Annotated in this window: 52 protein-coding genes and 1 pseudogene (2 of these 53 cut by a window edge); 26 read left to right on the forward strand and 27 right to left on the reverse strand. The window is 73.8% G+C overall.

Translation table 11 applies throughout. From position 1 onward, the window contains the following. Window positions 1-893, forward strand: partial view of a ribonuclease D gene (locus ABDB74_RS13015; protein WP_346619032.1) — the 3' portion only. 451 nt of this gene lie to the left of the window's left edge; only the last 893 of its 1,344 coding nucleotides appear in the window; its start codon lies off the left edge, out of view; the stop codon is at window positions 891-893. A gap of 304 nt (window positions 894-1,197) precedes the next feature. Here ABDB74_RS13015 and ABDB74_RS13020 read toward each other — a convergent pair whose 3' ends face one another. The 3 genes from ABDB74_RS13020 to ABDB74_RS13030 all read right to left on the reverse strand — a co-directional run bounded on the left by ABDB74_RS13020 (window position 1,198) and on the right by ABDB74_RS13030 (window position 4,557). Further along, a complete protein-coding gene (locus ABDB74_RS13020; RefSeq protein ID WP_346619033.1) occupies window positions 1,198-2,484 on the reverse strand; it encodes an ABC transporter permease subunit in 1,287 nt (428 codons plus the stop codon). 11 nt (window positions 2,485-2,495) lie between these two features. Further along, complete coding sequence (locus tag ABDB74_RS13025) at window positions 2,496-3,302, reverse strand: ATP-binding cassette domain-containing protein (protein ID WP_346619035.1); 807 nt, start codon at window positions 3,300-3,302, stop codon at window positions 2,496-2,498. A gap of 145 nt (window positions 3,303-3,447) precedes the next feature. Next, complete coding sequence (locus tag ABDB74_RS13030; RefSeq protein WP_346619037.1) at window positions 3,448-4,557, reverse strand: substrate-binding domain-containing protein; 1,110 nt, start codon at window positions 4,555-4,557, stop codon at window positions 3,448-3,450. 222 nt (window positions 4,558-4,779) lie between these two features. Between ABDB74_RS13030 and ABDB74_RS13035 the strand changes: the two genes are divergently transcribed. Then, on the forward strand, window positions 4,780-6,003 hold the full coding sequence (locus tag ABDB74_RS13035; protein WP_346619038.1) for a thiolase family protein: 1,224 nt from the start codon (window positions 4,780-4,782) through the stop codon (window positions 6,001-6,003). Continuing rightward, window positions 6,000-8,087 (forward strand): 3-hydroxyacyl-CoA dehydrogenase NAD-binding domain-containing protein, encoded by a 2,088-nt coding sequence (locus ABDB74_RS13040; protein WP_346619040.1) that lies wholly within the window; start codon window positions 6,000-6,002, stop codon window positions 8,085-8,087. The genes ABDB74_RS13035 and ABDB74_RS13040 overlap by 4 nt, the downstream gene beginning before the upstream one ends. Before the next feature lie 353 nt (window positions 8,088-8,440). Here the strand turns inward: ABDB74_RS13040 and ABDB74_RS13045 are convergent, their stop codons facing one another. The 7 genes from ABDB74_RS13045 to ABDB74_RS13075 form a co-directional block, all read right to left on the reverse strand. Then, window positions 8,441-8,725: a thiamine-binding protein gene (locus tag ABDB74_RS13045; protein WP_346619041.1), complete on the reverse strand. Its 285-nt coding sequence runs from the start codon at window positions 8,723-8,725 to the stop codon at window positions 8,441-8,443. Further along, complete coding sequence (gene dxs / locus ABDB74_RS13050; RefSeq protein WP_346619042.1) at window positions 8,722-10,638, reverse strand: 1-deoxy-D-xylulose-5-phosphate synthase; 1,917 nt, start codon at window positions 10,636-10,638, stop codon at window positions 8,722-8,724. The genes ABDB74_RS13045 and dxs overlap by 4 nt, the downstream gene beginning before the upstream one ends. Window positions 10,639-10,840: 202 nt before the next feature. Then, window positions 10,841-11,209 carry a hypothetical protein gene (locus tag ABDB74_RS13055; protein WP_346619044.1) on the reverse strand — a complete coding sequence of 123 codons (369 nt, stop codon included), beginning with the start codon at window positions 11,207-11,209 and terminating at the stop codon, window positions 10,841-10,843. Between the two features lie 79 nt (window positions 11,210-11,288). Beyond that, window positions 11,289-11,519: a DUF4177 domain-containing protein gene (locus tag ABDB74_RS13060; protein ID WP_346619045.1), complete on the reverse strand. Its 231-nt coding sequence runs from the start codon at window positions 11,517-11,519 to the stop codon at window positions 11,289-11,291. Window positions 11,520-11,653: 134 nt separating this feature from the next. Then, complete coding sequence (locus ABDB74_RS13065) at window positions 11,654-12,079, reverse strand: hypothetical protein (protein ID WP_346619046.1); 426 nt, start codon at window positions 12,077-12,079, stop codon at window positions 11,654-11,656. 190 nt (window positions 12,080-12,269) lie between these two features. Beyond that, complete coding sequence (locus tag ABDB74_RS13070) at window positions 12,270-13,586, reverse strand: TRAM domain-containing protein (RefSeq protein ID WP_346619047.1); 1,317 nt, start codon at window positions 13,584-13,586, stop codon at window positions 12,270-12,272. Continuing rightward, complete coding sequence (locus ABDB74_RS13075; RefSeq protein ID WP_346619048.1) at window positions 13,579-15,618, reverse strand: APC family permease; 2,040 nt, start codon at window positions 15,616-15,618, stop codon at window positions 13,579-13,581. The genes ABDB74_RS13070 and ABDB74_RS13075 overlap by 8 nt, the downstream gene beginning before the upstream one ends. 173 nt (window positions 15,619-15,791) lie before the next feature. Between ABDB74_RS13075 and ABDB74_RS13080 the strand changes: the two genes are divergently transcribed. Together ABDB74_RS13080 and ABDB74_RS13085 are read left to right on the forward strand one after the other, a co-directional pair. Further along, window positions 15,792-16,460, forward strand: coding sequence for a TrkA family potassium uptake protein (locus tag ABDB74_RS13080; RefSeq protein WP_346619050.1), 669 nt, complete (start codon window positions 15,792-15,794; stop codon window positions 16,458-16,460). Continuing rightward, window positions 16,460-17,137 (forward strand): TrkA family potassium uptake protein, encoded by a 678-nt coding sequence (locus ABDB74_RS13085; protein ID WP_346619051.1) that lies wholly within the window; start codon window positions 16,460-16,462, stop codon window positions 17,135-17,137. The genes ABDB74_RS13080 and ABDB74_RS13085 overlap by 1 nt, the downstream gene beginning before the upstream one ends. A 72-nt stretch (window positions 17,138-17,209) precedes the next feature. On the opposite strand, the gene ABDB74_RS13090 is transcribed toward ABDB74_RS13085, so the two are convergent. The 6 genes from ABDB74_RS13090 to ABDB74_RS13115 all read right to left on the reverse strand — a co-directional run bounded on the left by ABDB74_RS13090 (window position 17,210) and on the right by ABDB74_RS13115 (window position 21,167). After that, complete coding sequence (locus ABDB74_RS13090; protein WP_346619052.1) at window positions 17,210-18,034, reverse strand: DUF3159 domain-containing protein; 825 nt, start codon at window positions 18,032-18,034, stop codon at window positions 17,210-17,212. A 56-nt stretch (window positions 18,035-18,090) separates the two neighbouring features. Further along, entirely contained in the window at window positions 18,091-18,465 is a 375-nt protein-coding gene (locus ABDB74_RS13095) for an OB-fold nucleic acid binding domain-containing protein (protein ID WP_346619053.1), read from the reverse strand. Between the two features lie 67 nt (window positions 18,466-18,532). Further along, window positions 18,533-19,309: a DUF3710 domain-containing protein gene (locus ABDB74_RS13100; protein ID WP_346619054.1), complete on the reverse strand. Its 777-nt coding sequence runs from the start codon at window positions 19,307-19,309 to the stop codon at window positions 18,533-18,535. A 1-nt stretch (window position 19,310) separates the two neighbouring features. Then, window positions 19,311-19,817, reverse strand: a complete 507-nt coding sequence (gene dut, locus ABDB74_RS13105; protein WP_346619056.1) for a dUTP diphosphatase — start codon at window positions 19,815-19,817, stop codon at window positions 19,311-19,313. 47 nt (window positions 19,818-19,864) lie between these two features. Further along, the gene (locus tag ABDB74_RS13110) at window positions 19,865-20,767 is read right to left on the reverse strand and encodes a hypothetical protein (RefSeq protein ID WP_346619057.1); all 903 of its coding nucleotides are present in this window, start codon (window positions 20,765-20,767) and stop codon (window positions 19,865-19,867) included. 97 nt (window positions 20,768-20,864) lie between these two features. Continuing rightward, the gene (locus ABDB74_RS13115; RefSeq protein WP_346619059.1) at window positions 20,865-21,167 is read right to left on the reverse strand and encodes a DUF4193 domain-containing protein; all 303 of its coding nucleotides are present in this window, start codon (window positions 21,165-21,167) and stop codon (window positions 20,865-20,867) included. Between the two features lie 291 nt (window positions 21,168-21,458). Between ABDB74_RS13115 and ABDB74_RS13120 the strand changes: the two genes are divergently transcribed. Together ABDB74_RS13120 and ABDB74_RS13125 are read left to right on the forward strand one after the other, a co-directional pair. Then, window positions 21,459-22,505, forward strand: a complete 1,047-nt coding sequence (locus ABDB74_RS13120) for a phosphotransferase family protein (protein ID WP_346619060.1) — start codon at window positions 21,459-21,461, stop codon at window positions 22,503-22,505. A gap of 109 nt (window positions 22,506-22,614) precedes the next feature. After that, a complete protein-coding gene (locus tag ABDB74_RS13125) occupies window positions 22,615-23,163 on the forward strand; it encodes a LytR C-terminal domain-containing protein (RefSeq protein WP_346619061.1) in 549 nt (182 codons plus the stop codon). Window positions 23,164-23,177: 14 nt separating this feature from the next. On the opposite strand, the gene ABDB74_RS13130 is transcribed toward ABDB74_RS13125, so the two are convergent. Beyond that, on the reverse strand, window positions 23,178-24,008 hold the full coding sequence (locus tag ABDB74_RS13130) for an inositol monophosphatase family protein (RefSeq protein WP_346619062.1): 831 nt from the start codon (window positions 24,006-24,008) through the stop codon (window positions 23,178-23,180). A 59-nt stretch (window positions 24,009-24,067) separates the two neighbouring features. On the opposite strand from ABDB74_RS13130, the gene ppgK reads away from it, so the two are divergent. The 5 genes from ppgK (at window position 24,068) to ABDB74_RS13155 (ending at window position 30,810) form a co-directional block, all read left to right on the forward strand. Then, window positions 24,068-24,811, forward strand: a complete 744-nt coding sequence (ppgK, locus tag ABDB74_RS13135; protein ID WP_346619064.1) for a polyphosphate--glucose phosphotransferase — start codon at window positions 24,068-24,070, stop codon at window positions 24,809-24,811. Window positions 24,812-25,098: 287 nt separating this feature from the next. After that, the gene (locus ABDB74_RS13140) at window positions 25,099-26,457 is read left to right on the forward strand and encodes an RNA polymerase sigma factor (protein WP_346619065.1); all 1,359 of its coding nucleotides are present in this window, start codon (window positions 25,099-25,101) and stop codon (window positions 26,455-26,457) included. A 581-nt stretch (window positions 26,458-27,038) separates the two neighbouring features. After that, window positions 27,039-27,263 carry a hypothetical protein gene (locus tag ABDB74_RS13145; RefSeq protein WP_346619067.1) on the forward strand — a complete coding sequence of 75 codons (225 nt, stop codon included), beginning with the start codon at window positions 27,039-27,041 and terminating at the stop codon, window positions 27,261-27,263. Window positions 27,264-27,405: 142 nt separating this feature from the next. Continuing rightward, on the forward strand, window positions 27,406-29,667 hold the full coding sequence (locus ABDB74_RS13150; RefSeq protein ID WP_346619069.1) for a VanW family protein: 2,262 nt from the start codon (window positions 27,406-27,408) through the stop codon (window positions 29,665-29,667). An 81-nt stretch (window positions 29,668-29,748) separates the two neighbouring features. Next, window positions 29,749-30,810 (forward strand): YihY/virulence factor BrkB family protein, encoded by a 1,062-nt coding sequence (locus tag ABDB74_RS13155; RefSeq protein WP_346619070.1) that lies wholly within the window; start codon window positions 29,749-29,751, stop codon window positions 30,808-30,810. A gap of 61 nt (window positions 30,811-30,871) precedes the next feature. On the opposite strand, the gene ABDB74_RS13160 is transcribed toward ABDB74_RS13155, so the two are convergent. Further along, window positions 30,872-31,102, reverse strand: coding sequence for a DUF3039 domain-containing protein (locus ABDB74_RS13160; RefSeq protein WP_346619071.1), 231 nt, complete (start codon window positions 31,100-31,102; stop codon window positions 30,872-30,874). Between the two features lie 90 nt (window positions 31,103-31,192). Here ABDB74_RS13160 and ABDB74_RS13165 point away from each other — a divergent pair, with 90 nt between their 5' ends. Together ABDB74_RS13165 and ABDB74_RS13170 are read left to right on the forward strand one after the other, a co-directional pair. Then, window positions 31,193-32,122: a pseudouridine-5'-phosphate glycosidase gene (locus ABDB74_RS13165; protein WP_346619072.1), complete on the forward strand. Its 930-nt coding sequence runs from the start codon at window positions 31,193-31,195 to the stop codon at window positions 32,120-32,122. A gap of 7 nt (window positions 32,123-32,129) precedes the next feature. Further along, window positions 32,130-33,008, forward strand: coding sequence for a PfkB family carbohydrate kinase (locus ABDB74_RS13170; protein ID WP_346619074.1), 879 nt, complete (start codon window positions 32,130-32,132; stop codon window positions 33,006-33,008). A gap of 3 nt (window positions 33,009-33,011) precedes the next feature. Here the strand turns inward: ABDB74_RS13170 and ABDB74_RS13175 are convergent, their stop codons facing one another. The 3 genes from ABDB74_RS13175 to ABDB74_RS13185 all read right to left on the reverse strand — a co-directional run bounded on the left by ABDB74_RS13175 (window position 33,012) and on the right by ABDB74_RS13185 (window position 37,256). Beyond that, window positions 33,012-33,353, reverse strand: a complete 342-nt coding sequence (locus tag ABDB74_RS13175) for a DUF3099 domain-containing protein (protein WP_346619075.1) — start codon at window positions 33,351-33,353, stop codon at window positions 33,012-33,014. A gap of 108 nt (window positions 33,354-33,461) precedes the next feature. Then, window positions 33,462-34,055, reverse strand: coding sequence for an HhH-GPD-type base excision DNA repair protein (locus ABDB74_RS13180; protein ID WP_346619076.1), 594 nt, complete (start codon window positions 34,053-34,055; stop codon window positions 33,462-33,464). Between the two features lie 474 nt (window positions 34,056-34,529). Continuing rightward, window positions 34,530-37,256, reverse strand: a complete 2,727-nt coding sequence (locus ABDB74_RS13185; RefSeq protein ID WP_346619077.1) for an endo-1,4-beta-xylanase — start codon at window positions 37,254-37,256, stop codon at window positions 34,530-34,532. Between the two features lie 336 nt (window positions 37,257-37,592). Here ABDB74_RS13185 and ABDB74_RS20725 point away from each other — a divergent pair. Continuing rightward, a pseudogene (locus tag ABDB74_RS20725) lies at window positions 37,593-37,901 on the forward strand (rhodanese-like domain-containing protein); the annotation flags it as partial. Between the two features lie 97 nt (window positions 37,902-37,998). Here the strand turns inward: ABDB74_RS20725 and ABDB74_RS13190 are convergent. Next, window positions 37,999-38,127 (reverse strand): hypothetical protein, encoded by a 129-nt coding sequence (locus tag ABDB74_RS13190; RefSeq protein ID WP_346619078.1) that lies wholly within the window; start codon window positions 38,125-38,127, stop codon window positions 37,999-38,001. Window positions 38,128-38,365: 238 nt separating this feature from the next. Next, window positions 38,366-38,947, reverse strand: a complete 582-nt coding sequence (locus ABDB74_RS13195; RefSeq protein WP_346619079.1) for a hypothetical protein — start codon at window positions 38,945-38,947, stop codon at window positions 38,366-38,368. Window positions 38,948-39,373: 426 nt separating this feature from the next. Between ABDB74_RS13195 and ABDB74_RS13200 the strand changes: the two genes are divergently transcribed. The 6 genes from ABDB74_RS13200 to ABDB74_RS13225 all read left to right on the forward strand — a co-directional run bounded on the left by ABDB74_RS13200 (window position 39,374) and on the right by ABDB74_RS13225 (window position 47,064). Beyond that, window positions 39,374-41,059, forward strand: coding sequence for a ribonuclease J (locus tag ABDB74_RS13200; RefSeq protein WP_346619080.1), 1,686 nt, complete (start codon window positions 39,374-39,376; stop codon window positions 41,057-41,059). 293 nt (window positions 41,060-41,352) lie between these two features. Then, window positions 41,353-42,621, forward strand: coding sequence for an MFS transporter (locus ABDB74_RS13205; RefSeq protein ID WP_346619081.1), 1,269 nt, complete (start codon window positions 41,353-41,355; stop codon window positions 42,619-42,621). An 83-nt stretch (window positions 42,622-42,704) separates the two neighbouring features. Then, a complete protein-coding gene (locus tag ABDB74_RS13210) occupies window positions 42,705-42,878 on the forward strand; it encodes a hypothetical protein (protein ID WP_346619082.1) in 174 nt (57 codons plus the stop codon). Between the two features lie 89 nt (window positions 42,879-42,967). Beyond that, the gene (locus tag ABDB74_RS13215; protein WP_346623886.1) at window positions 42,968-44,626 is read left to right on the forward strand and encodes an HAD-IC family P-type ATPase; all 1,659 of its coding nucleotides are present in this window, start codon (window positions 42,968-42,970) and stop codon (window positions 44,624-44,626) included. 38 nt (window positions 44,627-44,664) lie between these two features. Beyond that, entirely contained in the window at window positions 44,665-46,227 is a 1,563-nt protein-coding gene (locus ABDB74_RS13220; protein ID WP_346619083.1) for a DUF389 domain-containing protein, read from the forward strand. A 228-nt stretch (window positions 46,228-46,455) separates the two neighbouring features. Beyond that, entirely contained in the window at window positions 46,456-47,064 is a 609-nt protein-coding gene (locus ABDB74_RS13225; RefSeq protein ID WP_346619084.1) for a DUF305 domain-containing protein, read from the forward strand. Between the two features lie 22 nt (window positions 47,065-47,086). On the opposite strand, the gene ABDB74_RS13230 is transcribed toward ABDB74_RS13225, so the two are convergent. After that, window positions 47,087-48,214, reverse strand: a complete 1,128-nt coding sequence (locus ABDB74_RS13230) for an aromatic acid exporter family protein (protein ID WP_346619085.1) — start codon at window positions 48,212-48,214, stop codon at window positions 47,087-47,089. Between the two features lie 104 nt (window positions 48,215-48,318). On the opposite strand from ABDB74_RS13230, the gene ABDB74_RS13235 reads away from it, so the two are divergent. From ABDB74_RS13235 to sigB, 3 genes are all read left to right on the forward strand, one after another. Then, window positions 48,319-48,705, forward strand: a complete 387-nt coding sequence (locus tag ABDB74_RS13235) for a DUF2267 domain-containing protein (RefSeq protein ID WP_346619086.1) — start codon at window positions 48,319-48,321, stop codon at window positions 48,703-48,705. Window positions 48,706-48,785: 80 nt separating this feature from the next. Beyond that, window positions 48,786-49,217 carry a D-aminoacyl-tRNA deacylase gene (gene dtd / locus ABDB74_RS13240; protein ID WP_346619087.1) on the forward strand — a complete coding sequence of 144 codons (432 nt, stop codon included), beginning with the start codon at window positions 48,786-48,788 and terminating at the stop codon, window positions 49,215-49,217. Between the two features lie 281 nt (window positions 49,218-49,498). Then, on the forward strand, window positions 49,499-50,485 hold the full coding sequence (gene sigB, locus ABDB74_RS13245) for an RNA polymerase sigma factor SigB (protein ID WP_346619088.1): 987 nt from the start codon (window positions 49,499-49,501) through the stop codon (window positions 50,483-50,485). A gap of 49 nt (window positions 50,486-50,534) precedes the next feature. Here the strand turns inward: sigB and ABDB74_RS13250 are convergent, their stop codons facing one another. From ABDB74_RS13250 to ABDB74_RS13260, 3 genes are all read right to left on the reverse strand, one after another. Continuing rightward, window positions 50,535-51,131 carry a class I SAM-dependent methyltransferase gene (locus ABDB74_RS13250; protein ID WP_346619089.1) on the reverse strand — a complete coding sequence of 199 codons (597 nt, stop codon included), beginning with the start codon at window positions 51,129-51,131 and terminating at the stop codon, window positions 50,535-50,537. 104 nt (window positions 51,132-51,235) lie between these two features. Then, entirely contained in the window at window positions 51,236-53,947 is a 2,712-nt protein-coding gene (locus tag ABDB74_RS13255; protein ID WP_346619090.1) for a bifunctional GNAT family N-acetyltransferase/acetate--CoA ligase family protein, read from the reverse strand. Then, window positions 53,940-55,121 (reverse strand): acetoin utilization protein AcuC, encoded by a 1,182-nt coding sequence (locus ABDB74_RS13260; protein WP_346619091.1) that lies wholly within the window; start codon window positions 55,119-55,121, stop codon window positions 53,940-53,942. Before ABDB74_RS13260 ends, ABDB74_RS13255 begins: the two co-directional genes overlap by 8 nt. 161 nt (window positions 55,122-55,282) lie before the next feature. Between ABDB74_RS13260 and ABDB74_RS13265 the strand changes: the two genes are divergently transcribed. Together ABDB74_RS13265 and ABDB74_RS13270 are read left to right on the forward strand one after the other, a co-directional pair. After that, window positions 55,283-56,008 (forward strand): metal-dependent transcriptional regulator, encoded by a 726-nt coding sequence (locus ABDB74_RS13265; protein WP_346619092.1) that lies wholly within the window; start codon window positions 55,283-55,285, stop codon window positions 56,006-56,008. A gap of 138 nt (window positions 56,009-56,146) precedes the next feature. Beyond that, window positions 56,147-57,096: the 5' end (the start) of a S9 family peptidase gene (locus tag ABDB74_RS13270; RefSeq protein WP_346619093.1), read on the forward strand. 1,129 nt of this gene lie beyond the right edge of the window; only the first 950 of its 2,079 coding nucleotides appear in the window; it begins with the start codon at window positions 56,147-56,149; the stop codon falls past the right edge of the window.

The following is a 57,096-nucleotide window of genomic DNA, read 5'->3' on the forward strand; positions in this document are numbered from 1 at the left end:
AGATCGGCCTGGTGCCGGCCCGCGTGTTCGACACCGAGCTCGCCGCCCGCCTCGCCGGCCTGCCGCGCGTCGGCCTGGGCGCCGTCGTCGAGTCGCTGCTGGGGTTCTCGCTGCAGAAGGGCCACTCGGCCGCCGACTGGAGCACCCGCCCGCTGCCCGAGGAGTGGCTGGTCTACGCCGCCCTCGACGTCGAGGTGCTGGTCGACCTGCGGGATGCGCTGGCCGCGATCCTGGCGGAGCAGGGCAAGACCGAGTGGGCTCGGCAGGAGTTCGAGGCGATCCTCGCCGCCGGCCCGCCGGCCCCGAAGCAGGACCCGTGGCGGCGGACATCCGGCGTGCACGGCCTGCGCAGCCGCCGCCAGCTGGGCATGCTGCGGGCGATCTGGGAGGCCCGCGACGAGCTCGCCCGCCGCCGTGACGTCGCCCCGGGCCGGGTGCTCCCCGACTCCGCCATGGTCGCCGCCGTGCAGGCCGATCCCAAGAACGAGGGCGCGCTGCTGGAGCTGCCGGTGTTCCGGGGCCGGGCCAACCGCCGCCTCGTGGCGCACTGGTTCACCGCGCTGGCCCGGGGCAGGGCGCTGCCCGAGAACGAGCTGCCGCTGCACAGCAAGCCGGGCGACGGTCCCCCGCCGGTGAACCGCTGGGCCGACCGCGACCCGGCCGCCGCCACCCGCCTGCAGGCCGCCCGCGCCGGCCTCGCCGAGCTGTCGGAGAAGCATTCCGTCCCGGTCGAGAACGTCGTCTCCCCCGACCTGGTGCGGCGGATCATGTGGAGCCCGCCCGAGCCGCGGGAGGCCGCCGCCGTCGCCGACGCCCTGCGCGCCGGGGGCGCCCGCGAGTGGCAGGTCGAGCTCACCCTGGACGTGCTGACCGACGCGGTCACCCGCGCCTGAGCCGCCTGAGCCGCAGGCATAGGAAGCTATGCCTGCGGATCGGCGCCCGAACCCGTAGGCATAGGAAGCTATGCCTGCGGATCGGCGCCCGAACCCGTAGGCATAGGAAGCTATGCCTGCGGATCGGCGCCCGAACCCGTAGGCATAGGAAGCTATGCCTACGGATCGGCGCCCGAACCCGTAGGCACAGGTTCCTATGCCTGAGCGACGAACGCCGGCGCCCTCCGCACGGAGCGGAGGACGCCGGCGCCGGCGTGGGTCACCTGCCGCCCGCCGGCCTGGAGCACGCGGCGGGCGGCAGGGGTCATCGGCGGGCCGTGGCGGCCCGTCGGCGGGCGAGCGCGTCGACGCCCGCGGCCAGCAGCAGCACGCCGCCGGTGATGATGAAGTTCAGGTACGCCGCGACCCCCAGCAGGCCCAGCCCGTTGGCGATGATCGCGATGACCAGGCCACCGAGGACGGCGTCGCGGGCCCGGCCGCGGCCGCCGAAGAGGCTGGTGCCACCGATGACGGCGGCGCCCACCGCGTACAGCAGGGTGTTGCCCGCACCGGCGTCGGGCGTCACCGAGCTCAGCCTCGACGTGGCCAGGATGCCGCTGATCGCCGCCATGCTGGAAGAGATCACGAACGCCATGACCCGGATCCGGGTCACGTTGATCCCGGCCCGGCGTGCGGCCTCGGCGTTGCCACCGACGGCGTAGATGTGCCGGCCGAAGCTGGTCCTCGAGAGCACGAACGTCAGGATCAGCAGCAGCAGGACCACGAGCGGGACCGCGTACGGGATGCCGGCCAGGTCGATGGCGGCCGCCAGCGCCCGGTCGACGCTGAGGATCGCGGTCACCGCGAAGATCACGGCGGCGATCACGACCACCCGCACGATCACGAGCGCCAGCGGCTGGTGCGCCAGGCCCCGGGAACGCTGGGACCGCCACCGCCAGAACTCCACGGCGGCATAGGCGACGGCGACCACCGCGGCCAGGATCCACCCGAGGGTGACCGGCACGTTCTCGTTGGCCAGCGCGCGGATGACCGGCTCGCGCACCGGAACGGTGCCGCCCTGCCCGATCAACCGCAGCGTGACGCCCTGGAAACCGAGGAAGAGGGCCAGGGTCACCACGAACGACGGGATGCCCACCATCCCGACGAGGCTGCCGGTGAACATGCCGATCACGGCACCGGTCGCGATGGCGCCCAGGATCGCGATGGGCCAGGCGACCCCCGCCTGCACCAGGAGCTGGGCCAGGACCGCGGAGCAGACCCCGGAGACCACGCCGGCGGACAGGTCGATCTCGCCCAGCAGCAGGACGAAGACCAGGCCCATCGCGAGCACGATGATCGGCGTGGACTGGACCAGCAGGTTGGAGAGGTTCAGCGGGGTGAGGAAGGTGCCCGGCCGCAGGACGGTGAACAGGATGCCGAGGACGACGATGCCCAGGACGGCCGGGAGCGCGCCGAGGTCACCGGCCCGCAGCTTGTTGAGGTAGCCGTGGAAGGCACCGGACACGGTGTTGTCCTGCCGGTCGCCCTCGAAGCCCGCGGCCGGCTTGTGCGGCCCGCTCGCCTCCGCGGCGGTCAGGGTGTTGCTCGACATGGGGAGTCCTCTCAGTCCTCGAGGTCTTCGGCCGAGAGCCCCAGGTCACCGGAGCGGCCGGAGGTGATCAGCTCGATGACCTGGGTCCGGTCCACCTGGTCGATCGGGACGTCCGCCGCGATCCGGCCCAGGTAGAGGGCGGCGACGCGGTCGGCGACCTCGAAGACGTCGACCATGTTGTGGGTGATGAAGACGACGGCGTGCCCGGTGTCGGCCAGCCGGCGGACCAGGTCGAGGACCTGACGGGTCTGCGCGACGCCCAGTGCGGCGGTCGGCTCGTCGAGGATCACGAGCTTGGACTCCCAGAGGACCGCCTTGGCGATCGCCACGGTCTGCCGCTGCCCACCGGAGAGGCTGGACACGAGCTGGCGCACGGACTTGAGCGTGCGCACCGACAGCTTGGTCAGCGTGTCGCGCGCGGCCTCCTCCATGGAGGCCTCGTCGAGGACCACGCCGCGCTTGCGCTCGCGGCCCAGGAACATGTTCTGGACGACGTCGAGGTTGTCGGCGAGCGCGAGGTCCTGGTAGACGACCTCGATGCCGAGCTTGGCGGCGTCGCGCGGACCGTGCAGGGTGACGCGCTCGCCGTCGAACTCGATCTCGCCCGAGTCGAACGGGTGGATCCCGGCGATTCCCTTGATCAGCGTGCTCTTGCCGGCGCCGTTGTCACCGACGAGCGCGGTGACCTTGCCGGGGTAGACGTCGAGGTGGACGTCGTGCAGGACCTGGACGGCCCCGAAACTCTTGTTGACCCCCCGCAGGCTGAGTGTCGGCCGGTCGAGGGTCGAGGTGGTCGGGGTCTGCTCGAGTGCGGACACCGTTGCGTCCTTTCCTGCGGGAACGACCCTGGCCGGGCCGTGGTGGGACAGTGTGCCGCCTCGCGGACCACCGGCGATGGGCGATCCGCGAGGCGAGGAGCGAGCGGCCGGGGCACCCGCGTGGCGGATGCCCCGGCCGAACGGCTCAGGAGATGCCGAGCTCCTCGCAGGCAGCGGCGAACTCGCCGGTGCAGACGTCCTCGGCGCTCTGGTAGCCGTCCTCGATGACCCGCGAGACGTTGTCCCGGAAGATCGAGACCGGCTCGAGCAGCACCGACGGCACCTCGCGGTCACCCTCGGGGTCCTCCACCGTGCCGTCGACCTCCGGCTCCTCGCCGTTGACCAGGGCGACGGCGAGGTCGGCCAGGGCCTGCGCCTCCTCCTGGATCGGCTTGTAGACCGTCATGCACTGGCGGTCGGCGAGGATGTTCTGCAGACCCTCGACGGTCGCGTCCTGACCGGTGACCGGGACCTCCCCCGCCACGTTGTTGCGGGACAGGATCGAGATCACGGCGTTGGCGAGGCCGTCGTTGGCGGCCAGGACACCCTGGATGTCACCGCCGGCCTGGGTGTACATCTGCTCGAAGATCGTCGCGGCCTGCTGGTTGTCCCAGTCGGGCACCGACTGCTCGGCGACCACCGTGTACTGGTCCATCGGGTCGAGGACCTCGTGGGCACCCTGGGAGAACAGCGTGGCGTTGTTGTCGTCGGGCGAGCCGTTGAGGAACGCGATGTTGGCCGGCTCGTCACCGAGGCACTGCGCCAGGCCCTCGCCCTGCAGGCGGCCGACCTCGACGTTGTCGAACGAGACGTAGTAGTCGCTCTCGCCACCGAGCGTCAGCCGGTCGTAGTCGATCGTCTGCACGCCCTGCTGCTCGGCCTGGCGCTGGATGGCCGCACCGGAGGCCGAGTCGAGGTTCGTGATCGCCAGGACGGTGACGCCCTCGGTGATCATCTGCTCGGCGATGGTCGCCATGCGTTGGGCGTCACCCTGCGCGTTCTGGATGTCGTGCTCGACGCCGGCCTCCTCGAAGGCCGCCTCGAGCAGAGGGCGGTCGGCCGACTCCCAGCGGGCCGAGGATGCGGTGTCGGGAAGGATCACGCCGACCTTGCCGGCAGCCTCGCCGCCGCCACCGCCACCGCCACCGCCACCGGTGCCACCGGTGCCGCCGTTGCCGTCGTCGCCACCACACGCGGCCAGGCCGAAGACCAGGGCCGCCGCGATCGCCGTCGTCAGGGTGCGCCGTCGCGCCATGAGTGCCTGCCATTTCGTTGGGGTTACAGAGAAATTCCGGCGGGTCATCTTGTCCACGTCGTCGGAGTGACCGCAAGCACACAACTGAGCCGTTGCAGGACCGTGACCACACGGGGCCCGACCCGCGCGAGGGAGCTGCCATCGGGTGGCCGGTTACCGGCGGGTAACTTCACCGGCGACCGCGCCTCCCCCGGCCGGTCCCCGAACTGCTGCGGAGGTTCTGTGTCTTCCACTGAGCGGCGGCCACGCTCGCTGCGCGAGGTCGTCTTCGTCGACGGCGTCCGCACCCCCTTCGGCAAGGCCGGTCCGAAGGGCATCTACGCCGAGACGCGCGCCGACGACCTGGTCGTGCGCTGCATCCGCGAGCTGATGCGCCGCAACCCGGCCCTGCCGGCCGACCGGGTGGACGAGGTCGCCATCGCCGCCACGACCCAGATCGGCGACCAGGGGCTGACCATCGGCCGCACCGCCGCCCTCCTCGCGGGCCTGCCGAAGTCCGTCCCCGGGTACGCCATCGACCGGATGTGCGCCGGCGCCATGACCGCCGTCACCACGACCGCGAGCGGCATCGCCTTCGGCGCCTACGACGTCGCCATCGCCGGCGGCGTCGAGCACATGGGCCACCACCCCATGGGTGAGGGAGTCGACCCGAACCCCCGGATCGTCAGCGAGAAGCTGGTCGACCCGTCGGCGCTGGTCATGGGCTCGACCGCGGAGAACCTGCACGACCGCTTCCCGCACCTGACCAAGGAGCGCTGCGACGCCTTCGCGCTGGCCAGCCAGCACAAGTACGCGAAGGCGGTGGCCAACGGGAAGATCGGCCCCGAGCTCGTGCCCGTCGCCACCCGGTCGGCCGAGCAGGGCTGGGGGCTGGCCACCGTCGACGAGCCGCCGCGGCCGAACACGACCCTCGAGGGCCTCGGCACGCTGAAGACCCCGTTCCGTCCGCACGGCAACGTGACCGCCGGCAACGCGGCCGGTCTCAACGACGGCGCCACCGGTTGCCTGCTGGCCGCCGAGGAGGTGGCCGAGGAGCTCGGCCTGGACGTCGGCATGCGCCTGGTCGGCTACGGCTTCGCCGGCGTCGAGCCCGAGGTGATGGGCATCGGCCCCGTGCCGTCGACGGAGAAGGCGCTGGCCCGCACCGGCCTGTCCATCTCCGACATCGGCCTGTTCGAGCTCAACGAGGCCTTCGCCGTCCAGGTGCTGGCCTTCCTCGACCACTTCGGCATCGCCGATGACGACGAGCGCGTCAACCCGTGGGGCGGCGCGATCGCCGTCGGCCACCCGCTGGCCTCCTCCGGCGTCCGCCTGATGACCCAGCTGTCCCGCCAGTTCGCCGAGCGGCCCGACGTCCGCTACGGCCTGACCGCCATGTGCGTGGGCCTCGGCATGGGCGCCACCGTGATCTGGGAGAACCCGAACTGGGAGGGGTTCCAGAAGTGACGAACGCCGTCTTCGACAACGAGGTCGTGACCGCCGCCAAGCTGCGGTTCCTGACCTACCCGGGGCTGGCCGGGGAGATCGCCCTGATCACCCTGGACAACGGGCACGACCACACCCGGCCCTCGACCTTCGGGCCGGGCGGGCTGGCGTCCCTCGACGCCGCCCTCGACGAGATCTCGGCGCGTACCCCGGCGCCGGCGGCCATCGCCGTCACCGGCAAGCCGTTCATCTTCGCGGTGGGGGCCGACCTCTCCGGCGTTCCGTCAGTGACCGATGGCGCTGCCGCACGGGAGATCGCCGAGACCGGCCACCGGGTGTTCCGCCGGCTCAAGGACTCGTCGATCCCGACGTTCGCCTTCGTCAACGGCGTCGCGCTCGGCGGCGGCCTGGAGCTGGCGCTGCACTGCCACTACCGGACGATCAGCAGCGGCGCAGCCGTCGGCTTCCCCGAGGCCTTCCTCGGGCTGGTCCCCGGCTGGGGCGGCACGCAACTGCTGCCGAACCTGATCGGCATCGACGCCGCCGTCACCGTCATCGTCGAGAACGCCCTGGCGCAGAACAGGATGACGCCCGCCCCGAAGGTCGTGAAGCTCGGCATCGCCGACGCGCTCTTCGAGCCGGCCGACTTCCTCGAGCGCTCGCTCGAGTGGGCGGTGGGTGTGCTCGGCGGCTCGGTGACGCCCGTCCGGCCGGAGATCGACCGCTCCACATGGGACGATGCCATCGCCCGTGCTCGCGCTGTCGTGGCCGCCCGCACCCGCAACGCGTCGCCCGGCCCCGTCCGGTCGGTCGAGCTGCTCGACCTGGCGCGGGCCGGCGCCGAGGGCGAGGCGTTCACGGCCGGCACCGCGGCCGAGGACGACGCGCTCACCGAGCTGCTGATGAGCGACCCGCTGCGGGCCTCGCTGTACGCGTTCGACCTCGTGAACAGGCGGGCCAAGCGGCCGGCCGGCGCGCCGGACAGGAAGCTGGCCCGGAAGGTCACCAAGGTGGGCGTCGTCGGCGCCGGGCTCATGGCCTCGCAGCTGGCGATGCTCTTCGTCCGGCAGCTGAAGGTGCCGGTGGTCCTCACCGACATCGACCAGGCGCGCGTGGACAAGGGCGTGGCCTACGTGCACGGCGAGCTGGACAAGCTCGCCCAGCGCGGCCGGTTGTCGGCCGACAAGCTCAACCAGCTCAAGGGCCTGGTCACCGGCTCGCTGTCCAAGGACGTCTTCGCCGACGCCGACCTGGTGATCGAGGCCGTCTTCGAGGAGATGTCGGTCAAGCAGCAGGTCTTCGCCGAGGTGGAGGCGGTCGTCTCCCCCGAGTGCGTACTGGCGACCAACACCTCGGCGCTGTCGGTGACCGAGATGGCCGCGAAGCTCGAGCACCCCGAGCGGGTCGTCGGGCTGCATTTCTTCAACCCGGTCGCCGTCCTCCCGCTGCTGGAGGTCGTGCGCGCCGAGCAGACCGACGACGCCACGCTGGCCACCGCCTTCGCCGTCGGGAAGTCGCTGAAGAAGAGCTGCGTGCTGGTGGCCGACGCCCCGGCGTTCGTGGTCAACCGGCTGCTCACCCGGTTCCTGGGTGAGGTCACCGCCGCCGTCGAGCAGGGCACCCCCGTGTCGGTCGCCGAGAAGGCGCTCGACCCGCTCGGCCTGCCGATGACGCCGTTCGAGCTGCTCTCGCTCGTCGGCCCCGCGGTCGCGCTGCACGTGGCCGAGCGCATGCACGAGGCGTTCCCCGGCCGGTTCGCCGTCGGCGAGGGCCTGCGGACGATCGTCGAGCTGGGCAGGACGAGTGTGTTCGTCGAGCCGGGCGTCGTCGACCCCGAGCTCGCGGACGCCTTCGCCGGCGACCAGCCGCTCACCGAGGAGGAGGTGCACGACCGGGCGGTCGAGGCGCTGGCGCAGGAGATCCGGCTGATGCTGGACGAGGGCGTGGTGCAGGCGGTGCAGGACATCGATCTGAGCATGATCCTCGGTGCCGGGTGGCCGTTCTGGCTGGGCGGCATCTCCGCCTACCTGGACCGCACCGGCGTCTCCGAGCGGGTCACCGGTTCGCGGTTCCTGCCGGAGGGCGTCGCCTCGCTCCCCGCCTGACGTCCGCCGGGGTCAGGTGACCTGGTCGTGGAGCGTTCTCCCTCGCGGTGCACCGTGAGGAAGGACGCTCCGCGGCGAGGGAGGACGACGCGAGCGCACGGAGGGCAGAACCAGCGGATGCCGTCGACCTCCCGTGACGAGGCCGGCCCCGCCTCAGCCCCCGCCCGCACAGCGACCACGTCGGGCCGCCGCCGGAAGCAGGCGGGTCACCCCGCCAGCGTTCGGCGTCCATCGCAGGACCGTGCCGACGGCCCAGACCTCACACCGGCTTCTCGTCCGCGCGGTGTGGCAGCCTCCTCGCCGCGCACCGCGAGGAGGGCTGACGTACGGCGCGGACGAGCCCGCGCGGGTCCTCAGCGGAACTTGGCGGTGAGGCTGTCCATCGTGCGGTCCACCGAGGCGACCTTGATGTGCGAGAGCCCGGCCGGGGCCCCGGCGGCCAGCATCGCCTCGTGCGCGGCACGCAGCGTGGCCCAGACCTCGTCGGCCTCGCCCTCGAGCGTCGTGCCCAGGGCCCCCACCTCGTAGCGCAGCCCCGAGGACTGGATGACGGCGATCGCCGCCTCCACGTGCGCGTGCGGGTTCTCAGCGGTGCCGGGCGGCGACGGCGCGACCTGGATCTCGGCGATCACGTTCACGCCCGGTCCTCGACGGCCGGCGTGGCCAGCCGGTCCTCGGCGCGCTCGGTGAGCACCGCCGTCCACTCCGCGATCCGGCGGGCCACGTCCTGCTCGGTGAGCCCGGCGTCGGCCAGCACCTGGCCGCGACTGCCGTGCTCGAAGAACTGCTGCGGCAGACCGACGCTGCGCACGGGCACGTCGAGGTCACGGTCCTGCAGCGCCTGGGTGAGCGTGGTGCCCACTCCCCCGGCGCGGCCGCCGTCCTCGACGGTGACGACCAGCCGGAACCCGGACGCCAGGGTCACCAGCTCGTCGGCCACCGGCAGCACCCACCGCGGGTCGACGACGGTCACCTCGATGCCGTGGTCGGCGGCGCGCTCGGCGACGGCCAGGCACATCGGCACCATCGACCCGACGGCGACGAGCAGCACGTCCGGCCGCTGCCCGCGGCGGAGCACGTCGACTGGCCCGCGCCGCTCGAGCGCCGGGATGTCGACCGGTGGCGCCCCCTTGGGGAAACGCACGACCGTCGGCCCGTCGGTGACGGCGACGGACTCGCGCAGCGCCTCCCGCAGCGTGGGCTCGTCCCGTGGGGCGGCCAGGCGCAGTCCGGGCACCACCGAGAGGAGCGACATGTCCCACATGCCGTTGTGGGAGGCGCCGTCGCTACCGGTGACGCCGGCGCGGTCGAGGACGACCGTCACCGGCTGGCGGTGCAGGGCGACGTCCATCAGCAGCTGGTCGAACGCGCGGTTGAGGAACGTCGAGTAGACGGCGACGACGGGGTGCAGCCCGCCCATGGCCAGCCCGGCGGCCGAGGTCAGCGCGTGCTGCTCGGCGATGCCGACGTCGAAGGTGCGCTCGGGGAACCGTTCGGCGAACGCCGCCAGCCCGGTCGGGTGCAGCATCGCCGCGGTGATGGCGACGACGTCGGAGCGCTCGGCGCCGATGCGCACGAGCTCGTCGGAGAAGGCGGTGGTCCAGTCCCGTGCCGCAGCGACGCTCGCGCCGCTGTCGGGGTCGAACACCCCGGTGGCGTGCCAGGCGTCGATCTGGTCGGTCTCGGCGGGCGGGTACCCGAAACCCTTCGTGGTGACCGCGTGGACGATCACCGGGCCACCGAAGGAGCGGGCCCGGCGCAGCGCCGACTCCATCGTCTCGATGTCGTGCCCGTCGACCGGACCGACGTACTTCAGGCCGAGGTCCTCGAACATGCCCTGGGGGGCGAGGACGTCCTTGAGGCCCTTCTTGATCGCGTGCAGCGCGTCGTAGAGCGCCGACCCGACGACGGGGGCCCGGTGCAGCGCCTGGCGCACCTGCAGCAGCGCCTGCTCGTAGCCGGGCCGCAGCCGCAGGGTGGCCAGCGCGTCGGCGACGCCGCCGATGGTCGGCGAGTACGAGCGGCCGTTGTCGTTGACCACGATGACCACCGGGCGGTCCTGCGCGGCGGCGATGTTGTTCAGCGCCTCCCAGGCCATGCCGCCGGTCAGGGCGCCGTCGCCGATGACGGCGACGACGGGCCGCCGGTCACCGCGGATCGCGAAGGCCTTGGCCAGCCCGTCGGCGTAGGAGAGCGAGGTGGAGGCGTGGCTGTTCTCGACCCAGTCGTGCTCGCTCTCGGTCCGGCTGGGGTAGCCCGACAGCCCGCCGCGCTGGCGGAGCCGCTCGAAGCCGTCGACGCGGCCGGTGAGCATCTTGTGCACGTAGGACTGGTGCCCGGTGTCGAAGACGATCGGCTCGCGCGGGGACTCGAAGACCCGGTGCAGGGCGATGGTCAGCTCCACGCAACCGAGGTTCGGGCCCAGGTGGCCACCGGTCCTCGCCACGCTGGTGACCAGCGCGTCACGGATCTCCGCCGCGAGCGCGGGGAGCTGTTCGGCGGGTATGGCCCGGAGGTCCTCGGGACCCCGGAGCGATCGCAGGAGCGGCACGGCTCGGCGGTGTCCTCTCGGTCGGGCGGCAGCTGCTCGGCAGCCGCCGGCCCACTGTAACTGCGGTTTCCCCGCTCTTCCGGTCGAGCGGGTTGCCCGGATGCAGCTCACAGCTCAGGAGGTCGTCCGCTCAGGTCGACCGGTTCGCTCCCGCGGGGCGCTCCGCTCAGGTCCACGGGTTCGCTCCTGCGACGCGCTCCGCTCACAGTCGCGGGACCCACCGTTCCCCGCGCAGCGCACCCCCGACCACCTCGACGCCGCGGGCGGCGGCCGCCAGCCGCGCCCCCTCCCGCTCGTACGCGGTGATCGCCGCCTCGATCGCATCCGGCGGGAGCTGGTCGGCCAGCTCGACGCGGACCGTGCGCCAGCCCGTGCGCGCAGCCTCCAGACCCGCGGAGACGTGGTCGGCGGCGAACCGGGCGAGCAGCACCGGGTAGCGGCGCAGCACCTCGTGCGCGCGGTAGTCGGGCGGCACCAGGTCGAACAACCAGGCGACGGCGGTGCGCTCCCAGTCCGGGGCCCCGGGCGGGCGCACCTCGTCCGGCCAGCCCGGCGGCACCGTCGCGTCCACCGCACCAGTCTGCCGCACGCATCGAACATGCGTTCGACGACGTGCCGCCGGCCGCCTCAGCCCGCCCGGACCTCCGGGGTCAGGAGCCGGCCTGCCGCTTCAGCCAGAACTGCTCGAACCCCCAGGTGCCGGCGCCGCTGGAGTGGTAGCTGACCAGCTCCCACCCCTCGGCACCGAGCTTGTTGAGCACCGAGCTGGTGTCGCCCTGCTGCCGTTCCGACTGACCACCGGGGAGCTTGACGCTCACTCCGGCCCGCTGCGACTCGGCGTCGTTGGCGGTGATGACCGAGGCGTATTCCCACGTGGGCACCCGTAGACGGTATCCAATGCCGTTCCGGCAGGTGTCGGCAGCGGGACCGGCCCGGGGCGATCAGGGTGTGACGACTGCTCCGGCCCGGGACACGAACAGCCCCGCCCCCGGTCGGGGGCGGGGCCGTCCGCACGTCAGAGAACCGAGTCGAAGCCCGAGCACTGGACCGTGGCGTTCCCGCTGGGCGTCACACGCAGCCGCCCGTGCTCGCTGTACGACTCCCCGCCGCCGGGCGCCGGGGCCGAGCAGATCACCGTCGTGGTGAAGCCGTTCCGGGGCATCACGAACTCCTCCCCATACGCGCTGTCCTCCGCGGACACGTATGAGGGGATGCCACGGAACTGGCAGGTGTAGCGGGTGGTCGCCCCGTCCCTGCTCTTCTGCTGCACCACCTGGCCGATGACATCGACGCCGACCCCGGACGCCAGGCCCCCGAGCCTGCAGGTGCCATCGACGACGTCGACGATGTCGACGATGTGGTCGGCCTGCGCCGGCGCGGCGAACGCGACGCTCAGACCTGCGGCGGCCAGGGCAGTGGATACGAGACGACGAACGCGCATGAAGGAGACCTCCCCGTCTGGCCCACCGCCTCCGATGGCGGCGGGCCGGGCGGTCAGTCTGGGTATCTCCGCGCGACCGCACTAGACGGGGTCGTGTCGTATTCCGGCGGCCCGGCGTGTCCACCCGGCGCGCCGCCGGGCCGGCGGAGCGCCATGACGACCCGTGACCGCAGCGACGCTCCTCGACTGCTCAGGAGTCGGCTCTGACCAGCAGCGCCACGCACTCCACGTGCGCGGTCATCGGGAAGGCGTCGAAGCCGCGGACGTCTGCCAGCCGGTACCCGGCCCCGGTGAAGGCGGCGACGTCGCGCCCGAGGGCGGCGGGGTCGCAGGCGACGTAGACGACGGCGCGGGCACCGGTGCCGGCCAGCAACCGGCTCACCGCCTTCCCGGCGCCCGCCCGGGGCGGGTCGAGGACGACGACGTCGGGCGCGGGGCCCAGCTCCGCGAGCAGCTCCGCCAGCCCGTCGGCATCGACCTCGCCCTGCCACACCTCGGCCTGCGGGAGGTGCGCCAGGTTCGCGTCGGCGGCCGCGCAGGCGCCCGGGTCGGACTCGACGCAGACCACACGACCCTCCTCACCGGCGGCCGGCGCGAGGGCGCCACCGAAGAGGCCGGCGCCGGCGTAGAGGTCGAGGACGGTCTCCCCCGTTCGCACGTCGGCGAAGCCGGACACGGCCGTGACGAGCGCGTCGGCGGCGGCCGGGTGCACCTGCCAGAACCCGGTTCCCTCGACCTCCCAGTCGCGGCCCCCCGCGCGTCGCTCGGCGCGGCCCGCCGGCTCGCGCGGCAGCTCCTCCCCCACCTGCCGGACCTCGCTGTGCTGCGGCCGCCCGCGACGGTCCAGCCGGGTGGTGGTCACCGCCCCGGCCGAGTCGATCGAGACGTCCACCGCCCCGGCGCCGGGCCACCGCCGGGTGAGCACCGCCTGCGCGGCGGGCTCCACGGTGATAGGGCAGTCGTCCAGCACGACGACGTCGTGCGAGCGGTGCCGCCGCAGGCCCGGCGCGCCGGTGCGGTCGACGGCGAACCGTGCCCGCGACCGCCAGCGCAGCGCGCCACCGGGCAGGTCCTGGACGGTGAGGCCGGCGACCACGGGGTCGTCGGCGTCCAGCCCCCCGAGCCGGACCAGCTGCTCGCGCACGACGGCGGCCTTGAGCCGGTGCTGCTCCGCGGGACGGACGTGCTGCCAGTCGCAGCCGCCGCACTTCCCCGGGCCGCTGTAGGGACACGGGCGCTCGACCCGCGCCGGCGCGGCCTCGAGCACCTCCACCGCGTCGGCGCGGCAGAAACCCGGGTGCCGGTCCTCGGTCACCCGGACCCGCACCCGCTCCCCCGGCAGGGTGTGCCGGACGAAGACGACCCGGCCCTCGTGCCGGGCGACGCAGTGCCCGCCGTGCGCCACCGGGCCGACGGCGACCTCGAACTCCCGCCCGGTCCAGCCGCCCCCGCGGTCCTCCGGGATGCGAGCCGGCCGGCGGCGGCGACCACGGCGCGGATCAGCCATACGGCGACACGTCGACCTGGTCGTCGGTGAACCCGCGGCGCAGGTCACCCGGGGCCGGGCCGCCCCGGCGCCCGTCGTCGTCGTGCCCGGCGGTGCTCTCCAGCTGCCACGGCACGGTCGTGATCATCACGCCGGGCTGGAACTGCAGCCGGGCCCGCAGCCGCAGCGCGCTCTGGTTGTGCAGCACGTTCTCCCACCAGCGGCCGACGACGTACTGCGGGACGAACACGACCACCAGCTCGCGCGGGCTGTCCCGGCGGATGCCCTTCACGAAGTCCAGCACCGGGCGGGTGATCTCCCGGTACGGCGACTCGAGCACGGTCAGCGGCACCGGGATGTCGTAGCGCTCCCAGTCCGCCTGCAGCCCGCGGGTCTCGGCGTCGTCGACGTTGACGGTGAGCGCGGTCAGCGCATCCGGGCGGGTGGCCCGCGCGAACGCCAGCGCCCGCAGCGTCGGCTTGTGCACCTTGGACACGAGGACGACGGCGTGCACCTTGCTGGGCAGGGTGCGGGCGTCGGTGTCGGGCTCCAGCTGCTGCGACACGTTCGAGTAGTGCCGGTTGATCGCCCGCATCAGCACGAACAGCACCGGCATCGAGACCAGCACCAGCCAGGCGCCGTGGGTGAACTTGGTGATGACGATGATGACCAGCACGACGCTGGTCATCGAGCCACCGAAGAAGTTGATGGCCTGCGAGCGGCGCATCCGCCGTCGGGCGGCGTCGTCCGGGGCGCTCCTCATCTCCCGGTTCCAGTGCCGGACCATGCCCCACTGCCCGATGGTGAAGCTGGTGAAGACCCCGATGATGTAGAGCTGGATGAGCCGGTTGACGTCGGCGTCGAAGGCGACGATCAGCAGGCCGGCGAACCCGGCCAGCAGCAGGATGCCGTTGCTGTACACCAGCTTGTCGCCGCGGGTGTGCAGCTGGCGGGGCATGAACCGGTCCTGGGCGAGCACCGATCCCAGCAGCGGGAACCCGTTGAACGCGGTGTTGGCGGCGAGGATGAGCACCAGCGCCGTGGCGGCCTGGACGACGAAGAAGCCCACCGACGTGTCGCCGCCGAACGTGGCCGCGGCCAGCTGCGCGATGACCGTGCGCTGCGGTTCGGTCTCGCAGTCCGTGAAGCCGACGAGGTCGCAGGGGTGCTCGACGTACTTGACGTCGGCGAGCAGGGCCAGCGCCGTCACGCCCGCGAACATGGTGGCCGCGACGCCGCCCATGAGCGCCAGCGTCGTCGCCGCGTTGCGGCTCTTCGGCGGCCGGAAGGCCGGCACCCCGTTGGCGATCGCCTCCACACCGGTGAGCGCGGTGCACCCGGAGGCGAAGGCCCGCAGCGCGAAGAACACCAGGGCCAGCCCGGCCATCTGCGTGTACTCGGGCTCGGGGGTCACCCCGTAGCCGGAGCTCTCGGCGATGATGCCGTCGCCGGTGACGAAGTACCGGACCAGCCCGGTCACGATCATGATCAGGATGCTGCCGATGAACAGGTACGTGGGCGCCGCGAAGGCCCGCCCCGACTCGCGCACGCCGCGGAGGTTCGCCGCCGCGAGCACCGTGACGAGCGCCAGCGCGATCGGCACGCGGTACTCGTTGAGCGCCGGGAAGGCCGAGATGATGTTGTCGGTGCCCGCCGAGACCGACACCGCGACGGTCAGCACGTAGTCGACCAGCAGCGCGCTGGCCACCACGAGCCCCGCGAACTGGCCGTGGTTCTTCATCGCGACCTCGTAGTCGCCGCCGCCCGACGGGTAGGCGTGCACCACCTGCCGGTAGGACATCACCACGGTGATCAGCAGCACGACCACCAGCGCGGCCAGCCACGGCGCCAGGAACAGGAACGCGGTACCGGCGAGGGTCAGCACGATCAGGATCTCCTGCGTGGCGTAGGCCACGGAGGAGAGCGGGTCGCTGGCGAAGATCGGCAGCGCCAGCCGCTTGGGCAGCAACGACTCGCCCAGCCGGTCACTGCGCACCGGGCGGCCGAGGACGAGACGTTTCGGGAGTTGTCCGAGGTCGGACAGGTTCGGCACGGCGGCGATGGTACGGACGCCGGAGCGTCCGGCGTGGGTGACTCGGCCCACCCGCCCCCACGGGGGGATCCGGGCCGCCTCCCCCGTTGCGGGCCTCCGGCGGGTGTAGCTTCGCGCCCGGTGATGCGCGGGCGGACGGCGCCGGCGCGCCCAGAACCTGCGGGGAGTGACACGTGCACGTGGTCGTGATGGGCTGCGGCCGCGTCGGCTCGGCCATCGCCCGGCGCCTGGAGCAGATCGGGCACAGCGTCGCCGTGATCGACCAGGACCCCGCGTCCTTCCGCCGGCTCGGCCCCGACTTCGGTGGGCGGCAGATCACCGGCCTGGGCTTCGACCGGCAGACGCTGCTCGACGCGGGCATCGACTCCGCCGGCGCGTTCGCCGCCGTCAGCAGCGGCGACAACTCCAACATCATCTCCGCCCGCGTGGCGCGCGAGACCTTCGGCGTCCAGCACGTCGTCGCCCGCATCTACGACTCCAAGCGCGCCGAGGTCTACGAGCGCATGGGCATCCCCAGCGTCGCGACCGTCCCGTGGACGGTGAACCGGCTGCTGCGCGAGCTCCTCTCGGTGAAGGTCAGCGAGCTGTGGCGGGAGCCGACCGGGAAGGTCCTGCTGGTGCGGGTGACCGTCACCGAGGGCTGGGTCGGCCGGAAGCTGATCGCCCTGGAGACCGCCACCGGCGCCCGGGCCGCGTGGCTGATCCGCTTCGGGGAGGCCCAGCTGCCCACGACCACCACGGTGCTCCAGGACGGCGACCAGCTCGTGGTCGCGGTCACCGACGAGCTGACCAGCCGCGTGCACGAGGTCATCGAGCGCGGCCCCCAGGACGGTGAGCACTGATGCGCGTCGCGATCGTCGGAGCGGGTGCGGTCGGGCGGTCGATCGCCGGGGAGCTGCTGGAGAACGGCCACGCCGTCATGCTCATCGAGAAGGACGGGCGCAAGGTGCGCACCCGCTCGGTACCGGGTGCGGAGTGGGTCCAGGCCGACGCCTGCGAGGTGTCCTCCCTGGAGGAGGCCCAGCTGGCCACCTGCGACGTCGTCGTCGCCGCGACCGGTGACGACAAGGCCAACCTGGTCGTCTCGCTGCTGGCCAAGACCGAGTTCGCGGTGAACCGCGTCGTCGCCCGGGTCAAGGACCCGCGCAACGAGTGGCTCTACACCGAGGCGTGGGGGGTCGACGTCGCCGTGTCCACCCCGCGGGTGCTGGCGGCCCTGGTCGAGGAGGCGGTGAGCGTGGGCGACGTCGTCCGGCTCATGAGCTTCCGCAAGGGCGCGGCCAACCTGGTCGAGATCACCCTGGGCGACGACACCCGGTGGGTGGGAAGTCCGCTGCGGGAGGTCCCCCTCCCCCGTGAGACCGTCCTCACGGCGATCCTGCGGGGAACCCGGGTGATCACCCCGTCGCCGGACGAGCCGCTGGAGTCCGGCGACGAGCTGCTGTTCGTGTCGCACGGCGACACCGAGGAGCAGCTCCAGTTCGTCTTCGCCCCCGAGGGGCCCGGCGACGCCGGCTGAACCGTCCCGGCCGGCCACGGCCGTGTCTCAGCCGGCCGTGTCTCAGCCGGCCGTGTCTCAGCCGGCCGTGTCTCAGCCGACGGGGTCGGGGCCCGGCCCGGTGGTGCGGTGCCGGTGCAGGCGGGCGACGACCCAGAGGGTCACGACCAGCACCACCGCGGTCAGCGGCAGCCCGAGGATGACCGACGCGGTGCCCAGCAGCTCGACCTCGTCGGCGCGGTAGAGCACCCACTGCACCCCCGCCCGGAGCAGGAACGTCGCCGCCCAGAGCGCGGTGAGCCACGAGTAGGCACGCACCAGCCGCGGCTCCAGGCGCCAGTGCAGCTCGGGCGGCACCGACGGCTGGGCCGGCGCGACGGTGCCGTGCACCGGGTCGGCGCTCCCCGCCGCCGGGGGGACGTCGGAAGCCGTCCGGCGGTTCCAGGGCATCGTGTGCGTGGCCATCGAGCCCAGGTGGCTCGGCGCGAGGAACTCGGCGACCACGCCGACCAGCGGCCACCGGAACGGGATCGAGCCGAGCAGCACCACGCCGATCGCCAGGCTGCGGACGATGCCGAGCACGAAGAAGTCACGCGCCTGCCCGGTGTTGGCGGCGATGGCGACCGCGATCCCGACGGCGAACAGCCCGCCCACGGCCTGCTGCACGCTCTCCCGGCGGGTCAGCCGCAGGACGAAGACGACGACCGCCGCGGCCACCGCCGCCACGATCCCGGTGCGCAGCCCGGCGATGCCGTTGGCCACCACGAAGGCGACGGTGGGCAGCGTCGCGTCGACCATGCCCCGCCAGCCGCCCAGCTGGGCCAGCAGCGTGTCGCGGTCGAACATCGAGGCCCCGCTCTTCCCCGTGCCCGGCTCCCCCGTGGGGTCGCCGCCGGTCGGCGGACCTGGTGCGGTCACGTTCGTCCCCCTCGTTCGCTGCCTCGTGGCGGCGCGTCCTCCCGTGCCACGTCCGCTCAGCAGCCGAGCTCGTACCAGGGGTTGTAGATGACCTGCCGGCCGTCGAAGGAGGCGAACCGCCCCCGCGCGGTGAGCGTGCGACCGGGCTCGATGCCCGGGATGCGGCGCCGGCCCAGCCAGACCAGCGTCACCGAACCCGAGCCGTCGAACAGCTCGGCCTCGAGCGTGGGCACCGTCTCGCGGGGGGTGTAGACGACGGACTTCAGCCGGCCGGTGACCGTGACCACCGCGCCCTTGCGGCACGAGCTCACCGACTCGCAGCCCGCGGTGGCCGTCCCGGCCCGCAGCTCCTGGGCGTCGATGGTCTGGTCGTCGGCGGTCAGGCGCTGGAGGGTGCGCGACCACCAGCCCGCCGGTCGGGTCTCCGTCACCGTGCCAGCGTAGTTCGGTCGCGGCGGGAGGGGTCGCACTGCGGGTGTGTCACCTGGGTCGCACCGCTCAGGCCGGGCTCGCGCCGCCGTCACCGGCCGGCGGCCGCGGCTGCCGGGCCGCCTGCTGGGCCGCCTGCCGGGCCGCCTGCTGGGCTGCCTGCTGGGCCGCCTGCTGGGCCGCGAGCTGGGCCGCCGCCGCCGGGGGGAGGGCCAGTTCGAGGGGCTCGCGCACCGGCATGGGCTCGGACCCGCGGACGACGACGATCCCCCGGAACGCCGTCTCCAGGGCCACCGCCTCGGCCGTTGCCTGGGCGTCCGCCGCCGGCGATCCGCTGAGCAGGCCGCGGAGGAACCAGCGCGGTCCGTCGACCCCGAGGAAGCGGGCCGGCCGCCGCACCGGCTGCTGCGCCGGCTGCCCCGGCTGGGCCGGCGGTGCGGCGAGGACGGTGCCGACCAGCTCGATGCCGAACGGGCCCTCGACCTCGCGCAGCGATGCGCCCTGGCCCGACGCGCTGCGAGCCAGCTCCGCGCGGACGTCGTCCCAGATGCCGGCCATGCGGGGGGCGGCGAAAGCCGCCACCTGCAGCAGCGAACCACCGTGCCGGAGCGTCGCGCCGATGACCTTCTGCTGCGGGTTGAGCTCCACCCGCAGGTCCATGCCCGGCAGCGCGGGGAGGCGGATGGCCCCCAGGTCGATGCGGGTCACCCCGTCGTCGGGGGCGTCGGCCTCGTCCCAGGGGCCCGTGGTCGGCGGGACGTCCCGGAGCCGCTGCTGCGGCTCCGGTGGGACCCCCCGCTCGCGCAGGCTCCGATCGATGCGATTGCGCCGCCGTCCGAACGGCATGTCAGTTCCGCCCCTCGAGTGCTGGAGTGTCGGGAGATCCGGGTCCACCGCCGGTGTACCCACCGGTCGAGCCGTGGCCGGCCGCTCCCCGTTCGCTGGCGGGCAGCTCGCGCACGGGCACGAACCGGGCCCGGGTCACCGGCTGCACCACCAGCTGGGCGATCCGGTCCCCGCGGGACAGCCGCAGCGGCGTCACCGGGTCCAGGTTGATCAGGTTGACCTTGATCTCACCGCGGTAGCCGGCGTCGATGGTGCCCGGTGCGTTGACCATGCCGAGGCCGAGCCGGTGGGCCAGCCCCGACCGCGGGTGCACGAATCCGGCATGCCCCTCGGGGATCGCGACGGCGACCCCGGTGCCGACCAGCCGCCGCTCGAACGGGGCGAGCTCGACGTCCTCCGCGGCGGTCAGGTCCGCGCCCGCATCGCCGGCCAGCGCGTAGTGCGGCACAGCGGCGTCGGCGGCGGTCAGCAGGACGGGGACGTCCAGCTCGGCGGAGGGCTCGGGCACGACGGCGACCCTAGCCGCGGCCGGCGGGACGGTGCGCGGCGCAGTGGTCAGCGCGCGGACGGGTCGTCCCCGGCGCGCGGCCGGTCGCGCAGGTCGGCCAGGACACGGCGGGCCAGGGTCTCGGTCGCCCGCCGGTTGCCGCGCCCGGCGAGTGCGGCGCCGACGAGGAACGGGGCGGCGGACGGGACGGCGCCGGCGAGCCGGCGGGTCATCCGCCGGCGCAGGGCTCGCATGCCCGCCGTGCCGAGCAGGTTGCCCAGGCCGGCGCCACCGGGACCGGTCACGGCGCGCTGGGCGGACCAGCTGCCCAGGTAGGCCTGCGCCCGCGCGGCGGCGTCCCCGGGGGCCGGACGGCCGTGCAGCTCGTGCAGCTCCCCGATGAGCACCACCTCGACCGCGGCGGTGAGCACGGTCTCGGCGCCCAGTTCCAGGGGCACGGCGAGCAGGGACGGCGGGGCGAACCAGTGTGCCGCCGACAGGCCTCCGGTGGCCGCGCCGATGCCGGAGGTCATGCGGGCCGCGCGCTGGACCAGCGCCTCGGCGATCTCCTCGTCGGACGCGCCGGGAAGGGCCGCCCGGAGCCGGGCGCGGTCGCGGATGGGCAGCCGGGGCGCGGCCGCGGCCAGCAGGTCGCCGAGGATCGCGCCGGGGTTGCGGGCCTCACCGGCCGGGCGGCGGTCGTCGGTCCCGGCCGCCGTCCCGCCGGCCGGAGGTGCGCCGGTGAAGGCGCCGGCCACGGCGCCGGCGACCGCCCCGACCACGTTCCGCAGTCCACCGGCCGCCGAGCGTTCACCACCGCCGCCGGCGAGCCCGGCGACGGCGTCGGCGACGGCCCGGCCGGCGCGGGCCAGGGGGCTCTCGTCCGCCGGAACGGCGGTCGCGGGGGACACCACGGGCCGCGGCGGCGGGACGTCCCGCGGCGCGCCGGTGCGTGCCGGGTCCTCGGTCATCGGTCGCCCTCCTCGGTCAGCAGCCCGTCCTCGTCCCCGTGCCGGTCCCGCTCCCGGTCCGCCGAGGCTCCCGACGGCCCCTCAGCGGGGGCCTGCGTCAGGCCGCGCAGTCGCGGCAGAAGTTCTGGTCGCCACGGGTGGCAGCCAGCCGGCTGCGGTGCTGCACCAGGAAGCAGCGGGAGCAGGTGAACTCGTCCTCCTGCTTGGGCAGCACGCGGACGGTGAGCTCCTCGTTGGACAGGTCCGCGCCCGGGAGCTCGAGGTTCTCGTTGAAGTCGGTCTCGTCGACGTCGACCGACGCGGACTGGGCCTCGGCCCGCCGCGCCTTGAGCTCCTCGAGCGAGTCCTCGCCGAGCTCGTCGGTCTCGTTGCGGCGCGGGGCGTCGTAGTCGGTGGCCATGGGGTGTGCCCCTCCTCCGGGGTTCTCGCGGGCATCGTGCCCGCTCGTCTGACGCGGCGCCGGGTGTGCGCCGTCGTCCTGGCCGGCCGCCGATGGGCGACCGGTGGGTCGGGGTGGGCGCAGGCCAACTGCCAGAACGCCCTTGTCCACGTCACCGGTCCCCCTCGCGGAAGTACCGGCAGCCCACCAACGCCGTCCGGCCCCGGTTTGTGCCCGCCTCCGGAGAGGTGACACATGACGCGGGGGAACGGCCGAGGCGGGTCGCGGAGCGCCAGAGGTTACCCTGCCGCCGTGCCGACTCCCCCGGGTGCCGATCCAGCCGTCGTCGGGCCGTACCTGGCCTCCGTCCTGGGCGACGAACGATGGCGCTCGATCACCGTGGAGCTCATCGCGGCGGGCATGTCGAACCTCACCTACGTGGTGACGCCGGAGGGCGGCGGGGCCGACGACGCGGTGATCCTCCGGCGGCCGCCGACGGGCGCCGTGCTGGCCACCGCGCACGACATGGCGCGCGAGCACCGGGTCATCTCCGCGCTGGTCCCCACCCCGGTCCCCGTGCCCCGCACGCTGCACCTCTGCACCGACCCCACGGTGCTCGGCGCGCCCTTCTACGTGATGGAGCGGGTGATCGGCGTGCACGTCGCCCGGGAGCTGCCCGCGGGGTACGCCGACTCCCCCGACCAGCGGCGCGCCATCGGGAACGCCCTCGTCGACACCCTCGGTGACCTGCACTCGGTCGACCCGGCCGCGGTGGGCCTGGCGGACTTCGGCCGCCCCCAGGGCTTCGCCGCCCGCCAGGTGCGCCGCTGGACCACGCAGTGGGAGGCCACCCGCGACCGCGACCGCCCCGGCCTGGACGCGCTGGCGGCCCGGCTGGCCGAGACCGTGCCCACGACCGACCGCGCCGGCATCACGCACGGCGACTACCGCCTGGACAACTGCCTGCTCGACCCGGCGGCGCCCGGGCGGATCGCGGCGGTGCTCGACTGGGAGATGTCCACGCTGGGCGACCCGCTCACCGACCTCGGGATGATGCTCGTCTACTGGCCGCAGGCCGGCGAGAACCGTCCGTCGTCGCAGAGCCCGGTCACGGCGCTCCCCGGGTTCCCGACCCGCCTGGAGATCGCCGACCGGTACGCCGCCCGCACCGGTACCGACCTGTCCGAGCTGAACTGGTACGTCGCCTTCGGCTTCTTCAAGTTCGCCGCGATCATCGCCGGCATCCTGGCCCGCTCGGCCGCGGGCGCGATGGCGGGCAAGGACACCAGCGGGTACGCCGACCGGATCGACCCGTGCGTCGAGCTGGGACGCGCCGCGCTGGACGACGGTGCGATCTAGCGACCGCCGACGGCCCTAAACTCGGGCCGACCGCCGCCCCCACCAGGACGTCGGCGCCGCCCGGGTGGTCGGTGCCCCGCCTGCCGGATCCTCGCCGAGGAGCATTCCCGTGACCGAGCGCACCGCCCGTCCTCCGGTGCGCCCGCGCAGTGGCCGCCGCCCCCTGCCGCCGTTGATCTTCCTGCTCGTGCTGGCGGTCGCCGCCGGCGCCGTCTGGTGGAACGTCGTCGAGCAGGACCGTGAGCAGCGCGCGGCCGAGGCCGCGGCGTGCGAGGTCGCCGAGGAGGCGCCGCCGTCGCTGGACCCGGCCAGCGTCACGGTCCGGGTGCTCAACGCGACCGACCAGGGCGGGCTCGCCCAGACCGTCGCCGGCGACCTCCAGGCGCGCGGGTTCGCCGTCACCGAGGTGGCCAACGACCCGAGCAGCCGCGAGGTCGACGGCGTCGGCGAGATCCGGCACGGGCCGCGGGGCACCGACCCGGCCCGCTTCCTGGGCGTCTACCTCCCCGGCGCCGGGACCTACCAGGACACCCGCGCCACCGCGGTGGTCGACGTGGTGCTCGGGCCCGAGTTCGTCTTCCCCGACAGCCTGGCCTCCCCCGAGGCGGTCACCAGCGCCCTCACCGTCTCCGAGGAGGAGGTCGCCGAGGCCTGCTGAGGCCGCAAGCCGGCTCAGCGGTGCAGCTCGGCCACCAGGGCCAGGAACGCCGCCGCCACGGAGGGCGCGGCGGCGATCACCATCGGCTCGCCGACCGGGGTCCCGGGCAGCCCGGTGACGACGGCCCCGGCCTCGGCGGCCACCAGCGCCCCGGCCGCACGGTCCCACGGGTTGAGGTGCAGCTCGTAGTAGGCGTCGACCTGGCCGGAGGCGACCCGGCACAGGTCCAGGGCCGCGCTGCCCAGCCGCCGGATGTCCCGCACCCGGGGCAGCAGCTCGGCCACGACGGCGCCCTGGGCCCGGCGCTGCTCCACCCCGTACCCGAAGCCGGTGGCCACCAGCGTCTGCTCCAGCGACGGCGGGCGGTTGGCGGCCAGCCGGCGCGCCGGGCGTCCCGGCGCCGCCAGCCAGGCCCCGCCGCCGGCCGTGGCGGTGAACAGCTCGCCGGTGGCGACGTCGGCCACCACGCCGGCCCGCACCTCGCCGTCGACCTCCGCGGCGATGGACACCGCGTAGGCGGGGACGCCGTAGAGGAAGTTCACGGTGCCGTCGATCGGGTCGACGATCCAGCGGACCCCGCTCGTGCCCTCACGGTCGGCGCCCTCCTCCCCCAGCACGCCGTCGTCCGGGCGGGCGGCCAGCAGGCGCGCGACGATCAGCTCCTCGCTGGCCGAGTCGACCGCCGTCACGACGTCGACCGGGCTGGACTTGGTGTCCACGTGCTCGGCCGCGGTGTCCCTGCCCCGGCTCACCAGGGCGGCCGCCTCACGTGCGACGACGACCGCCAGGTCGAGCAGTTCGGCCGGCTCGGCGACGCGGGCGGCGTCCGCCCGAAAGGGTGTCATGACCGCGATCCTGCCGCAGGCCTGACCGCTCGGGTCGACGTGCTCACTAACCTGTCCGGGTGCATGGCTTCGGGGTGGACATCGGCGGTAGCGGCATCAAGGGATGCCTGGTCGACCTGGACGAGGGCCGGCTGGTCGGTGAACGGCTGCGGATCGAGACGCCGCAGCCGTCGCTGCCCGAGCCGGTCTACGGCGTCGTGGCGGAGATCGTCGGCTCCTTCGGCTGGGACGGGCGCGTGGGCGTCACCTTCCCCGGCGTGATGAAGAGCGGCGTCGCCCACACGGCCGCCAACGTCGACAAGAGCTGGATCGGCACCGACGTCGACGCGGGCCTCTCGCGGCTCGTCCCCGGCTCGGTCGAGACCCTGAACGACGCCGACGCCGCCGGGCTGGCCGAGATGCGCTACGGGGCCGGGCGCGACCGGCGCGGGGTGGTGCTGATGCTCACGTTCGGCACCGGCATCGGCAGCGCCCTGTTCGTCGACGGGCAACTGGTGCCGAACACCGAGTTCGGGCACATCCAGGTCGACGGCGAGGACGGCGAACGGCGGGCGTCGGCGGCCGCGCGGGAACGCGAGGAGCTCAGCTACCCGGAGTGGGCTCGGCGGGTGGACCGCTACCTCGACGTGCTCGAGGCGGGCCTGTGGCCGGACCTGATCATCGTGGGCGGCGGGGTGAGCAAGAAGGCGCACAAGTGGGTGCCGCTGCTGTCGACCCGCACCCCCGTGGTGCCCGCCGAGCTGCAGAACGACGCCGGCATCGTCGGCGCCGCGCTCGCGGCCACAGAGCACCTGGAACCCTGAGCGTGCCCCCGCCCGGCGGGGCCGCTCCTCACCCGCCGGGGCCATGCCGCCCGCCTCGTCGGAGCGAGACGGCCGGATGCGAGCCGATGGTTTCGCTCCGCGACGTCGTTACAATGGTGGAGCCCCAGCCCGTTGCCCTTCAGCCGGGAGGGATCCCCAGCCCGGATCGCGGTCAAACACCGCGCCGGTCCGTCGGGTCCTCACCCCCTCCAGAGCGCAGGCCGGCGCCGCTGCCCGCGGACCACACGGTCCCCCGGGGAACGAACCCAGTACGGGAAGGAACCTGAGTGCCCGCCGATCAGCCAGCACCGGAAGCAGCCGCAGCGAGCACCACCCCGCGCGCCAGGAGCGCCGCGGCCGGTACCCGTGCAAGCGCCACCAAGTCGGCCGCCGAGCCGACGGCCGCCCGGAAGAGGGCACCGGCCAAGACCGCCGGTGGGAAGAGCCCGGCCAAGGGCCGCGCCAAGCCGGCGATCACCCCCTCGACGAACGCCGGCGAGGGCACCGTGCTGACCGCGGTCGCCACCGACGGCTCCACCGTCGCCGTCGTCGACGCCGGATCCGAGGGCCTCAAGCTCGACGAGACGGTCGTGACCGGCAAGGACGGCGTCGAGGTCGCCGCCGCCGAGGACGAGGCCACCGCCGAGGGCGGTACCGACTTCGAGTGGGACGACGAGGAGGAGTCCGAGGCGCTGCGGCAGGCCCGCAAGGACGCCGAGCTCACCGCGTCGGCCGACTCCGTCCGCGCCTATCTCAAGCAGATCGGCAAGGTCGCCCTCCTCAACGCCGAGGAGGAGGTCGACCTCGCCAAGCGCATCGAGGCCGGTCTCTACGGCGCCGAGCGCCTCCGCCAGGTCGAGGAGGAGGGCCAGAAGATCTCGCCGCAGATGCGCCGGGACCTCAACTGGATCGTCCGCGACGGCGAGCGCGCCAAGAACCACCTGCTGGAGGCCAACCTCCGCCTGGTGGTCTCCCTCGCCAAGCGCTACACCGGCCGCGGCATGGCGTTCCTGGACCTGATCCAGGAGGGCAACCTGGGCCTGATCCGTGCGGTCGAGAAGTTCGACTACACCAAGGGCTACAAGTTCTCCACGTACGCGACCTGGTGGATCCGGCAGGCGATCACCCGCGCGATGGCCGACCAGGCCCGCACCATCCGCATCCCGGTGCACATGGTCGAGGTCATCAACAAGCTCGGCCGCATCCAGCGCGAGCTGCTCCAGGACCTGGGCCGCGAGCCCACCCCGGAGGAGCTGGCCAAGGAGATGGACATCACCCCGGACAAGGTGCTGGAGATCCAGCAGTACGCCCGGGAGCCGATCAGCCTCGACCAGACCATCGGCGACGAGGGCGACAGCCAGCTCGGTGACTTCATCGAGGACTCGGAAGCCGTGGTGGCGGTCGACGCGGTGAGCTTCACGCTCATGCAGGACCAGCTGACCAGCGTGCTGCAGACCCTCTCCGAGCGGGAGGCGGGCGTCGTCCGGCTGCGCTTCGGCCTCACCGACGGTCAGCCGCGCACCCTGGACGAGATCGGCCAGGTCTACGGGGTCACCCGTGAGCGGATCCGCCAGATCGAGTCGAAGACCATGTCCAAGCTGCGCCACCCCAGCCGCTCCCAGGTCCTGCGCGACTACCTGGACTGAGCGAGGCGGCACGAGGGGCCCGGACCGCGCGAGCGGTCCGGGCCCCTCGTCGTGTCCTGGCCGGTGCGGGCCCGCGCGGCGCCGGTGCGCCGTGATGCGTCCGGGCCCCGCCATGACCGCGTGCAGAACCGCTCCCGTGCGCATCCGTGCGATCCGGCCACTGGGCCGGGTGGGCAGTCGTGGTCGTCCGGACCGGCGAGCCCGTGCGTGCCGGCGGGCGCACCTGCTCACTCGCCCAGGTCACGGTTCCGTCGCGGACGTCACTCGGAGGGGCGGGCACCGGTGTACGCCGACACCTGTCGGGTAGACGGCGTAGCGTGGTGCCCGTCAGAACAGCAGCGGACCCACGGTCGGCCCGGTCAACCACCGGTCCGGCAGATCACCACCAGCACGTGCACCACCAGTTCCACTCCAGTGATGTCCTCTGCTGAACCCGCTCCACCCAAGCCCGGCGTGTTACGGACTCATCTCTTTCGGCGAGTCCGTGGTGATCCGGGTGGGATCGGGAATCCGAGGGGCCATCCTGGCGCTGTGCAGGAGGCCGATCCGCAGCCGCGGGTCCGTGCGGTAGAGAGCGAGTGATGACCCAGATGACCCAGACGCTGACGACGACCCCCGCCGCCGACGACCTGGTCGTGCCCTTCCACTGCGACCGCTGTGGCGCCCTGGCCAAGGTTCGTGTCGTGCTCGCCAGTGGCAGCGACCTCGTGTTCTGCGGGCACCACGCCCGGGAGTACGAGGGGAAGCTCCGCGACATCGCCGTCGACATCATCGACACAGAGGGCGAGCAGCACGTAACCGCGTGAGAGAGGCGCTATCGTCGCGCCCGCGATGACCGCCTCACCCGACGACGCCGCCGCGTCCGACGCCCCGCCTCGTGCAGGCGTCGGACCGGCGGCTCCGTCGTCTCCGGGGACCCCCGGTCGGCGGCGACCGGAGGAACCCCCCATGTCCCAGAAGTCCCCTGCGCCCGACGAGACGGTGCGCATGCGTCCCGACAGCGCCGGTGAGCGACCGCCGCTCTCGGCCGCGGTGCCGGCGTTCGGGACCGAGCCCGATGACACCCGGCCGGTCGGCCGGGAGTGGATGCGCGGTGGCCACGAGGCGCCGCCGGTCCCCGAGTCCGCCCCGTCGACGGCGGAGCAGCCGGCCACCGCGGCCGACGAGCCGCAGGGCGACGAACCGCAGGGCCACGAACCGCAGGGCCACGAACCGCAGGGCCACGAACCGCAGGCCGACGAGGCCACCACCGGAGCGACCGGCGGCACCGAGCGGATCGACCTCTCGGCCGGTACGCCCGGGGACACCGCCGCCGACGACGGAACGCAGCGGACCGCCGTCATCCCGCCCATGACCGGTGACGGGCCGGCCGGCGACGGCCCCACCGGCCCGCCGCCGGCGGACGGCCCCCCTGCGGACGGGCGCCGCGGCCCGTGGTGGCGTCGCCCCGCCACGCTCGTGCCCGTAGGCCTGCTCGCGGTCCTGGGCCTGGCCTACGGCGCGGACCTCGCACTCGCCTCCGGCGAGGTGCCGCGGAACACCGTGGTCGCCGGCGTCGAGGTCGGCGGGCTCACTCCTGCCCGAGCGGCCGCGGAGCTGGAGGAGCAGCTCGCCCCCCGGATCGCCGCCGACCACGTCGTCTCCGCCGCTGACGTGACGGCGACCCTCTCCCCCGCCGCCGCCGGCGTCACCCTCGACGTCGACCGCACCGTGGACGCCGCCGCGGAGCGGCCGCTCAACCCGTGGACGCGCCTGGTCACGCTCTTCTCCGACCGCGAGGTGGAGGCGGTCATCACCGGCGAGGAGACCGCGCTGGCGGCGCAGATCGAGGGCATCGCGGCGCAGGTCGACCGCGCTCCGCAGGACGCGACCATCGCGATCGAGGGCGCCACGCCCTCGGTGGTCGAGCCCGCGGACGGCCGCGCCCTGGACCGGGAGGGCGCCGCCGAGGCGATCACCGAGGCCCTGGCCTCCGGCGGCGACCCGAACACACCCATCGAACTGCCGGTCGAGGTCACCCCCGTCGACGTCGACACCGAGGAGGCGGAGCGGGTCCTGGAGGAGACGGTGACCCCCGCGCTCTCGGCCCCGGTGGGCATCGTCAGCCAGGACGGCACCACCTCCGCCGAGGTGCCCGTGGAGGCGATCGCCGCCGCACTGACCTTCACCCCGGAGGAGGACGGCGAGCTGACCGTCGGCCTGGACCCGGAAGCGCTCCAGACGGCCCTCGGCGACCGACTGAACGTCTTCGGCACCCCTGCGCAGGACGCCGACTTCGACGTCTCCGGCGGATCGGTGCGCATCGTCCCCTCGGCCGACGGCACGGGCATCGCGCCGGCGCAGCTGGCCGAGCAGCTGCTGCCCGTCCTCGAGGAGGAGGCGCCGCGGACGGTGACCGCGGAGCTCGGTCCCGTGCCGGCGGAGTTCACCACCGCGGAGGCCGAGGCGCTCGGCATCCGCGAGGAGATCTCGAGCTTCACCACCAGGATCGGCAACCCCGCCAGCGGCACGAACATCCGGGTGGTGGCGGAGGACGTCGACGGCGCGCTGATCATGCCGGGCGAGACGTTCAGCCTCAACGGGTTCACCGGCCCCCGCGGCGTGGCCCAGGGCTACGTGGAGGCCGGCGTCATCAACAACGGCGAGTTCACCACCGCCGTCGGCGGCGGCATCAGCCAGTTCGCCACGACCATGTTCAACGCGGTGTTCTTCGCCGGCCTCGAGGACGTCTTCCACAAGCCGCACAGCTACTACATCAGCCGCTACCCGGCCGGCCGCGAGGCGACGGTCTACTACGACTCCATCGACCTGAAGTGGCGCAACGACGGCGACACCGGGGTCTACGTCGACACCGCCTGGACGCCGGCGTCGATCACGGTCACCTTCTACGGGACCAAGCGCTACGAGATCCAGTCGATCAGCAGCGACCGGTACAACATCCGCGAGCCGGTCGTCCAGGAGAAGCCGGACAGCCCCACCTGCGAGCCGCAGGCGGGAACGACCGGGTTCGACATCACGGTGACGCGCGTCTTCCGCGACCTGTCCACCGGCGAGGAGCTGGACCGGGAGAACTTCCAGACCCGCTACGCCGCGGAGCCGAGGATCGTCTGCGTTCCGGCCGAGCCCGCACCGGCCGGACCGGAGGGCACCGCGCCCAGCGGAGCCCCGACCCCGGGCGGCCGCCGCCCGGCCCGGCCACGGGCGGCCTGACCCCGTCCGCGACCGCGCCGGTACCGCCGTCCGGGTAGGCACCCCACCGTCCATCCCGCCCTCGACGTGCACACTGTCCTGGTGAGCGCCGTCCTGCCCAGCGGCCCGCCCACCCGGGCCGGCACGGAGCAGGCGACGATCTCCGGGCCGGCCGCATCCGGGGCCACCCGGGCCGACGTCCCCGCCCCGTCCCGGCTACGCCGGTGGCCGGCACCGGTGCGGGTGCCCCTGCAGGTCCTCGGCCGCACCCTCGCCAAGGCGTGGCAGGACCGCATTCTCGGGCTGTCGGCCGAGGCGGCGTTCTGGCAGATCCTGTCGGTGCCACCGCTGCTCATCGGGCTGCTGGGCTCGCTGGGCTACCTGGGGTCCCTCATCGGCGGGGACGCGGTCCTCCAGATCGAGGAGCAACTGCTCGACGCCTCCGCCCAGGTGCTCACCGCCGACGTCGTCGACGGCCTGGTGCGCCCGACGCTGGCCGACATCCTCGGCTCGGGCCGCCTCGAGCTCGTCAGCGTCGGCTTCCTGCTGTCGTTGTGGGCCGGGTCGTCGGCCACCGCGACCTTCATGAACACCATCGTCATCGCCTACGACCAGCGCGACGTCCGCGGTCCCATCCGGACCCGGCTCAAGGCGCTCTGGCTGTTCGTGGTCGGGCTCTTCCTGGCGGTGCTCACCCTCCCGCTGCTGGTGCTCGGCCGCGACGTGCTGGTCGGGCTCGTGCCGCCGGACTGGCGGAGCACCACGGACACGCTCATCAACGCCGTCTACTGGCCGATCGTGGTCATCGGCCTGCTGCTCGGGCTCACCAGCTTCTTCCACGTCGTGCTCCCGCACCGCCTGCCGTGGCGACGGCACCTGCCGGGCGCGTTCCTGAGCATGGGCTTCTTCCTGGTGGCCGCGATCCTGCTGCGCGAGTACATCGGCAGCTTCCTGACCAGCGCCCTGCCCTACGGAGCGCTGGCCGCCCCGATCGGCGCACTGCTGTTCTGCTTCTTCTTCGGCATGGCGGTGCTGCTGGGCGCCGAGCTCAACGCCACGATCCAGTCGCGGTGGCCGGCGCCGCTGAGCCGGCACGACCGCCGGGCACGCGCACGGCGCCAGGCGAAGCTGGACTCCGAGGCCCGCCGGCTCGGCCTGAGATGAGCCGCGACGACACCGTCGTCCTCCGGACGACACCGCAGCCCCACTCGGGAGGACCGAGCGACTACTCCTTGCGGAGCTGCTCGTAGACCTCCTTGCAGGCCGGGCACACCGGGCTGCCGGGCTTGGGGGTCTTCGTCACCGGGAAGACCTCACCGCAGAGCGCCTCCACGAGCGTGCCCATGACCGCGCTCTCCGCGATCTTGTTCTTCCGGACGTAGTGGAAGACCTCGTTGGCGTTGCCGGTGTCGGATTCGCGGACGTCCGGCCGCTCGAGGATGTCGCTGCTGCTCATGGCGGGCTCCCTGCTCGACGGTCGAGTCGTGCGGTGGCCGCGCGGCAGGGGCGCCGCGGTGCTCCCGCACCCGGTGACCATGATGACAGGGTGCACCCCGCCACCACCCCTCCCCGCCCGGTCCTGTCCCCCGAGGTCTCCGCGGCCCTGGCCGCCGGCCGTCCCGTCGTCGCCCTCGAGAGCACGCTCCTGGCCCACGGTCTCCCCCGCCCGGACAACCGCGCCGCCGCCGACGACGTCGAGGCCGCCGTGCGGGCCGGCGGAGCGATCCCGGCCACGATCGCCGTGCTCGACGGGGTGCCGCACGTCGGCCTCACCCCCGAGCAGGTGGACCGTGTCTGCGCCGACCCGGACCTGGCCAAGCTCGGCGTCCGCGATCTGCCGGTGGCCGCCGCACTGGGCCTGAGCGGCGCCACGACCGTGTCGAGCACCGCCCTGCTGGCCGAGGCGGCCGGGGTGAGCGTCTTCGCGACCGGCGGGCTCGGCGGGGTGCACCGCGAGTCAGCCGAGACCTTCGACGAGTCCGCCGACCTCACGGCGCTCGCGCGCACCTCGCTGGTGGTGGTCTGCGCGGGCGTGAAGTCGATCCTCGACGTCCCGGCGACGCTCGAGCGCCTGGAATCGCTGTCGGTCACGGTCGTCGGGTACCGCACCACGACGTTCCCCGGCTTCTACGTGGCGGACTCCGGCTCGACGCTGGACTGGGCGGTCGAGGACGCCGAGCAGGCCGCGGCGGTCTTCGCCGCGCGTCGGGGGCTCACCCCGGGCGCCGTGGTGGTGGCCAACCCGCTGCCGGCCGACGAGCAGCTGGACACCGAGCTGCACGACCGGGTGATCGCCGATGCGCTGGCGGCGGCCGCCGCGGCCGGGGTCCGGGGCAAGGCGGTCACCCCGTTCGTCCTTGACCACCTGCACCGGGCGAGCGCCGGCGCGACCCTGGCGGTCAACGTGCGGCTGGTGCTGCGCAACGCCGAGCTGGCCGGCCGGATCGCCGCGGCGCTGGCCACCCGCGCGGGCTGAGCCGGCCGTGGCCATCCCGGTCGTCGTCGTCGGCGACGTCGCCACCGACGTGGTGGTCATGCCCTCGGGCGCGCCCGCCCCGGGCTCGGACCGGCCGGCGGCGATCCGCAGCCGGGGCGGCGGCGCCGGGGCCAACGTCGCGTTCCACCTCGCCCGGCTGGGGGCTCCGACACTGCTGGCCGGCTGCATCGGCGACGACGCCGCCGGAGCCGGGCTGGCCGCCGAGCTCACGGCGGCCGGTGTGGAGCTGCGGCTGCGCGTGGTCCCGGGGACGGCGACCGGCACGATCGTCAGCCTGGTCGAGCCGGACGGGCAGCGCAGCATGCTGGCCGACCGCGGCGCGAACCTGGCGCTGCGCCCCGCCGACGTGCCCGCACCTGCCGCGGGTGGTCACCTGCACCTGTCCGGCTACACGTTGCTGGACCCGGGCCCGCGCGAGGCCGGCCTCGCCGCCCTCGCTGCAGCGCGCGCGGCCGGCTGCACCGTCTCGGTCGACCCCGCCTCGATCGGCCCGCTGGGCGCCTACGGCGTGGACCGGTGGCTGGCGGACACCGCGGCCGCCACGATGGTGCTCCCCAACGCGGACGAGGCGCGGCTGCTCACCGGCTGCGCCGATCCGACCGACGCCGCGCGGGCGCTGGCGGGCCGGCACGCCGCCGTGGCGGTGACCCTCGGGCCGGACGGCGCGCTGTGGGCCGCGGGCGAGCGGCTGGTGCACCGGCCGGCTCGACCTGCGGCCGTCGTGGACACGACCGGCGCCGGGGACGCCTTCACCGCCGGCCTGCTCGCGGTGTGGCTCGACGACCCGCAGGGCGACCCCGCCGTCGCGCTGGGCGCGGGGCTGGCGCGGGCCGCCGACGTGGTGGAACGGGCCGGCGCCCGCTAGGCGTCAGACGTCGATGATCCGTGTCTTCCGCGCCGGGTTCTCGAGGATCCGGTCCGGCCGGGGTGGGGTGTAGCGATTGGGGTCGAGCCGCTTCTTCGGCGGCCGGTCGTTCGCCATCAGCACCGCGACCCAGGGCAGGACCGTGCCGAGGAACGCGAGGATGACCATCAGCCAGACCGTCTGGTAGAAGACGGCGGCGAGCACCAGCGCCACCCCGCGGACGGCCATGGTGATGGCGTAGCGCCGCTTCCGGGCGGCGTGCTGATCGGCGCGGCTGGGCTCGGCCTCGGTGATGAGCACCGGCTCGGGCCTGCGCGACCGGGGGAACTGCTGGCTCGAGGCCACGGGCACTCTTCCCTCCGACGGCCGGTGCCCCTGCGGTGGATCACCCCGCCGGGTTCCGGACCACCCCCATGGTGCCACCGGTGACGACCCGGTGGCGGCGTCTCCGGTTCAGCCGGCCGGCGCCTGCTTCGCCGCCTTGGCGGCCTGCTTCTGCTCCTGCTTGAACGCCCGTACCTGGGCCAGTGATTCCGGGCCGGTGATGTCGGCGACCGAGCGCCGCGAACCCTCGGTGCCGTAGTCACCGGCGGCCTCCCGCCAGCCCGGCGGGGTGACGCCGTACTGCTTGCCGAGCAGGGCCAGGAAGATCGCCGACTTCTGCGCTCCGAAGCCGGGCAGGCCGTTCAGCCGCTTCAGCAGGGTGGCGCCGTCCGGGGCGTCGGCCCAGAGCCGCTCGGTCCGCCCGTCGTAGTGCTCCACCAGGGCCCGGCACACCTCCTGCGCGCGGCCGGCCATCGATCCCGGGTAGCGGTGCAGCGCGGGCGGCCCTTGGAAGAGGCGGACCAGCTCCTCCGGGTCCATGGCGGCCAGCTGCCCGGCCGAGAGGGTCGCCACGCCGAGCCGGTCGGCGAGCAGCCGGGGCGCGCCGAACGCCCGTTCCATCGGGAACTGCTGGTCCAGCAGCATGCCGATCAGGAGGGCGAGCGGATCACGGCCGAGCAGGTCGTCGGCGGCGGGGTCCTGGGCGATGTGGACGGTGGGCACGCCGGAGATCGTGCCTCATCCCCGTCCCCGGTCAGCCACCCGGAGACGTCGCAGCGGCGACGGAGTCCGAGAGGGTACGAGCGGACGACGGCGGTGCCCGGGACGCCCACCACCAGACCGCCGGGCCTACGCCGACCACCGCCCGAACCCCACCGGCCGGCCGAACCGGCCAGCGACCCACCACCGTTCCAGCCCCGGAGGAACACACCCGGCACACCCGCCCACCGCACACGCGGAGTCGCCGATCCCCCCGTCCGTCTTCGTCGTCGACGGCCACCGCGACTGCGAGCACGACCGCTGCCACCCATGTCGCGACCGCCGCCACGGTGACGACTGCCCGCCTCGCCCGCCTCCCGTCAGCCTCCGTCGTCGGGCTGCCGGACGCGGCATCCCGCCGGTCCGGGACCTCACGCGGTCCGGCCCCCGACCACCGCAGTGGTCGGGGGCCGGCCGTAGGCGCGGGACCCGGGTCGATCAGCGCCGGACGTCGATGGTGACCGTCGCGGTGCTGCTCACCGGGGCCCCGAAGCTGTCGACCATCGACAGCGTGCACGCGAAGGTCGCCGTCCCGACCGTGGTCGGCCGCGCCCGCAGCTGGACGTTCGCGTGCTGCCCTGCCGGGTAATCGCGATTGCCGACCTGCCGGGCTGCTCCCGGAGCCAGCTCCAGCGTCATCGGGGCGGATCCCGCTGTCTGCTGGCAGCCGTACGAGAACGAGCTGCCGAGCAGCCTGCCCGTGCCCTCGTTGCCGAACTGGGCCACCAGCTGGACGGTCTGCTTGACGTTCGCGCGGACGGTCGGCCCGTGGTTGAAGCGCTGGTACAGCTTCGTCGTCGTGGGCGGCGGGGTGACGACCACGTCGAAGGTGACCGGGGTGGCGTCGTTCCCGGCGGCGTCCTCGGCGGTGCACGTCACCTCGGTGGTGCCGATGGGGAACTGCGATCCCGACGGCGGCGTGCACACCGGAGTCACCGCACCGTCACGGGTGTCACCGGCCTCCGGCGTCGGATAGGTCACCCGAGCGCCGTCGACACCGGTCGAGGTGGCCGCGACGTCGTCCTGGCCGGCGATCCGCGGTGGGAGCACGTCGGCGGGGCGAGGTGCCAGCTCCGCCGGGTCGACGATGCCCCAGTACGCCGGAGCCGCCTGCAGGTCGTCGTCGAAGGGAAGCGGCGTCTCCCACGGCCGGGCGGCCGGCCAGGTGCGCAGCCAGCTGCGGGCGTTGCTGATGCCCCAGAAGGTCACCGCCTCGATGGACCCGGAGTGCCGGCGCAGCATCTCGAAGAGGTCGCGGTAGTAGTAGCCGACCTCGGTGGCCGCCTCACCCGCTGCCATGGCCGGGGAGTGCTGCGGCGTCGTGCCGTTGCTGACGTCGGCTCCGTGGTTCTCCTTGGAGTTGCTGACGTCGAGCTCGGTGATGGCCTGCAGCAGCGTCGGGTCGAGCTCCTCCACGGCGGACAGGCTGGCCTCGAGCCACTCCACCGGCCGGGCGAAGTCCACGTGCGCCTGGTGGCCCACGCCGTCGATCGGGACGCCCCGGTCCAGCAGCGCACCGATCAGCGAGAGGTAGTCGTCGCGCTTGCCGGGCATCTCGGTGTTGTAGTCGTTGATGAAGAGCTCGGCCTCGGGGAAGTACTCGTCGGCCAGACGGAAGGCGTGGTCGACGAACGACTCGCCGAGCACCTGGAACCAGCGACTGTCGCGCATGTCGTGCGGATTGGCGTTGTCACCGTCGGCGATGACCTCGTTGACGACGTCCCAGGCCCAGATGGGGCTGCTGCCGTCCGGGAACCGGGCGTCGATGTGCTCGTCGATCGCCCTGATGTGCGTCTCCATGCGCGCGAGCAGCAGCGCCTGGTCCTCCGGGCTGCTGGTCAGCGGCGTGCCGTCCGTGTCCGTGAAGAACCAGTCGGGGGTCTGCGAGTGCCACGCGAGCACGTGGCCGTAGACCTCGATGTCGTTCGCGACGGCGAGGTCGAGCAACGCGTCCAGGTCGCCGAAGGTGAAGGTCCCCTCGGTGGGCTGGATCTCGGCCGGCTTGGCGTCGTTCTCCGGCGTGATGGAGTTGAAGTGCTTCTCGACCAGAGCCGAGGGACGGCCCACGGTCTCGCGCTGGTCGATGGCGACCCCGACGTACTCGAAGCCCTGTGCGCCGAGGACGTCCTCGAGGGCCGGGATGTCCTGGATCGGGGTCTCCACGACGCCGGTGAGGGAGAAGTCGTCGATGAGGAAGTCGACGTCCGCATCGCCCTCGACGTAGAGCTGCGCCTCGTCGATGGGGGCGCCCAGCGTGTACGTGCCCGTGAGCCGGGTCCATGCGCCGGCGCTCACCACGGCACTGGCGCCCGCGACGTTGTCGTAGTTCGTGGTGGTGCCGCGGTTCCGCTGGATGGAGACGTTGAGCGACGCCGGCTCCTCGCCCGGCGCCAGCGTGGCCCAGACCGAGACGGCGACGGTCTCACCGACCGCCAGCCCGCGGGTGACGTCGATGCTCGGACCCTGCCAGGACTGCAACCGGTCGGTGGTCAGCAGGCTGTTGCTCCCGCCGTGCGCGGCGGAGTCCGTCACGGCGACCTCGGCGTCGCCGCGCGGGACCCAGCCCTGCAGACCGGCCTCGAAGTCCGTGGTGATGTCCTCGCGGCTGCCCGGCTCCGTCGGTGCGGCCGCCTCACCGATGATCGTGACGTCGTCGACGAAGAAGCTCTGGGTCGGGTCGGGGCTCTCCAGGTACAGCTCGAGGGAACTGTTGGCGGTGGCGTGCTCGTAGGTGCCGCCGACCTTCGTCCAGGAGCTGTCGCTGACCGGGACCTGCCATGCGACGGTGTCGTACGCCGTGCTGCCGCCGACCGGCGTGCGCGCCACGCTCAGGGTCACCAGGTCGGTGCCGGAGCCCTGCGGCAGGCGGACCCACGACTCGACGGCGTAGGTGCCGGCCGGCATGATCTGCCGGCCGTCGAGGCCCGGTCCCTCCCAGTTCTGCGTTCGTCCGGTGACCGCCAGGCTCTGCGCACCCGTGCGGGCCACGTCCCCGGTGGCGGCGAGCTGCGCACCGCCGCGGCCGAACCAACCATCGGTCCCGCCCTCGAACGAGGTCTGGTGGACGGTGGACGGAGCGGCCACCGCGGTGGGGGCGGCCAGCAGGCCGACTCCCGCGGTCATGGCGAGAGCGAGTGCCCCCGCGGCCAGACGACGTCGTCTCATGTGGGTCCCCTCGAGAGGATCGCGGAGCGGCTCTGCTCCGGAGGTCCCGGTCGGCGTTCGAAATCGTTATCGACGACCAGGCGATGAGAGTGGACGACATGGAGCAGCCGGCCGTCAACGGTTTCGGGGTGTTTCGAAAACCCCTCTGCCATGCCAGGCGCCGGCGTCATCCGCCGCGCACTCCGCCTGGACCGTGAGACGTGGCTCTCTCGAACGCGTGCCCATGCCGGGCAGTCGGCGGACGAGGACCTGTCCGACGAGGCCGACACCTGATGGTCCGCGGCGCCGCCACGCAGCGTGCCCTGGCCCCTCGACGGCGAGGCCGATGTCGTCGCAGTGGACACCACCTGGGGCGAGGTCCAGCGCCTGGAGCCTTCCCCCGGGGTCCGCACCGTCGGCGAACTGGAACTGATCGAGCTGGTCGGCCAGGGAGCCGCGCTCATCGACTGCCGCACGGCCGGGCCCTTCGGAGGCCGCACCATCCCCGGCTCGGTGCTCCTCCCCCACGACCAGGTGCTCGAGCGACGCGGCGGGCTGGACCCCGGGCGGCTGTCGATCCTGTTCTGCGACGGACCGCAGTGTCCGCAGTCCCCTGACGCCATCCGGCAGCTCCTGGAGGCGGGCTACCCGGCAGATGCCCTGGCCTACCACCGCGGAGGCGCGCACGACCGGGTGACGCTGGCGATGCCCACGCACGCACGCGAGGACCGAGATCACCGGACGGTCGGCGGTCGGAGCCGCCTCAGCCCGGGTTCCCGCTGCTTCGTCGACGCACGTACCGGTCCAGCAGCATGCCGATCAGGAGGGCGAGCGGGTCGCGGCCGAGCAGGTCGTCGGCGGCGGGGTCGTGGGCGACGTGGACGGTCGGCACGCGCAGAATCCCTCCCGATGCACCGGCCGCGACGGTCAGCCGGCGCGTGGCCGCGGTCGGAACGGCGCGGGTGACGCCGCCCACGGCAGCCGCCCGGTGGAGACGGTCGTCCGACGGATCGGCTCCGCCGTCGCGGCTCGAGCTCGCTCGGGGACCGTCCCCGGCATCGGGGACGCCCCACGTCGCTGGAGCACGGCACCACCGGAGACCGGGGTTCACCGCCGCACCGGTTGCCGGGTCAGGGCGCTACCTCGTCGACGAGGTCCTCCGCGGCCGTGCGCTTGCGCCGCACCAGCACCTCGCCGCCCGCCCAGAGCGCCAGGAGGGCTGCGGCGATGAGCCCGATCAGGAGCCAGGGCGAATCGGGCCACTCGATGACCGACTGCACGTGGCGGTGCAGGAAACCGATGAGGAGCGCCCCCCACCAGGCGATCTGCGACACGAGCAACGAGAACGACAGCCGGAACAGGACGGCGGCCGGCACGTCGCGGCCCTGCTCGTAGCCCCGGACCTTGTCGTGGAGGGCGCGCAGCAGTAAGCCGTTGAGCCCGATGAGGGCGACGAAGAAGATCTTGACCGCCATCAGGTTGTCGACCTCGCCCTTGAGCAGGAGCAGCGGGATCCCGGTGGCCACCATGACCCCCCACCCCGCCCAGATGAACTTCTCCGTCACGCTGCTCACGCGCACGACCTGCGGGAAGCGGACCCTGTCCCGGATCCACAGCAGGCCGTAGAGGTCCGTCACCAGGACCGCGCCGAATCCCAGGACCAGGCCACCGAGGTGGAGGAAGAGCAGGACGAAGAACGGCGTCGTTTCCATCGCACCTCGATCGGGTCGTCGGAGGATCAGGCCATCACCTGCTGTGGCCTGCCGCCGGCGTGACGGCGTGACCGCACCGCCCCTACCCCGGACCCCCGCCGCGGATGCCACCGGAGAACACCCCCACCACATCTGCGGCGGGGGGCGAAGTGCACCCGCTCGGAGAGGCCCTCGCCGGCATCGGGACGGGATGACGTGGACCATGCCCCGCTCGCGGCCGGAGGCAGCGCCCACGGGGCTGCCCGGCGGCGGTGACCAGGCCGCCGCCGAAGAGCGGTTCTGACCCCGCGCCGCCGCGCCCGGTCGGCGACCGGCGCTGCACCCACGCGATGACCGCCGGGCCCAGTGATGGACCTGGGGCGACGAGCGCCTCCGCCACGGGCGCAGGGGACGATCGTCGCCACACCCCTCCCGTAGCGTGGAGCCATGAGCCACGCCCATCCCGAGCTCCGTCAACCACCGCCGCTCCCCGACGGGGGCCTGCGGGTGGTCGCGCTCGGCGGTCTCGGGGAGATCGGCCGGAACATGACCGTCCTCGAGCACGCGGGAAAGCTGCTCGTCGTCGACTGCGGAGTGCTCTTCCCCGAGGAGCACCAGCCCGGGATCGACGTCATCCTCCCCGACTTCACCTCGATCCGGGACCGGCTCGACGACATCGAGGCGCTGGTGCTCACCCACGGGCACGAGGACCACATCGGCGCCGTCCCGTACCTGCTGCGCGAGCGTCCCGACATCCCGGTGGTCGGCTCGCGGCTGACCTTGGCCTTCATCGAGGCCAAGCTGAAGGAGCACCGGATCCGGCCGGTCACCCGTCAGGTGAGCGAGGGCGACCGGAGCACGTTCGGCCCCTTCGACTGCGAGTTCATCGCGGTCAACCACTCCATCCCGGACAGCCTCGCCGTGGCGATCCGCACCGGCGCCGGGCTGGTGCTGCACACCGGCGACTTCAAGATGGACCAGTTCCCCCTGGACCGGCGGATCACCGACCTGCGCGCCTTCGCCCGCCTCGGCGAGGAGGGCGTGGACCTCTTCCTCACCGACTCCACCAACGCCGACGTCCCGGGCTTCACGACGTCCGAGGCGGAGCTCACCCCGGCGATCGAGACGGTCTTCCGCACCTCGCCGAAGCGGGTGATCGTGTCGAGCTTCGCCAGCCACGTGCACCGCATCCAGCAGGTGCTCGACGCCGCGCACGCGCACGGCCGCAAGGTCGCCTTCGTCGGCCGGTCCATGGTCCGCAACATGGGCATCGCCGGCGATCTCGGCTACCTCACCGTGCCGCCCGGCCTGCTGGTCGACATGAAGCAGCTCGAGAAGCTGCCGCCCGACCAGGTCTGCCTGATCTGCACCGGCTCCCAGGGTGAACCGATGGCGGCGCTGTCGCGGATGGCCAACCGCGACCACGTCATCCGCATCACCGAGGGCGACACCGTGCTGCTGGCCAGCTCGCTGATCCCCGGCAACGAGAACGCCGTCTACCGGATCATCAACGAGCTGACCCGGTGGGGCGCGAACGTCGTCCACAAGGGCAACGCCAAGGTGCACGTCTCCGGGCACGCCAGCGCCGGCGAGCTCGCCTACGTCTACAACGTGGTGCGGCCGCGCAACGTCATGCCGGTGCACGGCGAGTGGCGGCACCTCAAGGCCAACGCCGCCATCGCGTTGCGCACCGGGGTCCACCCGCGGGGAGTGGTCATCGCCGAGGACGGCGTCGTCGTCGACCTGCTGGACGGCAAGGTGCGCATCACCGGCAAGGTGCCCGCCGGCAACGTCTACGTCGACGGCACCGCGGTCGGCGGCGCCACCGAGGCGCACCTGCGCGACCGGCGCACCCTGGCCCAGGAGGGCGTCATCACCGTCGTGGCGATCGTCGACGCCGACACCGGCCGGCTGGCCGAGGCGCCCGACTTCCTGGCTCGCGGGTTCGTGCACGACGAGACGACGTTCGACGAGGTCGTGCCGCTGATCGAGAAGGCACTGGCGAAGGCGGCCGAGGAAGGGGTGGGCGGGGCGGTGCAGCTCGAGCAGCTCATCGCTCGTGCCGTGGCCCGCTGGGTGGACAGGTCCCACCGGCGCAGCCCCATGGTCATCCCGATCGTCATCGACGCCTGAGCCGCGGGTCCGCGTCGATGTAGAGCGGAGCTGCACCCGGCCCCTCGTATCCTTGGCGGCCGCCCGGCTCGGTCGACCAGGTTCGCGTGGCAGCCCGCTCGGGCACTCCCCCACCGACCGACCCCACCGTCGACCGGTGAGCGGCGCTGCCGCCGCAGCTCCTCGCCGTCAGCGACGCCGGCGCGACCTCGGAAGGATCTCCCACGTACCGCTCCGCGTCGGCATCGCACCCCGCTCCGCCTGCTCACGCATCGGCCGGCCCGCGCAGCCCGGGCGGGTTCTACGGCTGGCACATGGTCGCCGTCTCCGCCGTCGCCCTCGCCGCCACCGCGCCCGGGCAGACCGCGGCGATCTCCGCCTTCATCGACCCGATGACCGAGGGGCTGGGGATCAGCCGCTCGGCCATCTCCACCGCCTACCTGATCGGCACGCTCGTCGGCGCGGCGGCCATGCCCCTGGTGGGCCGCGCGCTCGACCGGTTCGGCACCCGGGCCACGATGGCCGCGATCGGCGCCGTCTTCGGCGGGGTGCTGATCTCGCTGGCCCTCGTCTCGAGCCTGCTCGGGCTGACCGCCGGGTTCGTCGGTGTCCGGATGGCCGGCCAGGGCGCCCTCGGGCTGACGGCCACCACCGCGGTCGCCGTCTGGTTCACCCGCCGCCGGGGCCTGGCCGTCGGCCTGGTCTCCGCCGTCGGTGCCGCCGGCATCTCGCTGGCCCCGGTCGGCCTGGAGGCGCTGATCTCGGCCACCAGCTGGCGCACCGCCTGGATCGTCGAGGGGCTCGCCGTCTGGGCGATCGTCCTGCCCCTGGCGCTGTTCGGCGTCCGCAACTCCCCCGCCGACCTCGGTCAGCACCCGGACGGCCCCACCCCGGCCGGGCACCGGCCCGCCCCGTCCCCGGTCGGCATGACCCTCGCCCAGGCCCGTCGCACCGGCTTCTTCTGGGTGGTCCTCGCCGGCGTCGCCGTGGCCGGGATGCTGGGCACCGCGGTCGCCTTCCACCAGATCGACCTGCTCGGGGAACGCGGCCTGTCCGCCACCGAGGCCGCGGCCAACTTCCTGCCCCAGACCGCGGCAGCGCTGCTGGCCACCCTCGCCGTCGGCGCGCTGGCCGACCGGATCAGCCCCCGCTGGCTGACCGCCGGCTGCATGGTCGCGCTCGCCGGCGGCCTGGCGTGGGGCACCGTCGTGGACCCCGGCTGGTCGGCCGTCGGCTTCGGGTTCCTCCTGGGTGGCTCCGCAGGCGCCATCCGCACCCTGGAGGCGGCGGCCTTCCCCCGCTACTTCGGCACCACGCACCTCGGCGCCATCCGGGGAGTCGTCGCCGCCGTCAGCGTCGGCTCCACCGCCTTCGGCCCTCTCGCATTCGCACTCGTTCACGACGCGACCGACGGCTACGGGGCGGCACTGCTCGTCTCCGCCGGCCTGCCGCTGCTGGTCGGCGCCGCGGCGCTGGTGCTGTCGGTGCCTCCTCCACTGGACGCGACCTCCCCCTCCCGCACCGCCGACCGAGCGAGCTCGGCGTGTCCGGGAGAGACTGCCGGGACCGGCAGGGGAGCCTGATCCACCGTGCGCTTCCGGCCCTCCCGTGCGACGTCGCGAGCTACGGGCCGGGCGCAGCGGACGGCGGGCGAGGAGCGAGCGGCGTGGACGTGCAGGAGACCGGTGCGGGCGGCGCGGTCGCCGCCGGACCGGAGGGGTTGTCGCAGCGGGAGGCGGACGGCCGGCGCCGGCGCGGTGAGGGCAACGCCGCCGTCAGCCGCTCGGGGCGCAGCTACGCACAGATCCTGCGCACCAACGTCTTCTCGTTCTTCACCTGATCCTCTTCAGCATCGGCGTCGCGCTGCTGGCCCTCGGCCAGGTCAACGACGCGGTCATCAGCGTCGGCCTCGGCCTGGTCAACGCCGCGATCAGCGCGGTCCAGGAGCTCCGGGCCAAGCGCAAGCTCGACCGGCTGCAGCTGCTCAGCCGCAGCGCGGCGACCGTGGTCCGTGACGGCCGGGACGTCGAGGTGGCGCCGGAGGAGGTCGTGCGCGGCGACGTCCTGCACGTGCGCCCCGGCGACCAGATCGTCGTCGACGGCCCGGTGCTCGACGGCGGCCGGGTCGAGGCCGATGAGTCGCTGCTCACCGGCGAGCCCGATCCGCAGGTGAAGGAGCCCGGCGACGACCTGCTGTCGGGCAGCTTCTGCGTCGGCGGTGGGGGCCACCAGCTCGCCCGGGACGTCGGAGCGGCCAGCTACGCCAACCGGCTCACCACCGACGCCCGGCAGGTGTCCACCGACAGCACACCCCTGCAGCGGCGCATCAGCTTCGTCGTCCGGCTGGTCATCTGCCTGGTCGTGCTGATGAGCGGGGCCATCCTGCTGCAGGCCGCTCTGGAGGGGTTCTCCCTGGTCCGGGTGGTGCAGACGACGGCGGTGCTGTCCGGGCTGGTGCCCTACGGGCTGTTCTTCCTGATCGCCGTGGCCTACACCGTCGGTGCGGCGAAGAGCGCGGGGCGCGGCGCGCTGGTCCAGCAGGTCAACGCCGTGGAGTCGGTGAGCAGCGTCGACGTGGTCTGCACCGACAAGACCGGCACGCTGACCACCGGCCGGCTGAGCCTGGCCGAGATCACCCCCGTCGGCCCGCCGGAGGTCGGCGACGTCGAGCGGGTGATCGGGTCCATGGCCCGTAGCGCGGCATCGGCCAACCTGACCTCGGCGGCGCTGGCCGCCGCGCTGCCCGGCGAGCCGTGGCCGGTGCGGGAGGAGATCCCGTTCTCCTCCTCCCTGCGGTGGAGCGCCCTGCGCACCGACGACGGCGTGTTCGTCCTCGGCGCCCCCGACGCCCTGGCCCCGCACCTGTCCGGACCGCCCCTGACCGGCGCCGTCGGTGCGCGGACCGCGCAGGGGCTGCGGGTCCTCGTCGCCGCCCGCGCCGCCGACCCGCTCGCCCCACTGCGCGACGACGCCGGCCGGGCGCAGCTCCCCCCGCTGGCGCCGCTGGCCGTGGTCGCGCTGGCCGACGAGCTGCGGCCGGAGGTCCGCGAGGCGCTCGCCCGGTTCGCCGCCGACGGGGTCGCGGTGAAGGTGGTCTCCGGCGACGACCCGCGCACCGTCGCCGCACTCGCCCGCCAGGCCGGCCTGGACGGCGGGGAGCCGGCCGCCGGTGCCGACCTCGCGGCGCTGCCCGACCCGGAGCTCGACGCGCTGGTGGCCCGGACTGCGGTGTTCGGTCGCGTCGCCCCCGAGCAGAAGGAGCGCCTCGTCGCCTCGCTGCGCCGGCAGGGCCGCTACGTCGCCATGATCGGCGACGGCGTCAACGACGCCCGGGCGCTCAAGGCCGCCCAGGTCGGCGTCGCCATGCGCAGCGGCAGCGCGGTGACCCGGGACGTCGCCGACATCCTGCTGACCGAGGACTCCCTGGCCGCCCTCGTGCCCGCGCGGCAGGAGGGCCGCCGCATCATCAGCGGGCTGGCCACCTCCATGCAGGTGTTCCTCGCCCGGGTGGCCACCCAGGGTCTGGTTATCCTGGCGGTGACCATGCTCGGCCTGGGGTTCCCCTACTCGCCGGCGCAGGTGGGCTGACCCTGCTCACCGTCGGGGTCCCGACGCTGTTCCTGACCATGTGGGCGAAGCCCGTGCCGCCGGACCCGCACCTGCTGGCCACCGTCGGCCGGTTCGTCGTCCCGGCAGCGCTGGTGACGGCGGGCGCCGGCGTCGGCGTCTACGCCTGGCTGTACACCGACGTCTACACCCGCCTCAGCAGCGGCAACACACCGTCGTTCATCCTGGCGGACTTCGAGGCGTACACCGGGCTGGCGTCCGACGACGTCGGCTTCGCGGAGGCGTCGGCCACGATCGGCGCCCAGACCGGGTTGTCCACCTTCGTCTCCTTCGCGGCCTTCCTGCTGATCCTCTTCCTCGAGCCGCCGAACCGGTTCTTCGCCTCCTGGACCCGGCCCGACGGCGACCGGCGTCCCGCGGTGCTCGTCGCCGTCCTCGTCGCCGTCTTCACCGGTGGGCTGCTCGTTCCGGCCTTCACCGACTACTTCGGGCTGACCGAGGCGGTCGAGCCCGTCGTGTTCGCGGTGCTCCCGGCGCTTCTCCTGTGGTTCGTGCTCCTGAGCCTCGCCTACCGGTACCGGCTGCTGGACCGCGCCCTCGGCCTGGACCACCTCCCTCAGGAGGACACCCCTCGCGGTGAGGTGGGGGCGGCAGTGCGGTTGCTCTCCGCGGCGCACGGGCAGGGCAGCACCGTGCCGAGGACCGTGGAGATCACCCTGCCCCCCGACCTGGTCGACGCAGCGGTGGAGGAGCTGCGCAGTCTGGACCCGCTCTCGTTGCGGGTGATGCGCGGTGTCTCGCTGGAACCCCCGGGTGACGTGATCACCGTGGAGGTGACCAACCGCAAGCTGGCCGCGGTAATGCGCCTGGCCGACCGGTGCGGTGTCGGTCGGGAGTCCTCGGTCTCCCTGTCGACGAGCAGGCCGGCCAGCGTCATCTCCGCCGGCCGGCAGGACGACGTGCTGCGCGACATCACCAGCGGGACGGCCGAGGAGATCGAGCTCGAGATCGGCCGGGAGAGCACCATGACGGCCGGGAAACTCGGCGTGATGGCCACCGCCGGCTTCCTCGCCGGGCTGGGCCTGGCCAGCGGCACCCTGCACCTGGTCATCGGCGCGATGGTCATCGCGCCGGCCTTCGAGCCGTTCAGCCGGCTCGCCCTGGGGCTCGTCGAGCGCAGCCGCGCCTGGCAGCGGGGCCTGACCGACATCGCCAAGGGATATACCGCCCTGGCGGCCGGCGCCGCGGCCAGCGCCGTCGCCTGTGCCGTCCTCGGCGCCGGGGCCCTGTCCACGCAGACCGGCAGCTACCTGTCATCGCCGGGGTTGGTGGACCACTTCTCCACGACGTCCTGGGTGAGCTGGGCGGTGGCCGTGGTGGCCGGGCTGGCCGGTGGACTGCTCCTGGTCATCAACCGCCGCGTCCTGACCGCCGGGGTCATGATCGCGCTGGGCCTGATCCCCTCCCTCGCCCTGGCCGCCATGGCCGTGGTCGGCGGGGACGTCGAGCTGGCCCTGCGCAGCCTCGGCCGGTGGACCGTCGACGCCACCGTGGTGACGGCGATGTCGGCGGCGGTCTTCCTCTGGCACCGCCACCACGACGGGCGGAGGTCCACCGGCTGACCGGCTGGGCGGCCCGGCGTTTGTCGCTCCGGTCGCACGGGCACGCGGACCTGGACCGATCACCGGCGCCGTGGCCGGCCCCGCGCCCGGTCCCCGACCGCGCGCGGACGCACCCTCGTCACCGGGGCCCGGTGACGAGGTCACGGGTCGAGACCACCGGCCCCCGGCGGTGGCGGGGGCGCGAGGCGTGCTCCCCCCACCGGCCGACGAGAGAACGGAGAGCCAGCCATGGCGTCGACGCAGAAGAAGGACGACGAGCAGGAACACGGGCAGCAGCACGGCGGCGGGATGTCGCACCAGACCACGATGTACCTGCGCTTCGCCGCCATGATCACCACGTCCATGGTCGTCATGTACTTCACCATGTTCGCCGGCACGTGGGAGTGGAGCCACGTCCAGTTCAGCGAGAGCCGCGTGTTCATGGCGATCACCATGGGCGGCACCATGGGGCTGGTCATGCTCGCCTGGATGCTCAACATGTACAAGAACATGAAGGGCAACATCGCGATCGTGGCGGTGAGCCTCCTGCTGCTCGGCGGCGGCATCGCCCTGGACCGGAGCCAGGTCACCGTGGACGACGTCAACTGGATGAGCGCGATGATCCCGCACCACTCGCTGGCCATCACCCGCTCCGAGCGCGCGGACATCGACGACATCCGGGTGTGCCAGCTGGCCGTCGAGATCATCCGGGCCCAGGAGCGGGAGATCAGCGAGATGGAGTGGCTGATCGAGGACATCGAGGAGAACGGAGAGGCGGACACGCTCGCGGAGGCGCAGGCCCGGCCCGTCCCCGAGTTCGAGGGCTCCGCGCTGCGGGACTGCCCTGAGCTGGACTGACGGCGAACCGGCCATCCCTGCCTCAGCGGTCGACCGTGCGGGCGCGGTCCTCCTCCTCGGCGAGCTCCTGCGGAACGACCGCGGCCAGGCACCGCCGGATGGCCTCCACGATGCTGCTGGCGGCGAACAGGTCGTCGTCGGTCTGCCTCCTCGCCGCCCGCAGCTGGTCGGTCAGCCGGTGCAGCGCGGCGTAGGCCCCCCGCGTCGTGTCGGGGTCGGCGGTCGAGGCCTCGGTGCTGCCCAGCACCTCACCGAGCCGGGCGAGGGCCTCGGCCGCCGGTGGCCGCAGGGCCGGACCCAGCGCCACCCGGCGACGGTCGGCGACCTCGGTCTCGGCGATCATCCGGGTCACGACCTCGACGAGCAGCGCCAGGTTCTCCAGCGCCCGCGCCTCCTCGTAGAGCCGCTCGGCGTCCTGCTGGTGCTTCCGGGCGCGCCGGTTGCCGCGCCGGGCCTCCTCGGCCTGCTGGACCGCCGAGCGCATCTGGCCGAGGACGGGGTCGATCGCACGCATCCGGTCGCGCCACTCGTGCCGGGTCGGCGGGTGGTCCCGGCGGAGACCGTCGGCGAGCGCGGCCAGCTGCCCGGCGAGCGTCCCCCGCAGCCGCTGGATCTCCGTCTGCGCGGGCGCCAGGGGCAACGGCGGGAAGGCCGCGGTCACGCCCAGCCCCACCAGAGCGCCCAGGAGCACCAGCCCGACGAGTTCCAGCACGTACCCGGTCGGGTCGCTGCCCCCGAAGATCAGGACGAAGAAGGCCGAGGTCGGGACCCAGCTGCCGGCATCGCCCAGCCGATGCCATCCGGACAGCACCATGCCGACCGCCACGGCGACGGCGAGGGACAGCAGGTTCGGCACGGGTAGCGCGGTCAACACCACGCCGATCACCGCGCCGAGGACCAGTGCCAGCAGGATCTCGGCCGACTCGCGCACCGATCCGACCAGCGTGATGGAGGACGTGACCACCGCCCCGAGCGGGGCGTAGAACGGGTAGTCGTCCAGCGGCGCAGGGAGGCTCTGGGCCAGGGCCCAGGCCAGCCCGGCCGCCAGGGCCGTCTTCAGGGCCAGGACCACGCGGGGGTGCCGGTCCCAGACCCGGAGAGCCGCGGCGGGTCCGTCGCCGCCGTCTCCCCCTGCTCGTCCCCTCCGCATCAGGCCATCCTCGCCCAGCGCCCGGCGGGCCCGGGCCGGCCGGTCGATGTGAATACGGGCACCTGACGGGTAGCCCGCGAGGACCACGGACGAGAGGAGGAGCCATGAAGGCACACGAGTTCCACGCCCGGGTCCGCGAGCGCGGCAACTACGCGGACGCCCAGGAGGCGCAGCGGGTGACGACCGCCGTCCTGGGCCTGCTGGGGCAGCGCCTGGCCGGCGGGGAGAGCAAGGACCTCGCCGCCCAGCTGCCCTCCGAGTTGCAGGCTCCGCTGCTCGAGGCGGACGCATCGGCCGAGAGCATCGGCGTGCAGGAGTTCTGCTCCCGCGTCGCCCGGGAACTGGGCAGCTCCGAGCAGACGGCCCTCTGGGACGCCAGCGCCGTCCTGACCACGGTGGCGGAGGCGGTCACCGGCGGCCAGCTCAACCAGGTCCTCACGCAGCTGCAGCCGGGCTACGCCCAGCTGTTCGGCAAGCCGGACCTCGCCTGATCCCACCCCCGCAGGGGGCCCGACCGCGGCACGGGCACGGCCACGGCCGTGCCCGTGCGCGAACCCGGGAGAATGCGCTGGTGCGCGCGGTGGTGAGTCGGGTCAGTACAGCGGCTGTAGCGGTCGACGGGGTCGTCGTCGGCGAGATCGGCGCCGGACTGCTGTCACTGGTCGGCGTGGGTCACGACGACGGCGCCGGGGCGGCCCGGGCGCTGGCCCGGAAGATCCACGAGCTGCGCATCTTCCCCGGCGGCGGCGGCGCCGTCTCCGCCGCCGACCTCGGACTCCCCGTGCTGGTGGTCAGCCAGTTCACCCTCTACGCCGACACCCGCAAGGGACGGCGCCCGTCCTGGCAGGACGCCGCGCCCGGCGAGGTTGCCGAGCCGCTGGTCGACGAGGTGGTCGCCGAACTGCGCCGCCGCGGCGCGACGGTAGCCACGGGCCGGTTCGGCGCCGCCATGCAGGTCTCGTCGGTCAACGAGGGGCCGATGACCCTGCTGCTGGAGGTCTGACCCGCGGCGGCCTGTCGCACAAATGACATGTCTGGGCTTCGGCCGCCCGGGTATCCCCGTGACCGAAGACACTTCCTGTCGGTTTCCTGTGAACAGTGGGTTCCTGGAACACCAGGCCCCCGGGTGACCGTTGTGCACTACGTACCACACCGGACAGAACAGGGCGGGACCGGCCGGTGACCCCGTAGCCCCGTGGCCCCGCCCCACGCCTGGATGACGATCCGCCGCCCGTTGATGCCCGGCGGATGCATCCGAACCGAAGGCAAGGACGAAGACCCACCGTGACGCTGCTGCAGTCTTCCCCCACCGACACCCTGGACGTGCGCTCCCCCCGGCGCGAGCCCGACACCAGCGGGCTCGTGTCGACCGACCTCGTGCGCGTCTACCTCAACACGATCGGCAAGACCGCACTGCTCACCGCCGAGCAGGAGGTCGAGCTGGCCAAGCGGATCGAGGCCGGCCTCTACGCCGAGCGGCTGCTCGCCGAGCAGGAGGGGCTCACCCCCGCCCGCAAGCGGGACTACAAGATCCTCGCCACCGACGGCAAGGCGGCCAAGGCACACCTGCTGGAGGCCAACCTCCGGCTGGTCGTCTCCGTGGCCAAGCGCTACACCGGCCACGGCATGACGTTCCTGGACCTCATCCAGGAGGGCAACGTCGGCCTGATCCGGGCCGTGGAGAAGTTCGACTACACCAAGGGCTTCAAGTTCTCCACGTACGCCACCTGGTGGATCCGCCAGGCGATCACCCGCGCCATGGCCGACTCCGGCCGCACCATCCGGCTGCCCGTCCACCTGGCCGAGCAGGTCAACAAGGTGGTGCGGACCCGTCGGCGCATGCACCAGGAGCTCGAGCGGGAGCCCACCGCCGAGGAGCTCGGCCTCGAACTGGACCTCCCCGAGGCCCGGATCTCCGAGCTGCTCGAGTACAGCCGCGATCTGGTCTCCCTCGACCAGACCGTCGGCGCCGACGAGGAGTCGCGGCTCGGTGACTTCATCGAGGACGCCGACGCCGCCGTCGCGGAGGACGCCGTCGCCTTCCAGATGATGAAGGGTGACGTCCGGAACGTGCTGTCCACGCTCGAGGACCGCGAGCGCGACGTCGTCGTCCTGCGCTTCGGCCTGGACGGCGGCCAGCCCCGCACGCTGGAGCAGATCGGCAAGCAGTTCGGCCTCTCCCGCGAGCGGGTCCGCCAGATCGAGCGCGAGACGATGGCCAAGCTGCGCGACCCGCAGCGCGCCGACGCCCTGCGCGACTACCTCGCCTGAGCGAGCCCGACGAGAGCCCGCCCCCTGTCCGGGGGCGGGCTCTCGTCGTCTAGGCCCGCAGGCCCAGGCGGTACCACTGCGGCGCCGTCCTGTTCAGCGGCCAGCCCAGCCCCGCGGTGTCGGCGGGCTCGACCGCCAGCAGCTGCCAGCCGCCGAACGCCACCTCGACGTCGGCCCGCGACACACCCCCCACAGCGGAGCGCAGGGGTGTCGGCCCGAAGGCCAGCACCAGCAGGGTGGCGCCCGGTTCCGCGAGCGCGGAGACGCCCTCGCCCTCGGCGTGCCGCTGCGCGACGTCCAGCCCCTGGAAGCAGCCGACGTCGAGGAAGAAGTCGAACGCGCCCAGGTCGCTCGCGGGAAGGGCGGTCACGTCGCCCACCACGAACCGCACACCGGGGACCGCCGCCCGCCGCGCCCCCTCGATCGCCCGCGGGACGTCGTCGATGCCGACCGCCTCCCACCCCCGCCGCGCGAGCTCGCAGGTGTACTGCCCCCGCCCGCAGCCGAGATCCAGGGCGCGGCCGGGCGGACGTGGCCGCGCCGCCTCCTCGCGGTCCAGCAGGGCCCCGATGCTCGCCGCGGCCGCAGCTCCGTAGCGCTCCCAGGGCGTGAACCCCAGGCGGTAGGCGAGGGCGTACCGGGGCATCGCCGACCTCCCGGCTGACGTGGCACACGCCCCGCACCGGGGCGTCCCGGTGATTCCAGCACCGCGCGGCCCGGGCGACCAGCAGCCGCCGCGCGGCTCGACGGTCAGACCGGGCTGCGCATCCTCCGGGGGCCCGGGTCGACGCGGGCCGTGGGCGGCCCGACCAGGGCGGCGCCGCCGGCCACCACCAGCGACCGGCCACCGTGCCAGGGGTTGGCCGGGCCGACGATCACCGGCTCCAGCGTCAGCCGCAGCACCTCCGGCAGGTCGTCGGCCAGGCGCGCGACCCGGAGGAGCAGGTCCTCGAGCGCGGCGAGGTCGACCGGCTCGGACCCCCGGTAGCCGTTGAGCAGCGGGAACGCCCGCGGGGCGCGCACCAGCTCGGCGGCGTCCAGATCGGTGAGGGGCAGGGTGCGGAAGGCGCGGTCGCCGAGCAGGTCGGTGGCCACTCCTCCGACGCCGAAGCTGACCAGCGCGCCGAACGACGGGTCGTCGACGATCTCCACGACGGTCGCCACGCCCGGGGCCGCCATCTCCTGCACGATCACCGGGTCACCCGAGGGGATGGCGGCGAACGCGGTGCGGACGGCCTCGGCGTCGGCGAGGTCCAGCCGCACCCCGCCCAGGTCAGACCGGTGCCGCAGCCACGGGGCCGTCGACTTCAGCACCACCGGGTAGCCGATCTTCTCCGCGGCCACGACCGCGGCCTCGGCGTCGGCGACCGTGCGGGTGCCCAGCAGGGGCACGCCGTACGCGGCGAGCAGGCCCAGCAGCTCGTCGTCGGTGAGCTCCCGGCCCCCGGGCGACTCCGCCAGCACGCCGCGCACGATCCGCTGCGCCGCCGCCTCGTCGACGTCGGGGAGCTCGGGCAGCTCGCCCACCGGCCGGCGTCGCCACCGGGCGTACTCGGTGGCCTTCGCCAGGGCGATGACGGCGCGCTCCGGGGTGCTGTAGGACGGCACGGACCCGCGCCCCGGCATGCCGTGCTCGTCGGTGACGGCCAGCTCGGGCGGGATGCCCTCGGTGGACAGGAAGCTCGCGACGATCGGCTTGTCCGAGCCCACCGACACCTCGCGCAGCGCCGGCCCGTACTCCTGCGACCCGCCCATGAGCGGCGGCAGGAAGACGGCGACCACCGCGTCAACCCGGTCGTCGTCGACCGCGGCCTGCAACGCGTCCCGGAACGCCTCGGGACCGCCGGCCACGCCGATGTCCACGGGCGCCTCGTGCGCCAGCGCCATGCCCTCCTCGAGCACCGCGTCGGCGACCAGCACGCCGATCGCGGTGGAGTTGCCGACCACCGCCACCCGGTCCCCGGGCGGGAGCGGCTGGTGGGCCAGCAGGGTGCCGACGTCGAACAGCTGGGCGACGGTCTCCACCCGGATGACGCCGGCGGAGGCGAACAGCGCCGCCACCGACTGCTCGGGCACGGCGACGGAGGTCCCGGCCAGCCCGGGGGTGACCCCGACGTGCCGGCCGCTCTTCACCGCCACCACCGGCTTCGTGCGCCCGACGGTGCGCGCCAGCCGGGCGAACTTGCGCGGGTTGCCGAAGCTCTCCAGGTGCAGCAGCACCACCTCGGTGCCCGGGTCGGTGGACCAGTACTGCAGCAGGTCGTTGCCGCTGACGTCGGCGCGGTTGCCGGCCGAGACGAACGTGGACAACCCGATCCCCCGGCTGCGGGCCCGTTCGAGCAGCGCGACGCCAAGGGCGCCCGACTGCGCGAAGAACCCGACCCGGCCGCGGCCGGGCACCATCGGGGCGAGGCTGGCGTTCAGCCGCACCTCGGGGTCGGTGTTCACGATGCCGAGGCAGTTGGGGCCCACCACCCGCATGCCCGACGCCCGTGCCGCGGCGACGAGCTGCCGCTCGGCCGCCCGCCCCTCCGGGCCTGCCTCGCCGAAGCCGCCGGAGATCACCACCAGCCCGCGCACGCGCTTGCGCCGGCATGCCTCGACGACACCGGCGACCTCGTCGGCCGGCACGGCCAGGATCGCGAGGTCGAGGTCGTCGGGGATGGACTCGATGTCCGCGTGGGCCGGCACCCCGCGGACGTGCCGGGTACCCGGGTTCACCGGGTAGACGGGGCCGGCGAACCCGTAGTCCAGCAGGTGCCGCAGGACCGCGTTGCCGATCTTGCCGGCGTCGTTGCTGGCGCCGACCACGGCCACCGACGACGGCGTGAGCAGCCGGCCGATCGACCGCGACTCGCTGCGCTGCTCGCGCTCGTAGGCGACGGCGAGGGCGTCCTCGGTCTGCTCGATCGGGAAGGTCAGGTGGACCACGCCGTCCTCGTAGGACCGCTCGGCCTTGTATCCGGCGTCCCGGAAGACCCGCACCATCTTGCTGTTCTGCGCGAGCACCTCGGCGACGAACCGCTTGATCCCGCGCTCCCGGGCGGCGGCGGCGAGGTGCTCGAGGAGCACCGACCCGAGGCCGCGGCCCTGGTGGGCGTCCTCGACGAGGAAGGCCACCTCGGCGTCGTCGGTGCCGGGGTACCGGTCGTACCGGCCGACCCCGATGATCTGGTCGCCGAGCAGGACGACGAAGGCCACGCGCTGGTCGTGGTCGACGTGGGTGAAGCGGTGCAGGTCCCGGTCGGAGAGCCGCTTCATCGGACCGAAGAACCGGTAGTAGCGGGTCTGGTCGCTGCTGCGGTCCATGAGGCCGTTGAGGGCCTCGGCGTCGTCGGGGCAGATCGGCCGCAGGTGCACCGTGCCGCCGTCGGCGGCGACGATGTCGGCCTCCCAGCCCGGCGGAGGGGTCGGGTTCTGCTCCTCGTCGGGGACGGGGGCGGAGCGGGTGGGCTCAGTCACGGGGGTCGTCCGGGTCGAGGCCGAAGTAGGGGAAGCTCGCGCGGCGGGTCCGCATAATCGCCCGGTCGACGCGGGACTCGGTGAACGCGTCCCAGCGGGAGAAGCCGGTGTACCCGCCCTCGGTCATGTGCGTGGGTGGTCGTGCCCTGAGCCCTCTGCGGAGGACGTCCTCGCGCCAGGACTCCGGGATCTCGGTGGCCGGGTCCAGCGGGGTGCCGCTCACCTCCGCGAGCAGGTGCGTCCAGGCGCGGGGCACGCAGCGCACCAGGCCGTAGCCCCCGCCGCCGAGGGCGATCCAGCGCCCGTCGCAGAGCTGGTGGGCCAGCTCGTGCATGGCCTTGTAGCTCGCCCGCTGCCCGTCGACGGTCAGGGCGAGGTCGGCGAGCGGGTCCTCGTGGTGGGCGTCGCAACCGCACTGGGTCACCAGGATCTGCGGCTCGAAGGCCTTCAGCACGCTGGGGACGACGGCGCTGAACGCCCGCAGCCACGCCGAGTCGTCGGTGCCGTTGGGCAGCGCGAGGTTCACCGCGCTGCCCAGCGCCTTGTCGGGGTCGCCGGTCTCCTCCGGGTAGCCGGTGCCCGGGAAGAGGGTGAGCGGGGTCTGGTGGATGCTCACCGTCAGGACGCGGGGGTCGTCGTAGAAGGCGGCCTGGACGCCGTCGCCGTGGTGGACGTCGAGGTCGACGTAGGCGATCCGTTCGTACCCCTGCTTCAGCAGCCAGGCGATGGCGACGGCGGCGTCGTTGAAGACGCAGAACCCGGAGGCGTTCGCGCGCATGGCGTGGTGCAGGCCGCCGGAGATGTTCACGGCGTGCTGGGCGGCGCCGCTGTGCACCTGCTGGGCGGCGAGCACGCTGCCGCCGGTGATCAGGGCGGCGGCGGCGTACATCCCCGGGAAGATGGGGTTGTCCGGCGTGCCGAGGCCGTGGCCGATGTCGGGGACGGCCGGCGCCTGCCGCACCGCCTCGAGGTAGAGCGGGTCGTGCACGAGGGTGAGCAACTCCTCGTCCGCGGGCGTGGGCTTGAGCACCTGCAGCCGGTCGGTGGCCAGCACGCCGAGGCCGTCGGCCAGCCGCATGGTCAGGTCCAGCCGGACCGGGTGCAGCGGGTGGTCCCCGCCCATCGTGTAGCCGAGCAGCGCGTCGTCCCAGACGACGGCGACCGAGTCGCTCATGGCCCTCCCCCTGCCGGCGTCCGGCCGGTGGCCGGGCGCACCTGCCCGGGCCGGACGCTACCGGGTGCGCGGCGGCCGAGCCGGTCGTCGGCCCGGGCCTCGGGTGGGGCCCTGCCCGTGACCTCGCCCCGTAGACTGGCCGCCGACACGGAGGAGTACCTGTGAACGACCTGATCGACACCACGGAGATGTACCTCCGGACCATCTTCGAACTGGAGGAGGAGGGCATCGTCCCTCTCCGCGCCCGGATCGCCGAGCGCCTCCACCAGAGCGGCCCGACGGTGAGCCAGACCGTCGCCCGCATGGAGCGCGACGGCCTGCTCACCGTCGAGGGCGACCGGCACCTGCAGCTCTCCGACGTGGGCCGGCAGCTGGCCACGGCGGTCATGCGCAAGCACCGCCTGGCCGAGTGCCTGCTGGTGGACGTCATCGGCCTGGACTACGCCGACGTCCACGAGGAGGCCTGCCGCTGGGAGCACGTGATGAGCGAGGCCGTCGAGCGCCGGCTGCTGTCGCTGCTCGGCAACCCGACGGTCTCCCCGTTCGGCAACCCCATCCCCGGCCTCGAGGCGCTGCGCGGGGACGAACCCGTGGGCGGCGAGACCGCGGCGGTCCTCGACTCCCTGACGCTGCTGTCGACGACGGCCACCGGCGAGGGCCGTCCGGTCGTCGTCCGGCGGATCAGCGAGCAGCTCCAGGAGAACGCCGAGCTGCTGCGCGCCCTGGCCGACCACGGCGTCCGCCCGGGAGCGACCATGACGGCGCAGCTGGCCGAGGGCTCGGTGAGCCTCGACGGCTACGTGCTGCCGGTCGGCGTCGCCCAGCACATGTTCGTCAGCGCGGTCGACGAGGAGCTGACCCCGCTCGAGGCCGCGCCGCGCCTCTGACGCTCCGGAGACGCCCCGAGGCGGCCGCGGGGTGGCGCCCCGGCCGGGGCGTCCGCGCTGGCCGGCCGGCCGGGCGGCGCCGGCCACCGGCTCACTACGGTGGGGCGGTCCCCCGCTGCCCCGCGAGAGAAGGCCCCGGTGAGCCAGTCCGCTCCGGCCCCCGCCGACCCGGCCCCCGAGCCGGCCCCCACTCCCTTCCACCGCCTGGCCGACTTCGCCGCCATCCCTCGGATCGGCAACCTGGCGCTCTCCCCGGACGGCACCCGGCTGGCGGTCTCGCTGCACACGCTCGACCGCGAGCGGAAGAAGTGGCAGTCGGCGCTGTGGGAGGTCGATCCGCAGGGGCGGCAGCCGGCGCGCCGGCTCACCCGCAGCGCGCCCGGGGAGTCGGCCCCCGCCTGGGCCCCGGACGGCTCGCTGCTGTTCACCTCCGCCCGCCCCGATCCCGCGGCCGCGTCCTCCGACGAGCCCAGGCCGGCGCTCTGGCGGCTGCCCGCCGGCGGCGGTGAGGCCCGCCCGGCCCTGACCCGTCCCGGCGGGATCGGCTCGTTCACCGTGGCGGCCGACAGCGGTGACGTGGTGGTCGTCGCCGCCACCATGCCCGGTGGCTCGGACCCCGCCGTCGACGAGGAGCGGCGCAAGGCCCGGGCCGACGCCGGGGTGTCGGCGATCCTGCACGAGGCCTACCCCGTGCGGTACTGGGACCACGACCTGGGCCCGGCGGCCCCGCACCTGTTCTGGGCGGGGCAGCTGCCGGCCGAGGAGGACCCGACGGGGCCGGCTCCGGTCGAGCTCCGCGATCTGACGCCGGACGCCCTGCCGCCGAACGGCTCCGGCGACGACGTCGCACTCTCCCCCGACGGCCGGCTGCTGGCCCGCGCCGAGGAGGTCCCCGACGGGCCGGCCGGACGGCGCAACCGGCTGGTCCTGATCGAGACGGCCACCGGGGAGAGCCGGGTGCTGGTCGACGACCCGCTCGCCGACGTCCACGGCGCCGCGTTCTCCCCCGACGGCACGCGGCTGGTGTGCGTTCGCGAGTCGATGTCCTCCTACGCCGAGCCCCCGGACTACACGCTCCTGCTGGTCGA

Source organism: Blastococcus sp. HT6-4 (assembly GCF_039679125.1).
GTDB lineage: Bacteria > Actinomycetota > Actinomycetes > Mycobacteriales > Geodermatophilaceae > Blastococcus > Blastococcus montanus.

What these genes read in the sequence shown, in the direction of transcription:
- ABDB74_RS13020 (WP_346619033.1), bottom strand. Translation starts at nt 2,484, where the DNA reads ATGTCGAGCAACACCCTGACCGCCGCGGAGGCGAGCGGGCCGCACAAG.
- ABDB74_RS13030 (WP_346619037.1), bottom strand. Translation starts at nt 4,557, where the DNA reads ATGGCGCGACGGCGCACCCTGACGACGGCGATCGCGGCGGCCCTGGTC.
- ABDB74_RS13065 (WP_346619046.1), bottom strand. Translation starts at nt 12,079, where the DNA reads ATGCGCGTTCGTCGTCTCGTATCCACTGCCCTGGCCGCCGCAGGTCTG.
- ABDB74_RS13070 (WP_346619047.1), bottom strand. Translation starts at nt 13,586, where the DNA reads ATGGCTGATCCGCGCCGTGGTCGCCGCCGCCGGCCGGCTCGCATCCCG.
- ABDB74_RS13085 (WP_346619051.1), top strand. Translation starts at nt 16,460, where the DNA reads ATGCGCGTCGCGATCGTCGGAGCGGGTGCGGTCGGGCGGTCGATCGCC.
- ABDB74_RS13100 (WP_346619054.1), bottom strand. Translation starts at nt 19,309, where the DNA reads ATGCCGTTCGGACGGCGGCGCAATCGCATCGATCGGAGCCTGCGCGAG.
- ABDB74_RS13110 (WP_346619057.1), bottom strand. Translation starts at nt 20,767, where the DNA reads ATGACCGAGGACCCGGCACGCACCGGCGCGCCGCGGGACGTCCCGCCG.
- ABDB74_RS13115 (WP_346619059.1), bottom strand. Translation starts at nt 21,167, where the DNA reads ATGGCCACCGACTACGACGCCCCGCGCCGCAACGAGACCGACGAGCTC.
- ABDB74_RS13130 (WP_346619062.1), bottom strand. Translation starts at nt 24,008, where the DNA reads ATGACACCCTTTCGGGCGGACGCCGCCCGCGTCGCCGAGCCGGCCGAA.
- ABDB74_RS13145 (WP_346619067.1), top strand. Translation starts at nt 27,039, where the DNA reads ATGACCCAGATGACCCAGACGCTGACGACGACCCCCGCCGCCGACGAC.
- ABDB74_RS13150 (WP_346619069.1), top strand. Translation starts at nt 27,406, where the DNA reads ATGTCCCAGAAGTCCCCTGCGCCCGACGAGACGGTGCGCATGCGTCCC.
- ABDB74_RS13160 (WP_346619071.1), bottom strand. Translation starts at nt 31,102, where the DNA reads ATGAGCAGCAGCGACATCCTCGAGCGGCCGGACGTCCGCGAATCCGAC.
- ABDB74_RS13185 (WP_346619077.1), bottom strand. Translation starts at nt 37,256, where the DNA reads ATGAGACGACGTCGTCTGGCCGCGGGGGCACTCGCTCTCGCCATGACC.
- ABDB74_RS13195 (WP_346619079.1), bottom strand. Translation starts at nt 38,947, where the DNA reads ATGGAAACGACGCCGTTCTTCGTCCTGCTCTTCCTCCACCTCGGTGGC.
- ABDB74_RS13200 (WP_346619080.1), top strand. Translation starts at nt 39,374, where the DNA reads ATGAGCCACGCCCATCCCGAGCTCCGTCAACCACCGCCGCTCCCCGAC.
- ABDB74_RS13205 (WP_346619081.1), top strand. Translation starts at nt 41,353, where the DNA reads ATGGTCGCCGTCTCCGCCGTCGCCCTCGCCGCCACCGCGCCCGGGCAG.
- ABDB74_RS13220 (WP_346619083.1), top strand. Translation starts at nt 44,665, where the DNA reads ATGTGGGCGAAGCCCGTGCCGCCGGACCCGCACCTGCTGGCCACCGTC.
- ABDB74_RS13225 (WP_346619084.1), top strand. Translation starts at nt 46,456, where the DNA reads ATGGCGTCGACGCAGAAGAAGGACGACGAGCAGGAACACGGGCAGCAG.
- ABDB74_RS13230 (WP_346619085.1), bottom strand. Translation starts at nt 48,214, where the DNA reads ATGCGGAGGGGACGAGCAGGGGGAGACGGCGGCGACGGACCCGCCGCG.
- ABDB74_RS13235 (WP_346619086.1), top strand. Translation starts at nt 48,319, where the DNA reads ATGAAGGCACACGAGTTCCACGCCCGGGTCCGCGAGCGCGGCAACTAC.
- ABDB74_RS13250 (WP_346619089.1), bottom strand. Translation starts at nt 51,131, where the DNA reads ATGCCCCGGTACGCCCTCGCCTACCGCCTGGGGTTCACGCCCTGGGAG.
- ABDB74_RS13260 (WP_346619091.1), bottom strand. Translation starts at nt 55,121, where the DNA reads ATGAGCGACTCGGTCGCCGTCGTCTGGGACGACGCGCTGCTCGGCTAC.